This window comes from Rahnella perminowiae (assembly GCF_019049695.1).
Taxonomy (GTDB): domain Bacteria; phylum Pseudomonadota; class Gammaproteobacteria; order Enterobacterales; family Enterobacteriaceae; genus Rahnella; species Rahnella perminowiae.
Window position 1 is genome coordinate 57,672 of sequence record NZ_JAFMOT010000178.1, and the last position, 57,671, is coordinate 115,342.

49 protein-coding genes and 1 other annotated feature (1 of these 50 only partly in view) are annotated in these 57,671 nt (G+C 51.6%); of the genes, 35 read left to right on the forward strand and 14 right to left on the reverse strand.

Going from position 1 to position 57,671, the window contains the following annotated elements:
- Positions 1-427: 427 nt before the first annotated feature.
- The 8 genes from osmY (at position 428) to deoD (ending at position 8,594) form a co-directional block, all read left to right on the forward strand.
- Positions 428-1,021 (forward strand): molecular chaperone OsmY, encoded by a 594-nt coding sequence (gene osmY, locus J1781_RS14030; protein WP_129953279.1) that lies wholly within the window; start codon positions 428-430, stop codon positions 1,019-1,021.
- 321 nt (positions 1,022-1,342) lie between these two features.
- Entirely contained in the window at positions 1,343-1,504 is a 162-nt protein-coding gene (locus J1781_RS14035; RefSeq protein ID WP_013577105.1) for a DUF1328 domain-containing protein, read from the forward strand.
- A gap of 213 nt (positions 1,505-1,717) precedes the next feature.
- A complete protein-coding gene (locus J1781_RS14040) occupies positions 1,718-2,950 on the forward strand; it encodes a patatin-like phospholipase family protein (RefSeq protein ID WP_238483547.1) in 1,233 nt (410 codons plus the stop codon).
- Positions 2,947-3,732, forward strand: a complete 786-nt coding sequence (locus tag J1781_RS14045; RefSeq protein WP_129953277.1) for a TatD family hydrolase — start codon at positions 2,947-2,949, stop codon at positions 3,730-3,732. The genes J1781_RS14040 and J1781_RS14045 overlap by 4 nt, the downstream gene beginning before the upstream one ends.
- Positions 3,733-4,280: 548 nt before the next feature.
- Entirely contained in the window at positions 4,281-5,060 is a 780-nt protein-coding gene (gene deoC, locus J1781_RS14050) for a deoxyribose-phosphate aldolase (protein ID WP_129953276.1), read from the forward strand.
- A 90-nt stretch (positions 5,061-5,150) separates the two neighbouring features.
- On the forward strand, positions 5,151-6,479 hold the full coding sequence (gene deoA / locus J1781_RS14055) for a thymidine phosphorylase (RefSeq protein ID WP_217233778.1): 1,329 nt from the start codon (positions 5,151-5,153) through the stop codon (positions 6,477-6,479).
- Between the two features lie 88 nt (positions 6,480-6,567).
- Positions 6,568-7,791, forward strand: coding sequence for a phosphopentomutase (deoB, locus tag J1781_RS14060; protein ID WP_129953274.1), 1,224 nt, complete (start codon positions 6,568-6,570; stop codon positions 7,789-7,791).
- An 83-nt stretch (positions 7,792-7,874) separates the two neighbouring features.
- Positions 7,875-8,594 carry a purine-nucleoside phosphorylase gene (gene deoD, locus J1781_RS14065; RefSeq protein ID WP_015698752.1) on the forward strand — a complete coding sequence of 240 codons (720 nt, stop codon included), beginning with the start codon at positions 7,875-7,877 and terminating at the stop codon, positions 8,592-8,594.
- Between the two features lie 204 nt (positions 8,595-8,798).
- Here deoD and J1781_RS14070 read toward each other — a convergent pair whose 3' ends face one another.
- On the reverse strand, positions 8,799-9,587 hold the full coding sequence (locus J1781_RS14070) for a YtjB family periplasmic protein (RefSeq protein WP_129953273.1): 789 nt from the start codon (positions 9,585-9,587) through the stop codon (positions 8,799-8,801).
- A 246-nt stretch (positions 9,588-9,833) separates the two neighbouring features.
- Between J1781_RS14070 and serB the strand changes: the two genes are divergently transcribed.
- The 3 genes from serB to nadR all read left to right on the forward strand — a co-directional run bounded on the left by serB (position 9,834) and on the right by nadR (position 13,665).
- Positions 9,834-10,799 carry a phosphoserine phosphatase gene (gene serB, locus J1781_RS14075; protein ID WP_129991293.1) on the forward strand — a complete coding sequence of 322 codons (966 nt, stop codon included), beginning with the start codon at positions 9,834-9,836 and terminating at the stop codon, positions 10,797-10,799.
- A gap of 151 nt (positions 10,800-10,950) precedes the next feature.
- A complete protein-coding gene (radA, locus tag J1781_RS14080) occupies positions 10,951-12,333 on the forward strand; it encodes a DNA repair protein RadA (RefSeq protein WP_129953271.1) in 1,383 nt (460 codons plus the stop codon).
- A 72-nt stretch (positions 12,334-12,405) separates the two neighbouring features.
- Positions 12,406-13,665, forward strand: a complete 1,260-nt coding sequence (nadR, locus tag J1781_RS14085) for a multifunctional transcriptional regulator/nicotinamide-nucleotide adenylyltransferase/ribosylnicotinamide kinase NadR (RefSeq protein WP_129953270.1) — start codon at positions 12,406-12,408, stop codon at positions 13,663-13,665.
- A gap of 118 nt (positions 13,666-13,783) precedes the next feature.
- On the opposite strand, the gene J1781_RS14090 is transcribed toward nadR, so the two are convergent.
- On the reverse strand, positions 13,784-14,785 hold the full coding sequence (locus J1781_RS14090; protein ID WP_129953269.1) for a zinc-binding alcohol dehydrogenase family protein: 1,002 nt from the start codon (positions 14,783-14,785) through the stop codon (positions 13,784-13,786).
- 100 nt (positions 14,786-14,885) lie between these two features.
- Between J1781_RS14090 and J1781_RS14095 the strand changes: the two genes are divergently transcribed.
- Positions 14,886-15,794, forward strand: a complete 909-nt coding sequence (locus tag J1781_RS14095; protein WP_129953268.1) for a LysR family transcriptional regulator — start codon at positions 14,886-14,888, stop codon at positions 15,792-15,794.
- A gap of 63 nt (positions 15,795-15,857) precedes the next feature.
- Here J1781_RS14095 and ettA read toward each other — a convergent pair whose 3' ends face one another.
- From ettA to J1781_RS14110, 3 genes are all read right to left on the reverse strand, one after another.
- A complete protein-coding gene (gene ettA / locus J1781_RS14100; RefSeq protein WP_129991294.1) occupies positions 15,858-17,525 on the reverse strand; it encodes an energy-dependent translational throttle protein EttA in 1,668 nt (555 codons plus the stop codon).
- 203 nt (positions 17,526-17,728) lie between these two features.
- Positions 17,729-18,409, reverse strand: a complete 681-nt coding sequence (rcsA, locus tag J1781_RS14105; protein ID WP_129953266.1) for a transcriptional regulator RcsA — start codon at positions 18,407-18,409, stop codon at positions 17,729-17,731.
- Between the two features lie 333 nt (positions 18,410-18,742).
- Positions 18,743-21,481: a cation-transporting P-type ATPase gene (locus J1781_RS14110; RefSeq protein WP_217233779.1), complete on the reverse strand. Its 2,739-nt coding sequence runs from the start codon at positions 21,479-21,481 to the stop codon at positions 18,743-18,745.
- Positions 21,482-22,065: 584 nt separating this feature from the next.
- Between J1781_RS14110 and sltY the strand changes: the two genes are divergently transcribed.
- On the forward strand, positions 22,066-23,994 hold the full coding sequence (gene sltY / locus J1781_RS14115; protein WP_129953264.1) for a murein transglycosylase: 1,929 nt from the start codon (positions 22,066-22,068) through the stop codon (positions 23,992-23,994).
- A gap of 56 nt (positions 23,995-24,050) precedes the next feature.
- Positions 24,051-24,386, forward strand: a complete 336-nt coding sequence (trpR, locus tag J1781_RS14120) for a trp operon repressor (protein WP_129953263.1) — start codon at positions 24,051-24,053, stop codon at positions 24,384-24,386.
- A 22-nt stretch (positions 24,387-24,408) separates the two neighbouring features.
- Here the strand turns inward: trpR and yjjX are convergent, their stop codons facing one another.
- On the reverse strand, positions 24,409-24,942 hold the full coding sequence (yjjX, locus tag J1781_RS14125) for an inosine/xanthosine triphosphatase (protein WP_047609789.1): 534 nt from the start codon (positions 24,940-24,942) through the stop codon (positions 24,409-24,411).
- A 51-nt stretch (positions 24,943-24,993) separates the two neighbouring features.
- Here yjjX and gpmB point away from each other — a divergent pair, with 51 nt between their 5' ends.
- Complete coding sequence (gene gpmB, locus J1781_RS14130) at positions 24,994-25,641, forward strand: 2,3-diphosphoglycerate-dependent phosphoglycerate mutase GpmB (protein WP_129953262.1); 648 nt, start codon at positions 24,994-24,996, stop codon at positions 25,639-25,641.
- A gap of 12 nt (positions 25,642-25,653) precedes the next feature.
- On the opposite strand, the gene robA is transcribed toward gpmB, so the two are convergent.
- Complete coding sequence (gene robA, locus J1781_RS14135) at positions 25,654-26,517, reverse strand: MDR efflux pump AcrAB transcriptional activator RobA (RefSeq protein ID WP_129953261.1); 864 nt, start codon at positions 26,515-26,517, stop codon at positions 25,654-25,656.
- 208 nt (positions 26,518-26,725) lie between these two features.
- Between robA and creA the strand changes: the two genes are divergently transcribed.
- The gene (gene creA, locus J1781_RS14140) at positions 26,726-27,208 is read left to right on the forward strand and encodes a protein CreA (protein ID WP_129991297.1); all 483 of its coding nucleotides are present in this window, start codon (positions 26,726-26,728) and stop codon (positions 27,206-27,208) included.
- A 91-nt stretch (positions 27,209-27,299) separates the two neighbouring features.
- On the opposite strand, the gene arcA is transcribed toward creA, so the two are convergent.
- Positions 27,300-28,016: a two-component system response regulator ArcA gene (gene arcA / locus J1781_RS14145; RefSeq protein WP_013577079.1), complete on the reverse strand. Its 717-nt coding sequence runs from the start codon at positions 28,014-28,016 to the stop codon at positions 27,300-27,302.
- Between the two features lie 665 nt (positions 28,017-28,681).
- Here arcA and J1781_RS14150 point away from each other — a divergent pair.
- From J1781_RS14150 to thrC, 5 genes are all read left to right on the forward strand, one after another.
- A complete protein-coding gene (locus tag J1781_RS14150; RefSeq protein ID WP_129953259.1) occupies positions 28,682-29,368 on the forward strand; it encodes a tRNA/rRNA methyltransferase in 687 nt (228 codons plus the stop codon).
- A gap of 215 nt (positions 29,369-29,583) precedes the next feature.
- Positions 29,584-29,652 carry a thr operon leader peptide gene (thrL, locus tag J1781_RS14155; RefSeq protein ID WP_071823645.1) on the forward strand — a complete coding sequence of 23 codons (69 nt, stop codon included), beginning with the start codon at positions 29,584-29,586 and terminating at the stop codon, positions 29,650-29,652.
- Positions 29,591-29,707, forward strand: a sequence feature (Thr leader region). Its footprint overlaps the gene before it by 62 nt.
- 34 nt (positions 29,708-29,741) lie before the next feature.
- On the forward strand, positions 29,742-32,201 hold the full coding sequence (gene thrA, locus J1781_RS14160; RefSeq protein ID WP_129953258.1) for a bifunctional aspartate kinase/homoserine dehydrogenase I: 2,460 nt from the start codon (positions 29,742-29,744) through the stop codon (positions 32,199-32,201).
- A gap of 1 nt (position 32,202) precedes the next feature.
- The gene (thrB, locus tag J1781_RS14165; protein WP_129953257.1) at positions 32,203-33,132 is read left to right on the forward strand and encodes a homoserine kinase; all 930 of its coding nucleotides are present in this window, start codon (positions 32,203-32,205) and stop codon (positions 33,130-33,132) included.
- 24 nt (positions 33,133-33,156) lie between these two features.
- Complete coding sequence (gene thrC, locus J1781_RS14170) at positions 33,157-34,446, forward strand: threonine synthase (protein ID WP_217218955.1); 1,290 nt, start codon at positions 33,157-33,159, stop codon at positions 34,444-34,446.
- 67 nt (positions 34,447-34,513) lie between these two features.
- Here thrC and yaaA read toward each other — a convergent pair whose 3' ends face one another.
- Both yaaA and J1781_RS14180 read right to left on the reverse strand, forming a co-directional pair.
- Positions 34,514-35,287, reverse strand: coding sequence for a peroxide stress protein YaaA (gene yaaA / locus J1781_RS14175; RefSeq protein ID WP_217233780.1), 774 nt, complete (start codon positions 35,285-35,287; stop codon positions 34,514-34,516).
- A gap of 112 nt (positions 35,288-35,399) precedes the next feature.
- Positions 35,400-36,827: an alanine/glycine:cation symporter family protein gene (locus J1781_RS14180; protein WP_217233781.1), complete on the reverse strand. Its 1,428-nt coding sequence runs from the start codon at positions 36,825-36,827 to the stop codon at positions 35,400-35,402.
- 275 nt (positions 36,828-37,102) lie between these two features.
- Between J1781_RS14180 and tal the strand changes: the two genes are divergently transcribed.
- The 3 genes from tal to J1781_RS14195 all read left to right on the forward strand — a co-directional run bounded on the left by tal (position 37,103) and on the right by J1781_RS14195 (position 40,235).
- Entirely contained in the window at positions 37,103-38,056 is a 954-nt protein-coding gene (gene tal, locus J1781_RS14185; protein WP_129991299.1) for a transaldolase, read from the forward strand.
- Positions 38,057-38,182: 126 nt separating this feature from the next.
- A complete protein-coding gene (gene mog, locus J1781_RS14190) occupies positions 38,183-38,770 on the forward strand; it encodes a molybdopterin adenylyltransferase (RefSeq protein WP_129953252.1) in 588 nt (195 codons plus the stop codon).
- A 142-nt stretch (positions 38,771-38,912) separates the two neighbouring features.
- Positions 38,913-40,235: an MFS transporter gene (locus J1781_RS14195; protein WP_217233782.1), complete on the forward strand. Its 1,323-nt coding sequence runs from the start codon at positions 38,913-38,915 to the stop codon at positions 40,233-40,235.
- A 63-nt stretch (positions 40,236-40,298) separates the two neighbouring features.
- Here J1781_RS14195 and satP read toward each other — a convergent pair whose 3' ends face one another.
- A complete protein-coding gene (gene satP / locus J1781_RS14200; RefSeq protein ID WP_129953250.1) occupies positions 40,299-40,898 on the reverse strand; it encodes an acetate uptake transporter in 600 nt (199 codons plus the stop codon).
- A 318-nt stretch (positions 40,899-41,216) separates the two neighbouring features.
- Here satP and dnaK point away from each other — a divergent pair, with 318 nt between their 5' ends.
- The 4 genes from dnaK (at position 41,217) to nhaR (ending at position 46,680) form a co-directional block, all read left to right on the forward strand.
- A complete protein-coding gene (gene dnaK, locus J1781_RS14205) occupies positions 41,217-43,118 on the forward strand; it encodes a molecular chaperone DnaK (RefSeq protein WP_129991300.1) in 1,902 nt (633 codons plus the stop codon).
- A 99-nt stretch (positions 43,119-43,217) separates the two neighbouring features.
- On the forward strand, positions 43,218-44,351 hold the full coding sequence (gene dnaJ, locus J1781_RS14210; RefSeq protein WP_047605755.1) for a molecular chaperone DnaJ: 1,134 nt from the start codon (positions 43,218-43,220) through the stop codon (positions 44,349-44,351).
- A gap of 229 nt (positions 44,352-44,580) precedes the next feature.
- Positions 44,581-45,756, forward strand: a complete 1,176-nt coding sequence (gene nhaA, locus J1781_RS14215) for a Na+/H+ antiporter NhaA (protein ID WP_129953248.1) — start codon at positions 44,581-44,583, stop codon at positions 45,754-45,756.
- 33 nt (positions 45,757-45,789) lie between these two features.
- The gene (gene nhaR, locus J1781_RS14220) at positions 45,790-46,680 is read left to right on the forward strand and encodes a transcriptional activator NhaR (protein ID WP_129953247.1); all 891 of its coding nucleotides are present in this window, start codon (positions 45,790-45,792) and stop codon (positions 46,678-46,680) included.
- 74 nt (positions 46,681-46,754) lie between these two features.
- Here nhaR and rpsT read toward each other — a convergent pair whose 3' ends face one another.
- Positions 46,755-47,018 carry a 30S ribosomal protein S20 gene (gene rpsT / locus J1781_RS14225; RefSeq protein ID WP_013577064.1) on the reverse strand — a complete coding sequence of 88 codons (264 nt, stop codon included), beginning with the start codon at positions 47,016-47,018 and terminating at the stop codon, positions 46,755-46,757.
- A 439-nt stretch (positions 47,019-47,457) separates the two neighbouring features.
- Here rpsT and ribF point away from each other — a divergent pair, with 439 nt between their 5' ends.
- The 5 genes from ribF (at position 47,458) to ispH (ending at position 53,190) form a co-directional block, all read left to right on the forward strand.
- On the forward strand, positions 47,458-48,396 hold the full coding sequence (gene ribF / locus J1781_RS14230) for a bifunctional riboflavin kinase/FAD synthetase (protein WP_129953246.1): 939 nt from the start codon (positions 47,458-47,460) through the stop codon (positions 48,394-48,396).
- Positions 48,397-48,457: 61 nt separating this feature from the next.
- Positions 48,458-51,274, forward strand: coding sequence for an isoleucine--tRNA ligase (gene ileS, locus J1781_RS14235; protein ID WP_129953245.1), 2,817 nt, complete (start codon positions 48,458-48,460; stop codon positions 51,272-51,274).
- Entirely contained in the window at positions 51,274-51,780 is a 507-nt protein-coding gene (gene lspA / locus J1781_RS14240) for a signal peptidase II (RefSeq protein ID WP_015698717.1), read from the forward strand. Before ileS ends, lspA begins: the two co-directional genes overlap by 1 nt.
- A gap of 5 nt (positions 51,781-51,785) precedes the next feature.
- A complete protein-coding gene (fkpB, locus tag J1781_RS14245) occupies positions 51,786-52,256 on the forward strand; it encodes an FKBP-type peptidyl-prolyl cis-trans isomerase (protein WP_129953244.1) in 471 nt (156 codons plus the stop codon).
- Positions 52,237-53,190 carry a 4-hydroxy-3-methylbut-2-enyl diphosphate reductase gene (gene ispH / locus J1781_RS14250; protein WP_129953243.1) on the forward strand — a complete coding sequence of 318 codons (954 nt, stop codon included), beginning with the start codon at positions 52,237-52,239 and terminating at the stop codon, positions 53,188-53,190. Before fkpB ends, ispH begins: the two co-directional genes overlap by 20 nt.
- 66 nt (positions 53,191-53,256) lie before the next feature.
- Here the strand turns inward: ispH and J1781_RS14255 are convergent, their stop codons facing one another.
- A complete protein-coding gene (locus J1781_RS14255; protein ID WP_217139519.1) occupies positions 53,257-54,132 on the reverse strand; it encodes an SMP-30/gluconolactonase/LRE family protein in 876 nt (291 codons plus the stop codon).
- Positions 54,133-54,293: 161 nt separating this feature from the next.
- Complete coding sequence (locus tag J1781_RS14260) at positions 54,294-55,439, reverse strand: porin (RefSeq protein ID WP_129953241.1); 1,146 nt, start codon at positions 55,437-55,439, stop codon at positions 54,294-54,296.
- 686 nt (positions 55,440-56,125) lie between these two features.
- On the opposite strand from J1781_RS14260, the gene dapB reads away from it, so the two are divergent.
- Both dapB and carA read left to right on the forward strand, forming a co-directional pair.
- Positions 56,126-56,947: a 4-hydroxy-tetrahydrodipicolinate reductase gene (gene dapB / locus J1781_RS14265; RefSeq protein ID WP_129953240.1), complete on the forward strand. Its 822-nt coding sequence runs from the start codon at positions 56,126-56,128 to the stop codon at positions 56,945-56,947.
- A gap of 477 nt (positions 56,948-57,424) precedes the next feature.
- Positions 57,425-57,671: the 5' end (the start) of a glutamine-hydrolyzing carbamoyl-phosphate synthase small subunit gene (carA, locus tag J1781_RS14270; protein WP_217233783.1), read on the forward strand. The gene runs 905 nt beyond the window's last position; only the first 247 of its 1,152 coding nucleotides appear in the window; it begins with the start codon at positions 57,425-57,427; its stop codon lies beyond the right edge, outside the window.

Consider the following 57,671-nt stretch of genomic DNA (forward strand, 5'->3'; position numbering starts at 1 on the left):
CTCTTATCAGGTTCTGAAACAGAAAGACGGCAAATTGGCCGTCTTTTTTTTCGCCTTTCGCCTGCCCGGAACAGTTTATCCTCTTACCCTCCCTGATTATTTAATCACCGCCCTGGCTGAAAAATGGGCGCAAACCGCCCCCGGCACTAAGACTTGTCTGCATTAGAGGCCATATTCGACGATCTCCCTACTAATCTGATCATTCTTGACTATATTAAATGTGTGTTCAGGACGGGTGGCTTAAAGCACTACTTTGAAGTTACGTTGCAGAGTGTTATGTCGTATGGTGATCATAAGCCAGAATAAAACGATGTACTCTGCTACAAGGAAAGTAAAAACAGCAGCAATACAATTTGTTAGAAGGCGTCACCAAGAATGTGACGTGTAGAGCCGCAATCAAGGCTCATAAACCGAAAGGAAGAAATCGATGAAAAATTCTAAATTTGCCTATTCCATGATGGCTGTAGTTCTGGGTACCGCACTGATGAGCGGTAGCGCTTTGGCTGCAACGACGACTACAGATAGCGCAGGTGCAAAAATCGATAGTTCCATGAAGAAAGTTGATAACTACATGGGCGACAGTGCCATCACAGCAAAAGTGAAAAGTGCTCTGGTAGATGATAAAGCGATTAAAAGCAACGATATCTCCGTCACGACCAATTCCGGCGTTGTCACGCTGAGCGGTTTTGTGGGTTCACAGGCTGAAGCTGAGCAGGCTGTGGCAGTAGCCACTAAAGTTGAAGGTGTTAAATCCGTCAGCGACAAACTGCATACCAAAGACAGCAAAGATCAAAGCGTTAAAGGCTATGCCGGTGACAGCGCGACCACGGCCTCTGTAAAAGCTAAATTGCTGGCTGATGACATCGTCCCATCACGTAACGTGAAAGTTGAAACTACCGACGGCGTGGTACAGCTTTCCGGTAACGTGAAAGATCAGGCACAGTCTGACCGTGCTGAAAGCGTCGCCAAAACCGTTGATGGCGTGAAAAGCGTCAAAAATGATCTGAAAGTCGCACCGTAACGATCATCTGCTGTAGCTGTTGTCTATAGCGCCCTCCTCAGGGCAGGGCGCTTTATTTTCGGAATAACGCATAACTATATTTATTTATGTGCCTGCTGAATATTCGGGATGAACGGAATTGCCTGCAGTTGGGAAAAATATCGTGTCGGAAACGCTAACACTTTCATTTTTCGACTACCTTTATTAAGTAATTCGTTTTTTTGTTACTGGCTGTAGCCGGTTGATAAAGCGTCAGAAGGCAATATTTCACAGTGAGTCCGGCCCGAGGCGGGGCACAACCTTTTAAAATGGCAAAGTGAAAATAGGGTAAAGGAGAAGCTTATGTTTCGTTGGGGCATTATTTTTCTAATCATCGCGTTGATCGCGGCGGCTCTTGGTTTCGGTGGTTTGGCGGGTACAGCTGCCTGGGCTGCAAAAATCGTCTTCGTAGTCGGTATCATTCTGTTCCTGGTCAGCCTGTTTACGGGTCGTAAGCGACTCTGACCACATCACTTCAGTGATGCCAAAAAGCGTTAGTTAATCACATCGCCCCCTTCAGTGAAGGGGGCGATTTTTTTATGCAGGTATCCTGGCCGTTAACAGGACGTAACGATTTTGTCGCCCGATTTTGGCAAGAAATTCACCCAAAGCAGGAAGACGAGGTATGCTCAGAAATGAAGGCTAACCGGGTGGAGCCATTTGCGTGAGGACGATGCGTTGGGATACAGAATACCTGTCACGCTGGGGAATATAGAAGCGCTGGCGTACAAACCCTATACGCCGGGGAAGATTGCCCTGGTGTGCGAAGGCGGCGGACAGAGAGGCATTTTTACGGCAGGTGTGCTGGATGAGTTTCAGCGCGCGCGTTTCAACCCCTTTGATTTATATCTGGGTACCTCTGCGGGTGCGCAAAATCTCTCTGCCTTTGTCTGCGGGCAGCCCGGCTATGCCAGAAGGGTGATTACCCGTTATACCACCAGTCCTGAGTTTTTTAACCCGCTGCGATTTGTGCGGGGCGGACATCTTATCGATCTCGACTGGCTGGTTGAAGAAACGGCTAAAAACATGCCACTGGCGATGGAAAGCGCAGAAAAGTTGCTCATTGATGGCCGTGAGTTCCTGATGTGTGCCTGTCGCAGTGATGACTACACGGCTAATTATTTTTCACCGACGCGGGAAAACTGGCTGCCGGTGATCAAAGCCTCCAGCGCTATTCCGGGTTTTTACCGCCTGGGGGTGGATCTGGAAGGTATCAGCTATCAGGACGGCGGCATCAGCGATGCGATCCCTGTTGAGGAAGCTTATCGCCGTGGCGCGGATACCATTGTAGTGATCCGTACCGTTCCCTCTGCGATGTTCTATACGCCGCAGTGGATGAAACGTATGGAACAATGGCTGAGCGAAAGCAGTCTGCAACAGCTGGTGCGCATGATGCAGCATCATGAAGAGAGCTATCACCGTATCCAGCAGTTCATTGAGAATCCGCCGGATGATGTGCGTATTTTTGAAATCTTCCCACCCAAACCGCTGGCCAGCCATGCGCTCGGTAGCCGTCTGCCTGCGCTAAATCAGGATTACCATCTCGGCCGCCGCTGCGGACGGTATTTTTTGTCTGCCGCAGCACACTGGCTGTTACCGCGTGAAAACGAGCGTCCTTATACGCTGATCGAACCGCGCGTGACACGCCGTCCGCAACGGATCGTGGTGCCGCAGGACGAGCCAGAAAATGTGATCCCGTTGGCGGCATCTGCCAGCACGGCGGAGCAAATCATTCTCGATCCCGCCGTGCTGACGGACATGGTCGCCGACGGAGGGATAGTGCGTCCGGCTGCGTTTAAAGACAGCGTAGTCAGTGTGTCTTCACCGCAACGCGCCGCATCAGACAGGCTACAACCGGAAAGCTCCGCGCCATCAGAAAATTATCCATCCAGTGAGGGCGAAAAGTTGTGAGTTACACCTTCATCGATACGCACTGCCATTTCGATTTTCCACCGTTTACAGGGGCGGAAACCGAAAGTTTGCGCCTCGCCGGACAGGCTGGTGTGCGGCAGATTATTGTTCCCGCTGTCACGTCTGATCGTTTTAACGGCATTCTCTCGCTGGCAAAAAAATTTCCGCCGTTGCATGCCGCGCTGGGGTTACATCCCCTTTATGTTGCACAACACCAGGACAGTTGCGTGGAATTACTGGATTCGCTGCTCAGTCGCCGGGATCCTCATCTGGTGGCCGTCGGGGAAGTTGGCCTGGATTTATACATGGAAGAACCGAGATTTGAGCAACAACAACGGTTGCTGAAAGCGCAGTTTGCTCTGGCAAAACGTGAGACGCTGCCGGTGATCCTGCATTCCCGGCGCAGCCACGATCAGCTGGCAGCGATGCTGCGTCAGGCAAAACTGCCGGCGACCGGGGTGGTACATGGATTTGCAGGCAGTCTTTCTCAGGCACAGGCGTTTATTAAACTGGGTTTTGCGATAGGCGTCGGCGGCACCATCAGCTATGAGCGTGCGCAGAAAACCCGGCATGTGATGGCCGGATTACCCCTTTCCTCTTTGCTGCTCGAAACCGATGCGCCCGATATGCCGTTGCAGGGTTTTCAGGGGCAGCCTAACCGCCCTGAGCGTGCGGCTAATGTATTCGACATTTTGTGCAGCCTGCGCAGTGAAACGCCCGAACAGATTGCCGGCGCATTGCTCGATAATACCCGACGCATCTTTAATCTCCCTTCGCTGTGAACCCTGAGAAAGACTAGATTGTGATTTAAATAACATTCACATTGACGTAGATGAGCCTGCATAAAAAGGTTTTCTGGCGAGTCACGATTTAATTTCTCTTTAAAATGTTATTATTATAACATTACCTGCGTGATTGCCGCCGGGTGATTGCGGTGTAATCCCCCGAACTCCGTTTGTCATGATTCGGGTATACACTCTTATAAGGGTCGAATACTGAGCATAAAGGCTATGAAATGTGATTTATATCTCATTTCATCAAGCAACGTTGCAAACGGTTTTCATTTTGTGTGAAATACTGCACACAGGAACCTGATGTGACGTGTTCAAATAGTCACAACGTATTGGCGTCAGCCAATCCAAGCGCGGTGAGAAGGATCTCAGTTGCCACGTAAGCCACTACACGCCGCTTACGCACGCTATCTTCAAGGAACCAAGTCCGCTCGCCAACCGTGCAGAATTTTTTTCCCGAGGGTAAACGCGGGAAATAATTCATGACTGTATGCTCAGTTCTGGCCGGTCGCTGGAATTGAAAATTGTTGGAGAGTTATATGACCGATTTAACCGCCGCAGCGCAACGTGCGCTGAACCTGATGGATTTAACCACCCTGAACGAAGACGACACGGATGCGAAAGTGATCGCACTTTGTCATCAGGCGAAGAGCCCGGCAGGAAATACTGCTGCCGTCTGCATTTATCCTCGTTTTATTCCTGTTGCCCGCAAAACTCTGCGTGAGCAAGGTACGCCGGACATCCGCATTGCAACCGTGACCAACTTCCCGCACGGTAATGATGATCTTGAGATCGCGCTGGCAGAAACCCGTGCGGCAATTGCTTACGGTGCCGATGAAGTTGACGTGGTATTCCCGTACCGTGCGTTGATTGCCGGTAACGAGCAGATTGGTTTTGAGATGGTCAGACAATGCAAAGAAGCCTGTGCTGCCGCCAACGTCCTGCTGAAAGTGATCATCGAAACCGGTGAACTCAGGCAAGATGCCCTGATCCGCAAAGCGTCTGAAATTGCGATCAAAGCCGGGGCTGATTTCATCAAAACCTCCACAGGGAAAGTGCCTGAAAATGCCACGCTGCACAGCGCTGAGCTGATGATGAGCGTCATTGCTGAGATGGGCGTGGGCGAAACTGTCGGTTTCAAACCGGCTGGTGGCGTGAAAACCGCTGAAGACGCTGCGCAATATCTGGCGCTGGCTGACCGCCTGCTGGGCCGCGAATGGGCTGACGCACGTCACTTCCGTTTCGGCGCATCCAGTCTGCTGGCCAGTCTGCTCACCACGCTGGGTCACGCGGGTCAGAAAGCCACCAGCAGCTACTAATCATTGTTGTTATGCCGATGCCGTGGCGCTGTTTTACAGCGTCCGGTATTCGCATCCACATTTAGCGTTCAGCTCAGGCAGGGGGATACCTTGTTTCTCGCACAAGAAATTATTCGTAAAAAACGTGACGGTCAGCCTTTAAGCGACGAGGAAATTCGTTTCTTCATTAATGGTATTCGCGACAGCCAGGTTTCAGAAGGCCAGATTGCCGCGCTGGCAATGACTATCTACTTCAATGACATGTCTATGAAAGAACGTGTTTCGCTGACCATGGCGATGCGTGATTCAGGCACCGTGCTCAACTGGAAAAGCCTCAGCCTGAACGGTCCGGTCGTGGATAAGCATTCGACCGGCGGCGTGGGTGACGTGACCTCGCTGATGCTGGGCCCGATGGTAGCGGCATGCGGCGGTTATGTCCCGATGATTTCCGGCCGTGGTCTCGGTCATACCGGCGGTACGCTCGATAAACTCGAAGCGATTCCGGGCTTCGATATTTTCCCGGATGACAGCCGTTTTCGCAGCATCATTCAGGATGTCGGCGTGGCAATCATCGGCCAGACCAGCTCGCTGGCACCGGCAGATAAGCGTTTCTATGCAACCCGCGATATCACCGCAACCGTCGATTCCATACCGCTGATCACGGCTTCGATCCTCGCCAAAAAACTGGCTGAAGGCCTGGATGCGTTGGTGATGGACGTCAAGGTGGGTTCCGGCGCGTTCATGCCGACTTATTCGCTGTCAGAAGATCTGGCGCAGGCGATTGTCGATGTGGCGAATGGTGCGGGTTGTAAAACCACCGCGTTGCTGACTGATATGAATCAGGTGCTGGCATCCAGCGCCGGTAATGCGGTTGAAGTGCGTGAAGCCGTGCGCTTCCTGACAGGTGAATACCGTAATCCGCGCCTGCTGGAAGTCACCATGGCGCTGTGTGTTGAAATGCTGCTGTCCGGCGGTCTGGCAAAAGATGACGCCGACGCCCGCCGCCAGTTGCAGGCTGTGCTGGATAACGGCAAAGCCGCCGAAGTCTTTGGCCGCATGATTGCTGCCCAGAAAGGCCCGGCTGATTTCATCGAGAATTACGATCGTTATCTGCAACAGGCCACGCTGAGCAAACCGGTTTACGCCGAAGGCAACGGGATTGTCAGTGCGATAGACACCCGTGCGCTGGGCATGACCGTCGTGTCACTGGGGGGCGGACGTCGCCGCGCCAGCGATGCCATCGACTACAGCGTCGGTCTGACCCATATGGCACAACTGGGCCAGCAGGTGGATACCCGTCAGCCACTGGCGATGATCCACGCCAACAGTGAAGCGGCCTGGCAGCAGGCGGCGCAGGAAGTGCGTGCGGCGATTGTCCTGAGCGACAACGCGCCGGAAAGCACGCCGGTGATTTACCGTCGGATCGGCAGTAACGCTTGATTTCAGGCCACATCGCCCCCATTTAAGATTGATCAGGTGCGCGGCAGTTCCGCGTGACCCAATGCGTAACCATTCGCAGGAGAGCAAAATGAAACGTACATTTATCATGGTGTTAGACTCATTCGGTATCGGTGCCAGTGAAGATGCCGGGCGCTTTGGTGATACCGGTTCTGACACATTGGGCCACATCGCGGCTGCCTGTGCGCGTGGCGATGCGGACAAAGGCCGTCAGGGCCCGCTGAATCTGCCTAACCTGACCCGCCTGGGGTTGGCGAAAGCCGCTGAAGAATCTACCGGTAAAATCCCTGACGGCATGGACGGAAATGCTGAAATTACCGGCGCCTATGCTTACGCCAGCGAGTTGTCTTCCGGTAAAGATACCCCGTCAGGCCACTGGGAAATCGCCGGCGTGCCTGTTTTGTTTGACTGGGGCTATTTCAGCGATACCACCAACAGTTTCCCGCAGGAACTGCTCGATAAACTGGTAGAGCGCGCTAATCTGCCGGGCTATCTCGGTAACTGCCACTCTTCCGGTACCGTTGTGCTGGATGAGTTGGGCGAAGAACACATGAAAACCGGCAAGCCGATTTTCTACACCTCTGCTGACTCCGTCTTCCAGATTGCCTGCCACGAAGAAACCTTCGGGCTGGATCGCCTGTACGAACTGTGCGAAATCGCCCGTGAAGAGCTGACCGAAGGCGGCTACAACATCGGTCGCGTGATTGCCCGTCCGTTCATCGGCGATAAAGCCGGTAACTTCGAGCGTACCGGTAATCGTCATGACTTAGCGGTTGAGCCACCGGCTCCGACCATCCTGAAAAAGCTGGTCGATGAGAAAAAGGGTCATGTGGTGTCTGTGGGTAAAATTGCAGATATTTATGCACAGGTTGGTATCACTAAAAAGGTGAAGGCCACCGGTCTGGACGCGCTGTTTGACGCCACCATCGAAGAGATGAAACAAGCCGGGGACAAAACCATCGTCTTCACCAACTTTGTTGATTTCGACTCCTCTTACGGCCATCGCCGTGATGTGCCGGGTTATGCTGCCGCGCTGGAGTTGTTCGACCGCCGCATGCCTGAACTGCTGGAGCTGGTGAAAGAAGATGACATCATCATTTTCACGGCTGATCACGGTTGTGACCCGACCTGGCGCGGTACCGATCACACCCGTGAGCACATTCCGGTCTTAATCTATGGCCCGAAAGTAAAACCGGGTTCATTAGGCCATCGTGAAACTTTCGCGGATATCGGCCAGACAGTCGCCAAATATTTCGATCTGTCGCCGATGGATTACGGTAAGTCGATGCTATAACGCTTTGTATACACGGCCAGTTCTTTATACTGGCCGCGTTTTTTATGATGAATATGACACCTCGCTGATTAAGGAATAAGAAGATGGCAACTCCACACATTAATGCTGAAATGGGCGACTTTGCTGACGTCGTGCTGATGCCGGGCGACCCGCTGCGCGCCAGGCACATCGCGGAAACCTTCCTTCAGGATGTTAAGCAGGTGAACGACGTGCGTGGCATGTTGGGGTTCACCGGCACGTATAAAGGCCGCAAAATCTCAGTGATGGGCCATGGCATGGGCATTCCTTCCTGCTCCATTTATGCCAAAGAACTGATCACTGAATTCGGCGTAAAAAAAATCATCCGCGTGGGTTCGTGTGGTGCTGTTCGTGCCGACATCAAACTGCGTGACATTGTGATCGGCATGGGTGCCTGCACCGATTCCAAAGTGAACCGTATGCGTTTCAAAGACCATGACTACGCGGCTATCGCGGACTACGACATGGTGCGTAACGCCGCTGACGCTGCGAAAGCTAAAGGCATCAATGCCCGCGTCGGTAACATCTTCTCCGCCGACCTGTTCTATACACCGGACCCGCAAATGTTCGATGTAATGGAAAAGTACGGCATTTTGGGTGTGGAAATGGAAGCGGCCGGGATCTACGGTGTGGCGGCAGAATTTGGTGCAAAAGCACTGACTATCTGTACTGTCTCCGACCATATCCGTACGCACGAACAAACCACTGCCGCTGAACGTCAGACCACCTTCAACGACATGATCGAAATCGCGCTGGAATCTGTTCTGCTGGGCGACAAAGAATAAATTCTGCTGATATAGCAGAGACGAAAACGGGCACCAAATGGTGCCCGTTTTGCTATGCGTTTTCCTGTTCATCACTGAGCCGCTCATGTCTGAACTTGTAGATTTACTGCGTCAGGGTAGTCTGACGGCAAAAGAGATCACGGCGCAACTTCACGGAGCAACTCCACATCACCCCGTCAACGCTCTCAAGGCGGCTGGCCTGAATCACTTCGGCCGGCTGCGTTTCAGGCTGCGATAAGCAGCCTGTGCGGCTTCTTTGGTCTGCGCTTCGGTGGCAGGTTTAGCGGGCACCACATCGGATTCCGGCTCAGGAATATTGAGCACCGGTGGCGGGCCGAACTCATCCGGTTCGTCTTCCTGTTCATCATCTTCTTTTACCGGCTTACTGGCGGTCAGCAGGAACGGTGATTGCTGCCAGCGTGAACGGCGGCCCTGCAACAATGTGCGGGCCAGAATAATACCGACACCCAGCGCGGCGAGCATCATCAGGCGCAACAGGTTAGTGGTGTTATCCACCTGCTTGGACTCGGTTGCCAGCACATGCGTGTCGAGTGTGATGCGTAAAAATCCGCCCGGCCCGTTTTTATCTTCTATCGGTACCACAATCTGATGATTGAAGTAGCTACCCGCACGTTTGCCATCGAGCGACAAACGGTCGCGAACCGGCACCTGTTCACCGGCATGCGCCACCAGGGAACCGTCAGACTCATAAACGCTGGCGTCAAGAATGCGACTGCTCTCGGTAAGCTGACTCAAAATAGTGGAAATTTGTGCGATATCAGCGCCATCATTATCGCTGTCCATCAGGGGGGCGAGCGAAAACGCCACCTGTCGGGCGAGCGTTTGCGCAAGCTGTTCCACCTGCGTCGAACGTGCCAGTTGATGTCCCAGACTGAAATAAGATGCGCCCTGCATCAGAATGACAAGTAATGCGAGACTTATCAATACGATAGCTGCGCGGTGCAGGCGAAATTTAAGTTTGGCCTTGGCCATTCTGTTTCCTTGCGTATTTCGATGACTTTATGTTGCCAGAAGACGCCACGATAAGGTAGCTTGATGCCTCATTTTACCCTGCATCCTTCAAGCTGCCTCTGCGTTGGCTGCCTTCATTCACTCCGGTCACTGACCTGTGTCAGTTCCCGGAGATTCATTCCGTTGCCGCCTTGATGCAACTCGAATGATTTTGGGTAAATAGTGATATTTGTTTTCCTAATACCATAACGCCCTACAGGAGCCATCATGCCAAACAGTCTGACCTATTGCGATCTTCCTGCGGAGATCCACCAATGGCCGGGACTTCCCCTTTCATTGAGCGGTGATGAAGTCATGCCGCTGGATTACCGGGCGGGACATACCGGATGGCTTCTGTATGGTAGAAAACTTGATAAAACCAGCATTACGCTGTTCCAGCGCCGGTTAGGCCGCGCTCTGGTGATTGTCAGCGCATGGTCAGTGGAAGGTTATCAGGTTGTGCGCCTCGCAGGCTCACTCACTGCCGACGCACAGTTTCTCGCCGAATCTTTTGAATTTGATGTCGCTCAGCTGGGGAAAGTGCCGTATCTGCGTGTGCCAGGCCTGCTGGTCATGGACATGGATTCTACCGCGATTGAAATTGAATGCATCGATGAAATTGCCAAACTGGCAGGCGTCGGTGAGCAGGTCGCGGAAGTCACCGAACGCGCGATGCGCGGCGAGCTGGATTTCTCCGCCAGTCTGCGTCAGCGCGTGGCGACATTGAAAGATGCGGATGCCAGTATTCTACAGCAGGTGCGTGAAACCCTGCCGCTGATGCCGGGTCTGACGGTGATGGTTCAGCGTTTACAGGAAGCGGGCTGGCACGTGGCGATTGCCTCAGGCGGCTTTACATATTATGCCGAATACCTGCGCGACCAGCTGAATCTGATCGACGTGGCCGCGAACGAACTGGAAATCCGTGACGGCAAACTGACAGGCCGTGTGATCGGGCCGATCGTTGACGCGCAATATAAAGCCGATACTCTGCTGAAACTGGCAGAAAAACTGGGTATTCCCCACGCGCAAACCGTGGCTATCGGTGATGGGGCGAATGACCTGAAAATGATGGCGGTTGCGGGCATGGGTATTGCTTATCACGCCAAACCGAAAGTTTATGAACAGGCTTCAGTCTGCATCCGACATGCCGATCTGCTTGGCGTGTTGTGTATTCTCAGCGGTAGCCAGTCTTAAATACCCGTCATACGTCAAGCCGCATCTGCGTTAGCTGCAATCACTCACCCGAATCACTGACGTATGTCAGCTCATCGGGATGAGTGCTCTGGCCGCCTTGATGCAACTCGAATTATTTAGGGTATTCACTATTATTTTGAAGAGGTAAGTTGTGGCAAAAGCAGCAAAACGTGCATTTGTGTGTAATGAATGTGGCGCAGATTATCCGCGCTGGCAAGGGCAGTGCAGTGCCTGTCAGGCCTGGAACAGCATTACTGAAATCCGTTTGGCCGCTTCCCCTACGGTGGCGCGTAACGAACGTCTGACCGGTTATGCCGGGGATGCCGGGGTCAGCCGCGTGCAGAAACTGTCGGATATCAGCCTCGATGAACTTCCGCGTTTCAGTACCGGTTTTAAAGAGTTTGACCGGGTATTAGGTGGCGGCGTGGTACCGGGCAGTGCCATTCTCATTGGCGGTAACCCCGGTGCCGGTAAAAGTACGCTGTTGCTGCAAATTCTGTGTCATCTCAGTGAAAACATGAAAACCCTTTACGTTACGGGTGAAGAATCATTGCAACAGGTTGCGATGCGCGCGCATCGTCTGGGTTTACCAACGGCTAACATGAATATGCTGTCGGAAACCAGCATCGAACAGATTTGTGAGATTGCAGATGCGGAACAGCCGAAGCTGATGGTGATCGACTCCATTCAGGTGATGCATATGGCCGATATTCAGTCGTCGCCGGGTACGGTCGCCCAGGTGCGTGAAACGGCGGCGTATCTTACCCGTTTCGCTAAAACGCGCGGCGTGGCGATTGTCATGGTCGGTCATGTCACTAAAGACGGTTCACTGGCGGGGCCCAAAGTACTGGAGCACTGTATTGACTGTTCCGTACTGCTCGACGGTGATGCCGATTCGCGTTTCCGTACATTGCGCAGCCACAAAAACCGCTTTGGCGCGGTGAACGAACTGGGCGTATTTGCTATGACCGAACAGGGGCTGCGTGAAGTCAGCAACCCGTCGGCAATTTTCCTCAGCCGGGGAGATGAAATTACCTCCGGCAGCTCCGTCATGGTGCTATGGGAAGGAACGCGTCCGCTGTTGGTTGAGGTTCAGGCGCTGGTCGATCATTCGATGATGGGCAATCCCCGTCGTGTGGCGGTCGGTCTTGAGCAGAACCGTCTGGCCATATTACTCGCGGTGCTGCACCGTCATGGCGGCTTACAGATGGCGGATCAGGATGTCTTTGTTAACGTGGTCGGTGGCGTGAAAGTCACCGAAACCAGTGCCGACCTGGCGCTGTTGCTGTCGCTGGTATCGAGCCTGCGTGACCGTCCGCTGCCGCAGGATTTGGTGGTGTTCGGTGAGGTCGGGCTGGCGGGGGAAATCCGTCCGGTGCCAAGCGGTCAGGAGCGTATAACTGAAGCGGCGAAACACGGTTTTAAACGCGCCATTGTGCCGTACGCTAACGTGCCGAAAAAAGTGCCCGCCGGTATGCAGGTATTTGGCGTCAAAAAACTGGCTGATGCGCTGGCGATCCTCGATGATTTGTAACGGTTAACCGCTGTCGCTGCTGAGGGCCTTTGTGCTATTTTTTGTTTAGTACAGAAAACCTGAGGACAAGGCATGTCACAGTTCGACTATCTAAAAACCGCGATAAAACAACAGGGACGCACGCTGCAACAGGTGGCCGAAGCCAGCGGGATGACCAAGGGTTATCTCAGCCAGTTGTTGAATGCAAAGATAAAAAGCCCCAGCGCCCAAAAACTGGAGGCATTGCACCGTTTCCTGGATCTTGAGTTTCCCCGTCGTGAGAAAAATATTGGCGTGGTGTTCGGTAAGTTTTATCCGCTGCACACCGGCCACATTTATCTGATCCAGCGCGCCTGTAGTCAGGTCGATGAGCTGCATATCATCATGGGTTATGACGAACCACGCGACCGCGAGCTGTTTGAGAACAGCTCAATGTCTCAGCAACCCACGGTCAGCGACCGCCTGCGCTGGTTATTGCAGACCTTCAAGTATCAGAAAAACATCCGCATTCATGCCTTTAACGAAGAGGGGATGGAGCCGTATCCGCACGGCTGGGATGTCTGGGGGCGTGGCATTAAAGAGTTTATGGATCAGAAAGGCATTGAACCGAATACTATTTATTCCAGCGAAGAAGCTGATGCGCCACAGTACCGGGAACATCTCGGCATTGAAACGGTGCTGATCGACCCGAAACGTTCGTTTATGAATATCAGTGGCCGTCAGATCCGTCAGGATCCGTTCCGTTACTGGGATTATATTCCGACTGAAGTTAAACCGTTTTTCGTACGCACGGTGGCGATTCTGGGCGGCGAATCCAGCGGGAAATCGACGCTGGTGAATAAATTAGCCAATATCTTCAACACGACCAGCGCGTGGGAATATGGCCGCGATTATGTGTTCTCGCACCTCGGTGGCGATGAAATGGCGCTGCAATATTCCGATTATGACAAAATTGCACTCGGGCAGGCGCAGTACATTGATTTTGCAGTAAAATATGCCAATAAAGTGGCGTTTATTGATACCGACTTCCTGACCACCCAAGCCTTCTGTAAAAAATATGAAGGGCGTGAGCATCCGTTTGTGCAGGCGCTGATGGATGAATACCGGTTTGATCTGGTTATTTTGCTGGAAAACAATACACCGTGGGTTGCGGATGGCCTGCGTAGTCTGGGCAGTACGTCTGACCGGATGTCTTTTCAAAATCTGTTAATTGAAATGCTCAGGCAGAACCAGGTGGAATATGTTCACGTGGAATCATCAGATTATGATCAGCGTTTTCTCGAATGTGTGGAACTGGTGCAGAACATGCTGGCGGCGGACACCAGCCGGTTAAATGAACCCCCTGTACGCTGATCAAAAATCAGCAAGCAGAGCTGCGGGCATACATAGCGTTCACATGTGAACGAAAACACATGAATGAAAAAGCCCCGTCATGAAAATGCGGGGCTTTGCATATAAGGCCACAGCGGACTTAGAAAGCGACGACCACTTTACCCTGCATATGGCCGTCGAGTACTTTGGCATGCGCGGCTTCGATGCTTTCCACGGTCAGGCCATGCAGGGTGTCGCTCAGGGTGGTCCGGACTTTCCCTTCGTCAACCAGCGCGGCGACGCGTTTGAGAATTTCGCCCTGTTCGGCAATATCCGGCGTGGTAAACATACTGCGGGTGTACATCAGCTCCCAGTGCAGGGCGGCACTTTTCAGCTTCAGTTTATTCATATCCAGCGGATGTTCGTTTTCAACGATGGTACAGATATGACCCATTGGCGCGATCAGATCAGCGATTGTCTCCCAATGGCCGTCGGTATCGTTCAGACACAGAATAAAATCTACCTGCCTGATGTCGTGTTTCGCCAGTTCACCTTTCAGATCTTTGTAATTTACGGTCAGATCGGCACCGCGATCCAGACACCATTTTGCTGATTCCGGGCGCGAAGCGGTGGCAATGACTTTCACGTTGCTGCGCAGTGACGCGAACGGGATCGCAAGCGAACCTACGCCACCGGCTCCGCCGATGATCAGCAGCGTTTTATCCGCAGATGCGTCCTGAATTTTCAGATGCTCGAACAACGCCTCCCAGGCGGTCAGTGTGGTCAGCGGCATGGCGGCGGCTTCAGCCCAGTTCAGGCTTTGCGGTTTGAGGGACACAATGCGTGAGTCGATGAGATGTTCAGCCGCGTTACTTCCGGAACGGGTGATATCTCCGGCGTACCAGACTTCATCGCCGGGTTTGAAATTTTTCACCGCGCTGCCCACGGATTTAACAATGCCGCTGGCATCCCAGCCCAGCACTTTCGGTGCATCCAGACCGCTTTTCTGCACGCCTTTGTGTACTTTAGTATCGACCGGATTGACCGACACGGCTTTCACTTCCACCAGCAAGTCATAATCTTTCGCGACGGGTTGCGGTAATTCGACGGCGATGAAATGGGCCGGATCTTTCGGGTTCACTGCAATAGCGTTAATTGTCATGTTTTCTCTCTCCGTTAGGTATACGCAAAGTCTAGCCCGCATCCGTGAAGCTGATAAGATGGACAATAACTAACAAAGTGTTCGTCTTAGGTGAACAATCATGTTTAAGCAGTTACAGGATATGGCGCTGTTTGCGCTGGTGGCCGAATGTGGCAGTTTTACTCAGGCCGCCGGCCGGGCCGGTTTGCCCAAATCCAGCGTCAGTCAGCGTATCAGCCAGCTCGAGAAATCCGTCGGACTGCGCCTGCTTAACCGTACCACACGCCAGCTGAATCTGACGTTTGCCGGTGAACGTTACCTGATCCACTGTCAGGAAATGATGCAGGCCAGCGAAAGGGCGGAGCTGGCCATCCGCCGGTTACGCGATAATCCGAGCGGGCGGTTGCGGATCACCAGTCCGGCAGGGCTCGGGGCGACGTTACTGGCGCGCATGAACGTCGAGTTTCAGAAACGTTATCCGGATGTTTCGCTGGAGGTGTCGGTGTCCGATGCGATGGTCGATCTGGTGCAGGAAGGGTTTGATATCGCCTTGCGTACGGGTAAACCGCAGGATTCCTCGCTGATCGGCCGCGAACTGGGGCACAGCCCGCGTTACCTGCTGGCGTCGCCAGCGTATCTGGCACAGCAGCCATCCCTGGATTCGCCGCAGCAACTGGCGTCGCATCACTGCATCGCACACCGGGCATGGTCTGAGTGGGTACTGCATCGCGGCGATACCTGGCACCGCTGGTTGCTGCCTTCGGCGCATACCACCGACAATCTGCTGTATGCGCGGGAGTGCGCGCTGGCAGGTGCAGGCATCACATTGCTGCCTGCATTTTTATGCCATGACGAAGTCGCGAAAGGCACGCTGGTGCGCGTGTTGCCGGAATGGGAAGCAGAAGGGAATGATTTGTATCTGGTTTATCCGGGACGAAAGCTGAATTCGCCGGCACTGGTCTGTTTTATTGAGTTTATGCTGGAAGAATATAGGTTTTCAGAAAGCTACAGCGAGGCGCTGACGGGATAGATTTGAGTGAATTGCCGCCATAAAAAAGGCCCGTTTCCGGGCCTGATATTCGGCTGAAGATGATTATTTGATCATCTTTTTGTACTTAATGCGCTTTGGTTCCAACGCATCGGCACCTAAAGTCCGTTTTTTGTATTCTTCGTATTCGGTGAAGTTACCTTCGAAGAACTCGACTTTGCCTTCATCCTGATAATCGAGGATGTGCGTCGCGATACGGTCGAGGAACCAGCGGTCATGGGAAATGACCATCGCGCAGCCCGGGAATTCCAGCAAGGCGTTTTCCAGTGCACGCAGGGTTTCGATGTCGAGGTCATTGGTCGGTTCATCGAGCAGCAACATGTTACCGCCAACCTGCAGCAGTTTTGCCAGATGCAAACGGCCACGTTCACCACCGGACAGTTCGCCAACACGTTTGCCCTGATCAACCCCTTTGAAGTTAAAGCGGCCCACGTAGGCGCGGCTTGGCATTTCAGTGGTGCCGATGCGCATGATGTCCTGACCACCGGAGACTTCTTCCCAGACGGTTTTGCTGTTATCCATTGAATCACGGAACTGATCCACAGACGCCAGTTTCACGGTATCGCCCAGCTCGATGGTGCCGCTGTTAGCGTCTTCCTGACCTGACATCATACGGAACAGCGTTGATTTACCGGCGCCGTTCGGGCCGATAATCCCGACGATCGCGCCTTTCGGTACGGAGAAGGACAGGTCGTCGATCAGAACGCGATCACCGTAAGACTTGCTCAGGTTTTTCACTTCGACAACTTTGTCGCCCAGGCGGGGACCCGGTGGAATGAACAGTTCGTTGGTTTCGTTACGTTTCTGGTATTCGGTGCTGTTCAGCTCCTCAAAGCGTGCCAGACGGGCCTTGCCTTTAGACTGACGGCCTTTCGCGCCCTGACGAACCCACTCCAGTTCCTTCTCGATAGATTTACGGCGTGCGGCTTCGGAAGAGGCTTCCTGCGCCAGACGTTCGTCTTTTTGTTCCAGCCAGGTGGAATAGTTGCCTTCCCACGGAATACCTTCACCGCGGTCAAGTTCGAGGATCCAGCCAGCCACATTATCAAGGAAGTAACGGTCGTGGGTAATTGCCACTACGGTACCTTCGAAGTCGTGCAGGAAGCGTTCCAGCCATGCCACGGATTCCGCATCCAGGTGGTTGGTCGGTTCGTCGAGCAGCAGCATGTCTGGTTTTTCGAGCAGCAGGCGGCAAAGTGCCACACGGCGGCGCTCACCACCGGACAGGTTAGCCACTTTCGCATCCCAGTCTGGCAGACGCAGCGCATCAGCAGCACGTTCCAGCTGGCTGTTGAGGTTGTGGCCATCGTGTGCCTGGATGATCTCTTCCAGCTTACCCTGTTCAGCCGCCAGTTTATCGAAATCCGCTTCCGGCTCAGCGTACAGTGCATACACTTCATCGAGACGTTTTAACGCGCCAACGACTTCAGAAACAGCTTCTTCCACGGACTCACGCACGGTGTGTTCCATGTTCAGCTGAGGTTCCTGCGGCAGGTAACCGATTTTCAGATCAGGCTGCGGACGTGCTTCACCTTCGATGTCGGTATCGATACCGGCCATGATGCGCAGCAGGGTGGATTTACCCGAACCGTTCAGACCCAGAACACCGATTTTAGCGCCAGGGAAGAAACTCAGGGAGATGTTCTTAAGAATATGACGCTTCGGCGGAACAACTTTGCCGAGGCGATGCATGGAATATACGTATTGAGCCACGTTGTTTTGAGCCTCTTTCTCTGCGGGCCGCGCGCTGTCTGCGAAGGGCAGGCGCTGCGGCAAATTAAAGTCAGCCCCGCCTGACTGCGGCATGACTGATAAGGGTTCCGACTGCGAAGTTTAGCGTGTTTCAGCCGGGTTCCCAACCATCAGGTTCACAGTAAGGCAAGAATGTTGCCGGCGGGTAGCAGGTGGCGGAGAGATTAGCCAAACGGAATGTTGAATTCATCCGGTTCGCCTGACGGGCGCAGTGGCCGGTTGCGACCGACAAACATCCCGGTTGTCAGAATATCGGTGAGTTTAACAACATGATAAATGGCCTGTTTATTTTGCGTTTTTACTTTGCGCTTGATATTGCCTTTATGCGACGCCACCGTTTTTTGTTTGATATTCAGGTGCTGGGAAATATTTTCTGTGTTCAGCCCTGACATCCACATTTTCAGAATACTGGATTCAGTCCGGCTCAGGCTGACCGGTGTGAGATCCAACAATTGTTCCGCTTCTGCCGGGCGTGACAGCAGCAGGTTACGGGCAATCAGCTGATAAATGGTGGTTGTCCGGATGGATTTGGACAAAATAATGATGTTTTTACGGATCGGCACATAGCTCTGATAATTCAGGTTTTCTTTGGAAATGAAAACAAAGAACAGCGTACCGGGATGCGCGTCTATCATATCCCGCAGGGTGTGGCCTGACTGAGCATCAGACGTAAAGCAATCTTCATTCACAAAGATGATTTCAGGCGTCAGGGAATGGCATGTCGCGTGCAGTTCGTCGATATCCTTAAGCGAAAGAATGTCTTTCTGCTGTTGTCCGTTTAATTGCAATAACGAATGCAATGCCAGCTGCGTGTAATAGCATCTGTCTACAATCATCGATGACATTGTGTTTACCTGTTTGTTGGCTTCTGTTCGGCTGCAAAGCATCCAGAGAGCTCGTTTTTTATAAAACTGGTCCTACAGCGATGGGGCATTCCTGTAAAAACTGCCGTAAAAATTGATGGTTGCCGGCAATATTCGTTTGCTGTGAAAAGGGATACCCTGGCGAGAGTAATAAGGCGGTAAAGGATTGATGTAAATCAGCAAAACGGGCATTGGGACGTTTTGTGAGATCTTTGAGACGAATTGAGCGCGGAAAATATTAAAGTTTCAGAATGATGACATTTTTTATCGTAAAACGCCGGGCTACAAAAGGTAACCCGGCATCCGGATAAATCATCAAGCTTTCTGGCGAATGAAGCGGTTAACCAGCCATTTCTCGATTTCGACAATCACGAAGATCATCGCGCCAACTACCAGCGTGATGCCCCAGAATTTCAGCGGCATCGGTACGGTGCCGAACAGCTGGTTCATGACCGGCAGATAAATCAGCGCCAGTTGCAGGAGCAGCAGGACAGCGGAAACTACCCACAAGCCTTTATTAACAAACACTTCACGCGTCAGCGGGAAACGATCCATCACGCGGCAGTTAAACATATACACCCACTGCGCGGTGACCAGTGTCTGCAGCAGTACGGTGCGGATCAAATCGCTGCTGTAACCGCGCGGTTGCATCCAGGCTTCCAGCACGAACGCACTGCAGGCAATCAGAATGCCCACGAAGGCAATACGCCAGACAGCATGCAGATCGAGTACGTGCTGACCCGGTGCGCGCGGGCGGCGGGTCATCATGCCTTTCTCGCCTGGCTCAAAGGCCAGACCGAAGGACAGCGTGGTCGATGTTGCCATGTTCATCCATAAGATCTGAACCGGCGTCAGCGGAATGACCGCACCGGCCAGAATCGCCAGGATAATCAGCAGCCCCTGCGCGAGATTGGTCGGCAGGATAAACAGAATGGTTTTCTTCAGGTTGTCGTAAACGCGACGACCTTCTCTGACGGCGCTGGCGATGGTCGCGAAGTTATCATCGGTCAGTACCATATCAGCGGCTTCTTTGGTCACTTCGGTGCCTTTAATGCCCATGGCAATGCCGACGTCAGCCTGTCTCAGCGCGGGTGCATCGTTGACCCCGTCGCCGGTCATGCCGACGACTTCGCCGCTATCCTGTAATGCCTTGACCAGGCGTAATTTATGCTCAGGGCTGGTACGGGCGAAAATATCGTACTGGCTGGCGGCCACAGCCAGTTCAGCATCGTCCATATGTTCGAGCTGGTAACCGGTGATCGCGTCTGCGCTGTTGCCGATCCCCAGCATTTTGCCAATTGCCATCGCGGTTTCCTGGTGGTCACCGGTGATCATCTTCACGCGGATCCCGGCCTGCTGACACTGAGCAATCGCGTCAATCGCTTCAGGGCGCGGCGGATCCATCATGCCGGCGATACCGGCAAAAATCAGGCCCTGTTGCAAATGACTGTGGTTCAGGTCGCCGTCGATTTCCGGCTCATCTTTCAGTGCCGCAGCAACCATACGCAGGCCCTGGCGGGCGTAGCGCGCCATCTCTTCTTCCCAGTATTCGCGGCGGAAAGGCTGCACGCCGTTTTCGGTCAGTTCAAGCGAGGCTAAGGAGAACAGAACATCCGGTGCGCCGGTCACAAACAACCGGGTTTTGCCATTGATACGTTGCAGGGTGGACATGTATTTATGTTTAGAATCGAACGGAATTTTATCCAGTGGTTCGACTTTACCGGTATTCAGGTTTGATTTAGCCGCCAGCACTTTCAGTGCGCCGGACGTCGGGCCGCCGGTTATGCCCCAGTGGCCTTTATCGTCCTGCAGTAATTGGCTGTCATTACATAGATCTACCGCGGTGATGAAAGTGTTAAGTACAGGTGTATTGATAACATCGATCTGCTTGCGGCTTTGCATGTCAGTAATCCGGCCTTTAGGCTGATAGCTTTCGCCTTCTACCTGATAAGCGCGGTCTGCCAGAATGACGGCTTTCACGGTCATTTCATTCATGGTCAGCGTGCCGGTTTTATCCGAGCAAATTACTGTCATAGAACCGAGTGTTTCGACCGTTGGCAGCTTACGGATAATGGCGTGATTACGTGCCATCGTTTGCACACCGAGAGAAAGGATGATGGAAATGATGGCCGGTAAACCTTCCGGCACGGAGGCCACGGCCAGGCTAATCAGCGACAGCAACAGTTCGCCCAGCGGCATGTCACGCAGAATGAAGGCGAAAATAAACAGGAATGCCATCATCAGCAAAATCAGGGCGAAAATGCCTTTGCCCAGTTTGTCGATTTGCTGCAGCAGCGGGGTGCGCTGTGGCGTGATCGACGACATCATTTGGTTGATGTGACCCAGTTCTGTGTCTTTACCGGTGGCACAGACCACACCGGTCGCGGTACCGCCACTGATCATGGTGCCGGAGAACAACAGGTTATGGCGGTCGCCGATCATGACTTCATCGTCAATGACCTGTGCGTTTTTGACCACTACAGTGGATTCGCCCGTCAGAATGGCTTCTTCGACCTGCAGGTTATGCGCACTGATGATACGCAAGTCCGCCGGGATCTTGTCACCGGGGCGCAACTGTACGATATCGCCAGGCACCAGTTGATCAGCGTTGATGGTTTGTATCTGGCCGTCACGCATGACAACTGCCTGACTTGACAGCATATTCTGAATGCTTTTCAGGGATTTTTCAGCGCTGTTTTCCTGCAAAAAACCAATCAGCGCATTGATGACGGCTACGCCCAGAATGACCAGCGTATCGACCCAGTGCCCCATGGCACCTGTCACAATAGCCGCCGCAAGCAGGATATAAATCAGGACATCATTGAAGTGCGCCAGAAAACGCATCAGGGCGCTTTTAGCCGCTTTTTCCGGCAGGGCATTGGGGCCGTACTCTTTCAGGCGTTCGCTGGCATCATGCCGGGTCAGGCCATTCTCGCCGGTTCCCAGACGCTGCATGGCGTCGTTACCACTAATCTGATACCAGTTTGTGTTTTCCGTCGCGGCAGAAGAAGAAGGGCTGGCATTAGTTTTTACTGATGAAGTTGAGTGAGTCATTTACTTTTCCATAAGCGATGAGCTGAGCCGCTATTCATATTTCACTTTCATAAGAAGAAATAGCGAATATCAAAAAATCAATTTTACATAGGGTGCGATCATAATTAATTATCTCCGGATAAATTTGATCTGAGCCAATAAATAGTTTTTTTGCATGGCTGTTAATAATTTTTATATTTAAAAACAATCAGATAATAGGGTTGGGATTTTCGGTATTAATTACCTTTTATTTAGGGTTTGTTTAAAAATTAAATACCCGCGTAAATTACGGTAAGTAAATCTTAGTTTTGTCAGTGCGTTTATTTAACTTGAAACTGTAAGGGTGCTATCTATTGGGGTTTTACAGGATAATACCCGCTAATTAATTACGGATATCTTGTGGTGAGGAATTATTCCCGCCTGATATTCTGTGACAGAAAATAGATCTGCCGCTGTCTGGTAACTCTCCGTCGCTTGCACCACACTGTGTAAAGTTTGTGATGCTGTTCCTGCATCGCTTCAATTTTAAAAATGAATCGATTAGCGTAGTGGCTGTCTACAGAATGCAAAACAGTTCGGCACAACCCGTGAGGATAAAGGTAAGTATGGTCAAGGTGGACAAATGGCACTCTCTGGCGATGAGTGTGTTGCTGATAACAGTATCGGGCGTGGCGAAAGCTGACTCGCTGGACGCGCAACGCCAGCACTATATGCAGATTAAACAGGCGTGGGATAATAATCAGATGGATGTTGTCAGTGAACTGATGCCAACGCTGAAAGATTATCCCCTTTATCCTTATCTGGAATACCGGCAACTGACGCAGGAGCTGGGCGATGCGACTCCGGCGCAGGTGAATGCCTTTGTGAAGGCTAATCCGACGTTGCCTCCGGCGCGTTCCCTGCCAGCACGTTTTGTAAACGAACTGGCGCGCCGTCAGGACTGGAACAGCTTGTTGTCTTTCAGCCCGCAGCCGCCGAAACCGGTTGCCGCCCGCTGTAACTACTATTATGCCAAATGGGCCACCGGCGATCAGAAAACGGCCTTTGATGGCGCAAAAGATATCTGGCTTACCGGCACTTCATTGCCGAACACCTGCGATAAGCTGTTTTCCGTCTGGCAGGGCGCAGGTAACCAGACCGCACTGACCACGCTACAACGCATCGGTCTGGCGATGAAAACCGGCAATACTAATCTGGTGAACTTCCTGGCAAAGCAATTACCGCCGGATTATCAGACTATGCGCGATGCGCTGCTGGATTTGCAAAATAACCCGAATACTCTTGAAAGTTTTGCGCGCAGCGTCGGGCCGACTGATTTTACCCGTAATGCCACCAGCGTTACGTTTGCGCGTATCGCCCGTGATGATGCTGAAAATGCCCGTTCGATGATCCCGGTTCTCGCGCGTCTGCAAAAGATGAGTGACAGTGAACGTCTGGATCTGGAAGAAGCCGTCGCCTGGCGCTATATGGGCAGCGACGCCACACCGGAACAGGCTGCATGGCGCGATAACGTCATTCTGCGCAGCCATTCCACCACACTGGTGGAGCGTCGCATTCGTATGGCGCTGGCCGCCGGCGATCGTCAGGGGCTGAGGCAGTGGCTGGATCGTCTGCCATCGGATGCGCTTCAGGAAGATGAATGGCAATACTGGCGTGCGTCAGTCATGATCGATAACGGTCAGCGCCCGCAGGGTGAGGCCATGCTGCGCACCTTAATGAAGGGACGCGGATTCTATCCGATGGCCGCAGCACAGAAGCTCAATGTGGCTTATCCGATGCAAATTTCTGTCGCGGTAAAACCGGATGCCAGCATTGCTAAATTGCCGGAAGTTGCCCGCGTCCGTGAGCTGATGTACTGGCAGATGGACAACCTGGCGCGGACCGAGTGGAGCTATCTGGTCAGCAGCCGCCCTGAATCTCAGCAGTCGGCACTGGCACGTTACGCTTTCGAGCAGAAATGGCCCGATCTCAGTGTACAGGCGACCATTACCGGCAAGCTGTGGGATTATCTGGAAGAGCGTTTCCCGCTGGCGTGGCCGGATGAATTCCGTCAGGCCACCAACGACAAAGGCATCACACAAAGCTACGCGATGGCGATTGCCCGTCAGGAAAGTGCGTGGAATCCGAAAGCCCGTTCACCGGTGGGAGCCGCCGGTCTGATGCAGGTGATGCCTGCCACCGCGCAACATACTGTGGACATGTTTGGCCTGCAGGGTTACAGCAATCCGGCACAGTTGCTGGATCCGCAAATGAATATCACGATTGGCACCCGCTATCTGGAATATGTCTATCAGATGTTTGGTCGCAACCGTATTTTATCCAGCGCCGCTTATAACGCCGGGCCTTCCCGTGTGAATACCTGGCTGGGCAACAGCGCGGGCAGGGTGGATTCGGTCGCGTTCATTGAGAGTATCCCTTTCTCTGAAACTCGCCGGTATGTTAAAAATGTGTTGGCATATGATGCGTTTTATCGCTATTTTTTACATCAACCGGCCAAGATTTTGACGGATGCCGAATGGCAGAGGCGTTACTGATCCCGAAGTGTTTATGATAAGCTGCTGTACTAGTTTAATAGTATGGCAGCCCGCTCATGACTCAACGATCCATCACTGACCCTGCTCTTTCCCAACAAGGTAATGAGGACTGGCAGTGCTTTCTGGCACTGCTACAGCAATCTTTTGCTGAAAATCTGCATCAGGATCTGCTGCAACTGCTTCTGACACCCGACGAGCGCGCCGCGCTGGGAACGCGGGTACGTATAATTCAGGAGCTGATGCGGGGGGAGATGAGTCAGCGTGAGCTGAAAAGCCAGCTGGGCGCCGGTATCGCCACGATAACCCGGGGATCGAATGGGTTAAAAACGGCACCGTCAGCGCTAAAGGATTGGTTGAGCGGGCAACTGCTTGAAGACAAAACGGGCGACTAAAGCGCCCGTATCAATCTTAAATTCAATGGGTCTGTGCGCGGGTTTGATAAACCGGATTATGGAAAGGTGCTAAAGCCAGCACCAGCGCCTGATGATAAACGCTGGTACGTGTCAGTTTTCCGGCGGTAAAAATGCCGATGGCGCCGCCTTTGCGCTTCACTTCTGCAATGCCCGTCAGTTTTTCCATTTCATCCCCCAGTTCGCTGCCCTGGTTAATCCCCTGTAAAATGATTTCAGGTAACATTAAACTGGCTGAACGTGATTCGCCGCGCTGGTGCATATTCTCAATGACCATCCAGGCGAAGGTCATATTGTCTTCGATACCCGCTTCTACGCCGACCCAGAAGTCAGCTTCGGGACGAACCTGACGTGCGCCGATAACACGATGGCGCGCTCCGGTCCGGGTTTCATTACTGCCGATAGGTTGATTGGGTACGCCACTGTCGACGTCAACACCTTCAATGCGAAATGCCTCAGCGCCGAAAATATCTTCAAAAGCCATGGCGATCGCTTTGATTTTTGCCGGGTTAGTGGTTGCAGCGACAACATGATACATAGAGTTTTAGCATCCTTTAGCAAATTTCACGCAGTATAACGGAAAACACTCATGTTACAGGTATATCTCGTCCGTCATGGCGAAACAGAATGGAACGCCGCCCGCCGTATTCAGGGGCAGTCAGACAGTCCGCTGACGGCCAAAGGTCTTTATCAGGCCCGTCAGGTTGCTCAGCGCGTACGTAATGAAGGGATCACTCACGTTATCACCAGTGATTTAGGACGAACCCGCCACACGGCGCAGATTATTGCTGATGCCTGTGGGTGTGAAGTGATCGAGGAGCCCCGTTTGCGCGAACTGCATATGGGCGTGCTGGAAGAACGTATTCTGGATGGCCTGACGGAGCAGGAAGAAACATGGCGTAAGCAAATGGTCGATGGTTCACCAAAAGGGCGTATCCCCGAAGGTGAAACGATGACTGAACTGGCCGTGCGTATGCGTGCCGCGCTTGACAGCTGTCTGGATTTACCGGCGGGAAGCAAGCCGCTGCTGGTCAGCCACGGTATTGCGCTGGGCTGTCTGATCAGTACGATCCTCGGATTGCCGGCGTATGCGGAACGTCGCCTGCGTCTGCGTAACTGTTCATTGTCGCGTGTCGATCATCAGCAAAGCGCATGGCTGGCAAATGGCTGGATTGTGGAAACGGCGGGCGATGTATCACATCTTGATCTGCCCGCGCTAGACGAGTTGCAACGCTAACGCCGGGAGGCGTTAGCGGCGGATTGGGATCAGGTAATCACACCGTATTTCAGTTGGCTCGGTGCCTGGATCACGGCCATTGGTGTAAAAGCGTTCGATATCCTGTCCCTTTCTGCGAGTCAGTTTCAACGTTGGCAGACAGGTGCTGTACAACGTCAGAATAAACTCCTGCAGATGCTCCGGTGTGCCATCGTAGTGGAACATGGCATATTCACCGTGCTGTAACACAATCGGCTGACCTTCAACGTTTTCAGGCAGGTGCTGAGCTTCCAGCGCTGTTGTGTACAAGACTTCCTGCTCATCATCTTTCTCCTGGCTTGGACGAGAATGGTGCAGGCCATAAAGAATAGGTGGCAGCGTTTTCGCTTCGCCAATATATTGACGCCAGAAATGTCGACGCATCTCGTTGCGGTACGTGGTGATTTGCTCCAGCGTACATGAATAGCTTTGCGTCATGCCGATCAGATGCTGTTCCGGCAGGGAGATATATTCGGGTTGCGGCAGTGTGAATGCACCCAGGCGGATAGGCGGGCAAATACCAAATGAATGCCAGTCTTCAGCACGACGATACAGTGCTGGCGTCTGTGCGAACTGTTTTTTGAAAGCCCGGGTAAACGTTTGTTGAGAGTCAAAACGGTACTGAAGGGCGATATCTAAAATCGGGCGACTGGTGAGGCGCAAAGCAACAGCCGCTTTCGACAGACGGCGGGCACGAATATAAGCGCCAATGGCATTATTAGTGACGTCTTTAAACATGCGCTGCAGGTGCCACTTGGAATAGCCGGCCTTGGCTGCGACGTTGTCGAGTGACAAGGGCTGGTCTAAATGGGTTTCTAACCAGCTAAGAAGGTCACGAATGATTCCTGCTTGATCCATAGATCGTCCTCGTTGAACTAAGATAGATGCACAGAATGATGGGCGGCATAATAGCAACTTTTTCCCGATAAGACTTCTTAAGAATTTTTTGGCTATCTGTGCTATTCACAGGTGTTACAGAGTATTTCCTTCAAAAAGTGTGAATGCACGCTTTCTGATTAGGGTTTCTTTAGAAAACAACGTCATGCTAATGATGTGGAGTAACTTAATGAATAAATGTTGGATTTTTGTGTTTGGGATGTTTGTTTTTTGTTCCGGAGCAGCACACGCAGAGCAAGTAGGATCGGTGGATACAGTCTTCAAGTTATTCGGTCCGGACCATAAAATTGTGGTTGAGGCCTTTGATGATCCTGATATTAAAAATGTAACTTGTTATATCAGTCGTGCCAAAACCGGCGGAATTAAGGGCGGACTCGGTCTGGCCGAAGATACGTCCGATGCGGCGATTTCCTGCCAGCAGGTAGGACCTATTGATCTCAGCGATAAGATTAAGCAGGGGAAAGACAAAGGCACCGTGGTTTTCCAGAAACGGACTTCTCTGGTGTTTAAAAAGCTTCAGGTTGTGCGTTTTTATGATGACAAACGCAATGCGCTTATCTACCTGAGCTATTCCGATAAAGTCGTGGACGGGTCACCGAAAAACGCACTCAGTGCGGTGCCGATCATTCCGTGGGGACACACTGAACCCTGAGTTTCAGTGGGGATCCCAATCAAAAGGCCAGCTTTCGCTGGCCTTTAACGTTTTATCACATTGACTACAGAGCGGTTGGCAACCTTCTGTATCAGTCTTCCAGGTCACCGCAGAAACGGTAGCCTTCACCATGGATGGTGGCGATGATTTCCGGCGTATCCGGCGTTGCTTCGAAATGCTTACGAATGCGGCGGATCGTCACGTCAACAGTACGGTCATGAGGTTTCAGCTCGCGGCCGGTCATTTTCTTCAGCAAGTCGCCACGGGTCTGGATTTTGCCTGGGTTTTCACAGAAATGCAGCATGGCGCGGAATTCACTGCGCGGTAATTTGTACTGTTCGCCCTGCGGGCTAATCAGTGAACGGCTGTTAATATCGAGTTCCCAGCCATTGAATTTGTAGCTTTCAACCAGACGACGTTCTTCACCGGTAGTACCCAGGTTCATCGTACGGGACAGCAGATTGCGTGCGCGGATGGTCAGTTCACGCGGGTTGAATGGCTTGGTGATGTAGTCATCAGCGCCGATTTCCAGACCCAAAATTTTATCTACTTCGTTGTCGCGGCCGGTCAGGAACATCAAAGCAACGCTGGCTTGTTCGCGCAGTTCGCGTGCCAGCAGCAGGCCATTTTTGCCTGGCAGGTTGATGTCCATGATAACCAGATTGATGTCATTTTCGGAGAGAATGTGGTGCATTTCAGCGCCATCATTGGCTTCATGAACCATGTAGCCTTCTGCTTCAAAAATGCTCTTTAACGTATTACGTGTCACTAACTCGTCTTCGACGATCAGAATGTGAGGGGTCTGCATGATTGCTACCTAAGATTGCCAACAAATAGAAAATAGGAGTACAGAAGTCCTTGTTATCCCAATGAATTTTGATGCCTTATTGGCCATCTCACTCGTTACATGACTAAAGTACGTAAACGCGTTCTCGATGCAATTTCCATCAACGGCAACAACATCGCAAGCTCGGTCAGGGATTCCACTTTCTGCAGTTCCACGGGGTCCTAAAGCGGCGCATATCCTAACCCTATTAACAGCAATATAACAGCCAGTGCCGAAATTACCACCCAACAAAATTACGGTTTGTTGACATATATCAAGTTCAATTGTAGCACGGTAACAGAACAGTGAAAAACACTTACAAGAATGCACGCTTGAGTCACATTTCGCCCTTTATTGTACACGATTCAGCAAATGATGAAGAAACAAAGATAAATGCAAAATCTGTATGTATCCTTATTATATATCCATATGAAAAATAATGACTAATTTTTTAACTTCGTATGCTTATCCTGACCAGCCGCTTTTTTCCCTGTCGATTAAGCTTTTCCGATAAAATAAAGGAATATATCAAGTCGGCTGTTAAGTTCTTGTGAAGAATATAAACGATGAATAGATCTGAAACAGGGTAAAATTTCATCGCTGAAATACAGGCGACAAATTGTTCTCTCTTCCTACAAAGGCGTGATATGCAACTTCATATTATTTTAGTGTCACCGGCCCGCCCGGAAAATGTCGGTGCGGCAGCCCGCGCAATGAAAACCATGGGCTTTGCTTCCTTGCGTATTGTAGACAGTGGCGCACATCTGCAGCCTGAAGCCGGCTGGGTGGCGCATGGCTCGCAGGAAATCCTGCAAAATGCCCTGCATTTCAGCACGCTGGCAGAAGCGCTGGCTGACATCGATTTTACGGTGGCGACGACGGCCCGCAGCCGGGCCAAATTTCACTATTACTGTACACCTCAGGAATTACAGGGGCAGCTTGAAGAGAAAAGCCAGTGGGTGAATCATGCCGCGTTGGTGTTTGGCCGTGAGGATTCCGGGCTGACCAATGAAGAACTGGAACTGGCTGACGTGCTGACCGGCGTACCGATGGTAGCGGATTATCCTTCGCTGAATCTGGGGCAGGCAGTCATGGTGTTCTGTTATCAGCTCTCTTCGCTGAATCAGATAACGTCCGTGAAACCAGCACATGCCGAAGCCGGACAGTTATCGGCATTGCGTGCGCGGGTCGGACGTTTACTGGAAAATGTCGGGGCAGAAGATGACCAGAAATTGTCCGACTGGCTGCATCAGCGCCTCGGTCTTTTGCAACAGCGCGATGCGGCAATGTTGCATACATTGCTGCATGACATCGAAAAAAAGCTGACCCAATGATGTGAGGTGAATCCTTGCCGCTACAGTTCTATATCCGGTGCAATGAGAACAGAGTTACCGATCACACTGGAAATGGTTTTAAAGGCAGAGAATTATCCATTTGATTCTGTCCGTGATTAACCGGACGAAAACAGAAAAAAATTGACTTATTGTGCCTTATGCTTTAGCTAATAGAGGCAGACAGAGTACAAACCAAAGACAGACAGAAAATAAAAATGCGAATCATCAGCCTGAACACAACAATTATTACCACCACCGATACCACAGGTAACGGGGCGGGCTGACGCGTACAGGAAAAAGAAAAAAAGCCCGCACCTAACCAGTGCGGGCTTTTTTTTTACATTTAAACGAGAGCTTCAGGAGAGAACCAGAAATGCGAGTGTTGAAATTTGGCGGGACCTCGGTAGCAAACGCAGAACGCTTCATGCGGGTTGCGGAAATTATGGAAAGCAATGCGCGTCAGGGACAGGTCGCGACGGTATTATCCGCGCCTGCCAAAATCACCAACTATCTGGTCGCTATGATTGAACGGACTGTCGCAGGGCAGGACATTCAGACCATCATGAGTGATGCGGAAAACATTTTTGGTCAGCTGATCACCGGTCTGGCGGCAGTGCAGCCGGGCTTTGATTTGCCGAAAGTGAAAGCGTTTGTCGATCAGGAATTCGCTCAGCTTAAACAGCTGATGCACGGTATTACGCTGCTGGGACAATGCCCGGACAGCGTAAATGCCTCCATCATTTGTCGTGGCGAGAAGCTCTCAATCGCCATTATGGAAGCAGTGTTTGTTGCCAAAGGCTTTGGCGTCACCGTCATTAACCCGGTCGAAAAACTGCTCGCTCAGGGGCATTACCTCGAATCAACCGTGGACATCAATGAATCCACCCGCCGTATCGCCGCCAGCGCTATTCCAGCCGGTCATATCGTGCTGATGGCCGGTTTCACTGCCGGTAACGAGCAGGGCGAGCTGGTGGTGCTGGGACGTAACGGTTCCGATTATTCAGCTGCCGTGCTGGCCGCCTGTTTACGCGCTGACTGCTGTGAAATCTGGACAGATGTTGACGGTGTATATACCTGTGACCCGCGCACTGTCCCGGATGCCCGCTTACTGAAATCAATGTCTTATCAGGAAGCGATGGAGCTGTCGTACTTTGGTGCGAAAGTGCTTCACCCGCGTACCATCTTACCCATTGCTCAGTTCCAGATCCCCTGCCTGATTAAAAACACCACCAACCCCCAGGCACCGGGTACTCTGATTGGCAGCGAAAGCCTGGATGATAATACACCGGTGAAAGGCATCACCAATCTCAACAACATGGCAATGATCAACGTTTCCGGTCCGGGGATGAAAGGGATGATCGGCATGGCAGCACGCGTGTTTGCGGTGATGTCCCGTTCGGGTATTTCCGTGGTGCTGATCACCCAGTCTTCTTCCGAATACAGCATCAGCTTCTGTGTGCCGCAGAGCGAGCTGGAGCGCGCCCGTAAAGCGCTGGAAGATGAGTTTTATCTCGAGCTGAAAGACGGTCTGCTTGAGCCGCTGGATGTGATGGAAAAACTGGCGGTCATTTCGGTAGTCGGTGACGGCATGCGTACCCTGCGCGGCATCTCGGCGAAATTCTTCTCGGCACTGGCGCGCGCTAATATCAATATCGTGGCCATCGCCCAGGGGTCTTCCGAGCGCTCCATCTCCGTTGTGGTCAATAACGACGATGCGACCACCGGCGTACGGGTCAGTCACCAGATGCTGTTCAACACAGATCAGGTCATTGAAGTTTTCCTGATCGGCGTCGGCGGTGTGGGCGGGGCGTTGATTGAACAGATCCGCCGTCAGCAGGCGTGGCTGAAAACCAAACACATCGATCTGCGTGTTTGCGGTATCGCTAACTCCCGCGCATTGCTGACCAACGTGCACGGTATTGCGCTGGAAACCTGGCGTGATGAGCTGGGTGCAGCGAAAGAGTCGCTGAATCTTGGCCGTCTGATCCGTCTGGTGAAAGAGTACCACCTGCTGAATCCGGTGATTGTGGACTGTACTTCCAGTCAGGAAGTGGCTGATCAGTACGCCGATTTCCTGGCTGACGGCTTCCACGTTGTAACGCCGAATAAAAAAGCCAATACCTCATCAATGAATTATTACTATCAGTTGCGTAAGGCGGCGGATGGTTCACGCCGTAAATTTCTCTACGACACCAATGTCGGCGCAGGTTTGCCGGTAATTGAAAACCTGCAAAACCTGCTGAACGCAGGGGATGAGCTGGTGCGTTTCACCGGTATTTTATCCGGCTCGCTGTCATATATCTTCGGCAAACTGGATGAAGGCATGTCATTGTCTGCTGCGACCTTGCAGGCGCGGGATATGGGCTATACCGAACCGGATCCGCGCGACGATCTTTCCGGTATGGACGTCGCCCGTAAGTTGCTGATTCTGGCGCGTGAAGCCGGTTACAAACTGGAACTGACGGATATCGATGTGGAATCTGTTTTACCACCGTCCTTCAATTCAGAAGGCAATGTGAATGAATTTGTGGCGCGACTGCCGGAACTGGATGCCGAATTTGCGCAGCGTGTTGCGCAGGCCACCGCCGCAGGTAAAGTATTGCGCTATGTTGGTGCTATCGAAGACGGGCAGTGCAAAGTAAAAATCGATGCTGTCGATGGCAATGACCCGCTTTATAAAGTAAAAAATGGGGAGAATGCGCTGGCGTTTTACAGCCGCTATTATCAGCCGTTGCCGTTAGTTCTGCGTGGCTACGGTGCGGGTAATGATGTGACGGCGGCAGGTGTGTTTGCCGATCTTTTGAGAACGCTGTCATGGAAGTTAGGAGTTTAATATGGTTAAGGTGTATGCCCCGGCTTCAATCGGGAACGTCAGCGTAGGCTTCGATGTGTTGGGCGCGGCCGTTTCTCCGGTGGATGGCACGCTGCTGGGGGACTGTGTTTCCGTTGAGCCAGCCACCGTCTTCAGTCTGAAAAACGAAGGCAAGTTTGTGTCTAAACTGCCGGATCGTATGGAAGACAACATTGTTTATCAGTGCTGGCAGCGTTTCTGTCAGGAAATCGGCAAGCAAGTGCCGGTGGCGATGACGCTGGAAAAAAACATGCCGATCGGCTCAGGTCTGGGTTCCAGCGCCTGTTCTGTGGTTGCCGGTCTGATGGCGATGAACGAGTTTTGTGGTAAGCCGCTTAATGAAAACCAGATGCTGTTGCTGATGGGTGAGCTTGAAGGGCGTATTTCCGGTAGCGTGCATTTCGATAATGTCGCGCCATGCTATTTAGGCGGCATTCAGCTGATGCTGGAAGAACTCGATATCATCAGCCAGCCTGTGCCAGGTTTTGACGACTGGCTGTGGGTGATGGCGTATCCGGGCATCAAAGTTTCAACGGCCGAAGCGCGTGCCATTTTACCCGCGCAGTATCGTCGTCAGGATTGCATCAGCCACGGACGTTATCTGGCGGGCTTTATCCATGCCTGTCACACTCAGCAACCCGCACTGGCTGCAAAGCTGATGAAAGATGTGATTGCTGAGCCTTACCGTACCCGTCTGCTGCCAGGTTTTGCCCAGGCGCGCAGCGCCTCAGAAGAAATTGGTGCGCTGGCTTGCGGGATTTCCGGCTCAGGCCCGACGCTGTTTGCGGTGTGCAATGACAGCGCGACAGCGAAACGTATGGCTGACTGGTTGCAGACGCATTATCTGCAAAATGACGAAGGCTTTGTTCATATTTGTCGTCTTGATACCGCGGGCGCGCGGGTATTGGGATAACTCGATAATTTATTGGGATAACTAATGAAACTGTACAACCTGAAGGATCATAACGAGCAGGTCAGCTTTGCTCAGGCCGTCAAACAAGGCCTTGGAAAACAGCAGGGATTATTCTTTCCGCTGGAACTGCCGGAGTTTGAACTGACGGAAATCGACCGTTTGCTGGAACTGGATTTCGTCACCCGCAGTAGCCGCATTCTTTCTGCTTTCATCGGCGATGAAATTCCGGAAGAAGAATTATATCAGCGTGTGAAAAACGCGTTTGCTTTCCCGGCACCTGTCGTCAACGTGGAAGAAGACATTGCCTGTCTGGAACTTTTCCACGGCCCGACCCTGGCTTTTAAAGATTTCGGCGGCCGCTTTATGGCGCAAATCCTGACTCAGGTATCGGGCGATCAGCCGGTGACCATTCTGACTGCGACGTCCGGTGATACCGGTGCGGCAGTGGCGCATGCCTTCCACGGCCTGAAAAATGTGCGAGTGGTGATTCTGTACCCGCGCGGCAAAATCAGTCCGTTGCAGGAAAAACTGTTCTGCACCCTCGGTGGCAACATTCATACCGTCGCCATCGACGGTGACTTTGATGCCTGTCAGGCGCTGGTGAAACAGGCATTTGATGATGAAGAGCTGAAATTTGCGCTGAAACTGAATTCGGCGAACTCTATCAACATCAGCCGTCTGCTGGCACAGATTTGTTATTACTTTGAAGCCGTTGCCCAACTGCCTCAGGAAGCGCGCAATCAGCTGGTGGTTTCCGTGCCAAGCGGTAACTTTGGTGATTTAACGGCAGGTCTGCTGGCGAAATCTCTCGGCCTGCCGGTGAAACGCTTTATCGCTGCGACCAACGCCAATGACACAGTGCCGCGTTTTCTGTCTAACGGTGAATGGGAGCCGAAGAAAACCGTTGCGACGCTGTCGAACGCAATGGATGTCAGCCAGCCCAACAACTGGCCGCGCGTGGAAGAGCTGTATCGTCGTAAAACCTGGCAACTGAAAGATCTGGGCTTTGGCACAGTCAGCGATGACACCACCGAAGATGCGATGCGCGAGCTGGCCAATATCGGTTATACCTCGGAACCTCACGCGGCAATTGCTTACCGCGTACTGCGCGATCAGCTGCAGCCGGGTGAATTTGGCCTGTTCATCGGGACGGCGCATCCGGCAAAATTCAAGGAAAGCGTGGAAGCGATCCTGGATCAGGATATTGGTTTGCCGAAAGAACTGGCGGATCGCGCTGACCTGCCATTGTTGTCGCACAATCTGCCGGCTGATTTCAGCGAAATGCGCGCATTCCTGATGGCATTACCTGAATAAATAGCCTGCTTCTGACATGTAAAAGCCCTCTCCGCGAGGGCTTTTTTATATAGGCAGATCAAAAGGATCAGCGTTCTGGGCGGGTAAAGACCAGTTCATTACCTTGCGAACGTGATTCATCAAACCCGTAACCTTCCAGATTGAAATCCTGAAGCTGTTTCGGCTTATCAAGGCGTTCTTTGATGATAAACCGGCTCATCAGGCCGCGCGCTTTTTTGGCATAGAAGCTGATGACTTTATATTTGCCGTTTTTCTCGTCGAGGAATACCGGCTTGATAATTTCGCCATCCAGCAGTTTAGGTTTCACGGCTTTGAAGTATTCATCGGACGCCAGATTCACCAGCACCTGGTTTTTTTGTTCGCTGAGTAAGTGGTTGAGTTTTTCAGTCAGTAAATCTCCCCAGAAGGCGTACAGATTAGCGCCCTGTGGGTTTTCCAGCCGGATACCCATTTCCAGCCGGTAAGGCATCATCAGATCCAGCGGGCGCAGCAGGCCATATAAGCCGGACAACATCCGCAGATGTTTCTGAGCAAAATCAAAATCTTTCTCACTGAAATCTTCTGCCTGCAGGCCCGTATAAACATCACCTTTAAAGGCCAGCAAAGCCTGACGCGCATTTTCCGGTGTGAAATCCGGCTGCCAGTCATTGAAACGTTCTGCGTTGAGATGGGCCAGTTTATCGCTGATCCCCATCAGTGAAGAGATTTGCGCCGGGGACATTTTACGTGCCACGGTGATCAGCTGGCTGGATTTATCCAGCAACTCCGGTTGAGTGTAGCGCGTTGTCGCAAGCGGGCTTTCGTAATCGAGCGTTTTGGCAGGTGAAATAATGGTTAACATAGTCTCGTCCGTTGGTCAGTGACGGTTCACATTCAGGAATCTTTGTGGCCTCACTGTAGCAAAAAAGCCACGGCGATGGAGGCATGATATCGATAGGTAAAAGCAGACAACGTCAGCGCGGAGGCATTTTTTTATCCCAGACACCAGGCTGGATCTGGCCGCGTAATTCAGGGTAATTGTCAGGGTTAAACACCGGTATTTTCCCCATACGTCGCTGACGTTCATAATCTTTCACCACGCTGACCGCAATTCCCGAGAGCAGCAGCAATGCGGTGAGATTGAGTATTGCCATCAATGCCATAAAGATATCAGCCAGCTTCCATAACAACTGAATTTCCAGCAGACATCCGCAGAACACCATGGCGATGACCAGTAACCTGAAAATCATTAATTTCAGAGGTGAAGAACGGTGAAAGAAATTCAGATTGTTTTCGGCATAGGCATAGTTTCCGGCAATCGACGTAAATGCAAAAGAGAAGACCAGTATGGCCAGAACCACATGGCTCCAGCTTCCGGTCACCGGCATAATCGATTGTTGTATCAGCCGGATACCGGTTGCAGCGTCAGGTTGATCAAGGGTTCCTGACGTCAGGATGATCAGCGCAGTGGCAGTACAAATCACCATGGTATCGATAAAGACTGCAAACATCTGACTGAATCCCGCCATGGCCGGATGGCTGACGCCGGCCATCGCCGCTGCATTGGGTGAAGAACCGACACCGGCCTCGCTGGCAAAAGCGCCGCGCTGCATTCCCTGTGTGATGGCCTGTGTTATGCCATATGCCAGTGCGCCGGATGCCGCCTGCTGTATGCCAAAGGCACTTTTGAATACCAGCACCAGCACCTGGGGCAATCTTTCAACTTGATGACCAATGATCCAGATGGCCAGCAACAGATACGCGAAGGCCATCATCGGCATCAGCCATTTTGTAAGCCCGGTTATTGCCCGTATACCGCCGAAGATCAGTATTGCGATCAGTGCGGATAAAATGCAGGCGGTAACCAGTGCCGGTATATGCAGAAGGTGAAAAGAGGCCTGCGCAATGGAATTAGCCTGTAATGCACTGAAAATAAAGCCACAGGAAATCACCATCAGTGAAGAAAACAGGACACCCATCCAGCGCATTCCCAACCCTTTTTCCATGTAATCCGCCGGACCACCACGAAATTTCCCCTGAGCTGCATTGCCTTTGTAAACCTGCGCCAGCGTGTTTTCTATCATTGCCGTCGCCATGTTGAAAACCGCAATTATCCACATCCAGAAGATTGCGCCGGGGCCGCCCAGCGTAATGGCGATGGCGACACCGGTGAGGTTGCCGGTACCAATACGCGATGCAAGGCTCAGACACAGCGACTGCCACGGGGAAATACCTCTCGTGGTGTGTTTTTGTTTATAAAGTGTGGAGGAGAAAAGGTGGCCAAAATGACGGAACTGAATAAAGCCAAGCCGGAACGTGAGGTAAATGCCGGTGCCGCACAGCAGGTAAATCAGGATCGAACTCCAGAGAATTGTGTCGAAAAAATCCAGCAGGTCGTTCATGAATTGTCCTTGGTTGATTCGCCCTTCATCGTTTTTATTTGTTTGCTTGCGGGCAATGACCACTTTGGGTGGCTAACATACCTTTTTTATCGAATGGGTGACATAGGCATTTTGACTGACTTTGCGTGTTTTGGAAGGTGAAAAATCACGGCATGCTCGTAGCCGAGCACGCCGTGATATGCGCCTTGCGCCTGGCTTTTTGCATGTTATCATCAGCCAAAGGCAAGGCATGAAAATGTCTATACGAAAACGTCCAAACGATGAGATATGCCAAAATGACCGATAAACTGACTTCCCTACGCCAAATGACTCAGGTTGTAGCTGACACCGGAGATATCGCGGCAATGAAGTTGTACCAGCCGCAGGATGCGACCACTAATCCGTCTCTGATCCTCAGCGCTGCCCAAATCCCTGAATACCGTAAACTGATCGACGAAGCTATCGCCTGGGCACGTGACCAGAGCAGCGATCATGACCAGCAGATTACTGATGCCGCTGACAAACTGGCAGTGAACATCGGTCTGGAAATCCTGAAACTGGTCCCGGGCCGTATTTCAACAGAAGTTGATGCACGTCTGTCATACGATACTGATGCAAGCGTGGCCAAAGCCAAACGCCTGATCAAACTCTACAATGATGCGGGTATCAGCAATGACCGTATCCTGATCAAACTGGCTTCGACCTGGCAGGGCATCCGCGCTGCTGAGAAACTGGAAAAAGAAGGCATCAACTGTAACCTGACGCTGCTGTTCTCCTTCGCTCAGGCGCGTGCTTGTGCTGAAGCGGGGGTCTTCCTGATTTCTCCGTTCGTTGGCCGTATCCTTGACTGGTACAAAGCCAACGGTGACAAAAAAGAGTTCGCACCGCATGAAGATCCGGGCGTCGTGTCGGTGACCGAAATCTACGAATACTACAAACAACACGGCTATGAAACTGTCGTGATGGGGGCAAGCTTCCGTAACATTGGCGAAATCATTGAACTGGCAGGCTGTGACCGCCTGACCATCGCCCCTACGCTGCTGAAAGAACTGGCAGAAAGCGAAGGCCCGCTGGAGCGCAAACTGTCCTTCTCCGGTGAAACCAAGCCACGTCCTGCACCACTGACTGAATCTCAGTTCTACTGGGAGCATAACCAGGATCCAATGGCGATCGACAAACTGGCTGACGGTATCCGTAAGTTTGCAGTCGATCAGGGTAAACTGGAAAAAATGATTTCTGATTTGCTGTAATCAGCGCTCTGTTTCAGCATCAAGCGGCTAATCAGCCGCTTTTTTTATGGCTGTGATAAAACCACCGGCCGGTTACCGATATACTGAGTGCTGTGACTACGAAGAAAAATGCTGTGGAGAAATAGCATGGATACATTACGAATTGGTCTGGTATCAGTATCGGACCGCGCATCGAGCGGCGTTTATCAGGACAAAGGAATTCCGGCGCTGGAAGAATGGCTGCAAAAAGCGCTGATTACGCCCTTTAAGCTGGAAAAAAAACTGATCCCTGACGAGCAGCCGCTGATTGAACAGGCGATTAGCGAACTGGTCGATGAAAGCGGTTGTCATCTGGTACTGACTACCGGGGGAACCGGGCCTGCGCGTCGTGATGTCACGCCGGATGCCACCCTGGCTGTGGCCGACCGGGAAATGCCCGGCTTTGGCGAACAGATGCGCCAGATCAGCCTGCACTTCGTGCCGACGGCGATTTTATCGCGTCAGGTTGGGGTGATTCGCAAACAGGCGTTGATCCTGAATTTACCCGGCCAGCCGAAATCCATTCAGGAAACGCTGGAAGGGCTGAAGGATGCGGACGGTAAAGTGATAGTTTCCGGCATTTTTGCCAGCGTGCCTTATTGTATCCAGTTACTCGACGGGCCCTATATTGAAACCCATGATGAGGTGGTAGCAGCTTTCCGTCCGAAAAGTGCCCGCCGCGATACAAAAAACTGAATACCGTTCCTTTTTGAAATTTAGCGATGTTAAGCGTCAGACACGACTGGTGTGAAAAATATTTGCCGATATAGTAATAATTACTTTACAAAAGGTGGCAAAAACCTTTCCATTTTTTCACTCTGGTGTCTGACGGTATCCTATGCAACACGCACAATCGCGCCGGTTGAACCGGCAGGACTTCAAAACGCTTTCCCTCGCTGCACTGGGCGGCGCCCTGGAATTTTACGACTTTATCATTTTTGTCTTCTTCGCTGCGGTGATAGGCGATCTCTTCTTCCCGGCCAATATGCCCGACTGGCTCCGTCAGGTTCAGACCTTTGGTATTTTTGCTGCCGGTTATCTGGCGCGTCCGCTGGGCGGCATTATCATGGCACACTTCGGGGATTTGGTCGGCCGTAAGCGCATGTTCAGTCTGAGCATTTTGCTGATGGCATTACCCACGCTGGCGATGGGGATGTTGCCAACATACGCCTCGATTGGCATGGCGGCTCCGCTGTTACTGTTGCTGATGCGCCTGTTACAAGGGGCAGCAATTGGCGGCGAAGTGCCGGGCGCATGGGTATTTGTCGCCGAACATGTACCGCGTAACCGCATCGGTTTCGCTTGCGGCACTCTCACAGCCGGTTTAACGCTGGGGATCCTGCTGGGTTCTCTGGTGGCAACTTTACTGAACACCAGCATGACACCAGCCGCCATCAGTCAGTACGGCTGGCGTATCCCGTTCTTCATAGGCGGAATTTTTGGTCTGATCGCGATGTATCTGCGCCGTTGGTTACAGGAAACGCCTGTCTTCATTGAAATGAAAACGCGTAAGGCGCTGGCGGAAGAACTACCCTTGAAAGCCGTCATTGCCAATCACAAAAAAGAAGTCGTGGTATCAATGCTGATGACCTGGCTGTTATCAGCGGGCATCGTGGTGGTGATCCTGATGACCCCCACCTGGTTGCAGAAGCAGTTCGGCATTCCGGCGGCAGCGGCATTACAGGCAAATTGTCTGGCCACCGTGGCGCTGATGTTCGGGTGCATTATTTCGGGCAGCATTGTTGATCGCCTCGGAGCCAGCAAAACCTTTATCTTCGGCAGCCTGTTCCTCGGGATTTGCAGCGCTGCTTTTTATCACATGGTCGCGGCAGACGCCTCAGTGCTGATGGGCATGTATGCGCTGGCAGGGCTAAGCGTGGGCGTAGTTGGCGCCGTACCTTACGTGATGGTGCGGGCGTTTCCGGCGGAAGTCCGTTTTACCGGCATCTCTTTTTCATACAATGTGGCCTACGCGATTTTCGGTGGTCTGACGCCCGTCTTTGTCACATTGTTCATGCGCCTGACACCGATGGCTCCCGCCTGGTATGTGCTGGCTTTGTCGGCGATTGGCTTGCTGACCGGTCTTTATCTCAGCCGTGATTTGGACAGCGAAACGACCCGCACAGCGAAATTTTCCGAGGGTGCCGCTTCCGGCCAGTGATTGGATTTTATGTCTAAAAAGCCCTGCTGCAATGCAGGGCTTTTTGCGCGTGGCTGAGGGCACTTATGCCACAACAGCGTCAACTTGCGGAGCGTGGTTTTTTGGCTCACCGACTGGCAAAACAGTACGGCCATATTGCTCGTTCAGCACTTCGGCCATCGCCAGGTAAATCGCGCTGGCGCCGCAGAAGATGCCTTCAAAGCCAGCAAAATGCAGAACAGCAGCATTCCCGGTCATATTTCCATAGCAAAGCAGGGCGAACAAAATCGTCAGACTGCCAAAAACAACCTGTATACCGCGGTTTGCTTTCAGGGTGCCAAAAAACATGAATAAGGTGAACACACCCCAGATGCCGAGATAAGCACCGAGGAAAGCTTCGCTACTGGCATCGGCCATGCCCATGCGCGGTAGCATTAAGATGCCGACCAGGCTTAACCAGAACGCGCCATAAGAAGTGAATGCGGTGGTACCGAACGTATTCCCTTTTTTAAATTCCATCATCCCGGCAAGAATTTGAATCAAACCACCATAAAAAATCCCCATACTGACAATGACTGCGGTCAGAGGGAAAAAACCTGCGTTGTGTAAATTTAATAAGATTGTGGTCATACCAAATCCCATCAGCCCGAGCGGGCCTGGATTTGCCAACGTTTTGCTGTGCATAGATCCTCTGTATCGGAATTATTATTAATTGATAATCGGGGGAAGAAACGCTTGGGAAATGGGCAAAAAACCCACATATCGTAGAAGCGCGCGGCATCATAAGGAGGGTTGCGTCAGCAAACATTGATCTGGCGTAACAGCAATTGAAGATTTTTTTTCACTTTGCCCCTTGATGCTGAGCGGCATGGCCCCATCTTATTCCCAACCGCAGTTGTTACCGTCGGGAAATCCGTTAAATGGGGCTGTTGAAATCGTAAAGATCGGCCACATATACAGTAGCAACCTGAACGAATATGAATTTAAGTGGAGACGTTTTAGATGGGTAAAATTATTGGGATCGACCTGGGCACCACCAACTCTTGTGTAGCTATCATGGATGGCACGACTGCTCGTGTACTGGAGAATGCTGAAGGCGACCGCACCACTCCTTCCATCATCGCTTATGCGGCAGATGGCGAGACTCTGGTAGGTTCTCCGGCTAAACGTCAGGCTGTGACTAACCCGCAGAATACCTTGTTTGCGATCAAGCGCCTGATTGGCCGTCGCTTCCAGGATGAAGAAGTACAACGTGATAAAGGCATCATGCCTTACCAGATCGTAAGCGCTGACAATGGCGATGCGTGGATCGACGTTAAAGGTCAAAGAATCGCACCGCCGCAGATCTCTGCCGAAGTGTTGAAGAAAATGAAGAAAACCGCTGAAGATTATCTGGGCGAACCGGTAACTGAAGCTGTTATCACCGTACCTGCTTACTTCAACGATGCTCAGCGTCAGGCAACGAAAGACGCTGGCCGTATCGCAGGTCTGGAAGTCAAACGTATCATCAACGAACCGACTGCTGCAGCACTGGCGTATGGTCTGGATCGCGAAATCGGCAACCGTACTATCGCGGTATATGACCTGGGTGGTGGTACTTTCGATATCTCTATTATCGAAATTGATGAAGTTGACGGTGAAAAAACCTTTGAAGTACTGGCGACCAACGGTGACACTCACCTTGGTGGTGAAGACTTCGATAGCCGTATGATCAACTATCTGGTTGAAGAATTTAAGAAAGAGCAAGGCATGGATCTGCGTAACGATCCACTGGCGATGCAACGTCTGAAAGAAGCCGCTGAAAAAGCGAAGATTGAATTGTCTTCTGCTCAGCAAACTGACGTGAACCTGCCGTACATCACTGCTGATGCGACAGGCCCTAAACACATGAACATCAAAGTGACCCGTGCAAAACTGGAATCTTTGGTAGAAGACCTGGTTAACCGTTCTATCGAACCACTGAAAGTGGCGCTGAAAGACGCAGGTCTGTCAGTTTCTGATATTCAGGACGTTATCCTGGTGGGTGGTCAGACCCGTATGCCAATGGTTCAGAAGAAAGTTGCAGATTTCTTCGGTAAAGAACCACGTAAAGACGTGAACCCGGACGAAGCTGTGGCAATCGGTGCAGCGGTTCAGGGTGGTGTATTGGCAGGTGATGTGAAAGATGTTCTGCTGCTGGATGTAACGCCGTTGTCTCTGGGTATCGAGACCATGGGCAGCGTGATGACTCCGCTTATTACCAAAAACACCACTATCCCGACTAAACACAGCCAGGTGTTCTCTACTGCGGAAGACAACCAGTCTGCAGTCACCATCCATGTGTTGCAGGGTGAACGTAAGCGTGCAAGTGATAACAAATCTCTGGGTCAATTCAACCTGGACGGTATTCAGGCAGCACCACGCGGTCAGGCTCAGATCGAAGTCACCTTCGACCTTGATGCCGACGGTATCCTGCATGTGTCTGCGAAAGACAAAAATACCGGCCGTGAGCAGAAGATCACCATCAAGGCATCTTCTGGTCTGAGCGAAGAAGAAATCCAGAAAATGGTTAATGATGCTGAAGCCAATGCCGAATCTGACCGTAAGTTTGAAGAACTGGTTCAGACCCGCAACCAGGCGGATCATCTGATCCACGGTACCCGTAAGCAACTGGAAGAAGCGGGCGACAAACTGCCAGCTGAAGACAAAACTGCCGTAGAAGAAGCCCTGAAAGCACTGGAAGTGTCTGCTAAAGGTGAAGATAAGGCTGATATCGAAGCGAAAATCCAGGCGCTGGTACAGGTTTCCGGCAAACTGATGGAAATGGCTCAGCAGCAAGGCCAGGCAGAAGGCGGCGACACCAGCGCGCAGAAAGATGATGACGTTGTTGACGCTGAATTCGAAGAAGTTAAAGACAAAAAATAATCGCCCTTAAGCGGGCACAGTAAGAAGCTTTACTGATAACCAGCACGGGCGTCGAGGAAACTCTACGCCCGTGCACGCATGTTGAGGGTAGGTTAAAGCATGGCGAAGCAAGATTATTACGAGATTTTAGGCGTATCCAAAACAGCGGATGAGCGTGAAATCAAAAAGGCTTATAAGCGTCTGGCGATGAAACATCACCCTGACCGTAATCAGGGCGATAAAGAATCGGAAAGTAAATTCAAAGAAATTAAAGAAGCTTATGAAATTCTGACCGATGCGCAAAAGCGTGCGGCCTATGACCAGTACGGTCATGCAGCCTTTGAGCAAGGTGGCATGGGCGGTGGTGGCGGTGGCTACGGCGGCGGTGCAGATTTCAGCGACATCTTTGGTGACGTCTTTGGCGACATCTTTGGCGGCGGTCGCCGTCAGCGTGCCAGCCGGGGTTCAGACCTGCGTTACAACATGGATCTGACTCTGGAAGAGGCCGTTCGTGGTGTCACCAAAGAAATCCGCATCCCGACACTGGATGAATGTGACGTTTGTCACGGCAGCGGCGCGAAAGCGGGTAGCTCTCCGGCCACCTGTCCGACCTGTCATGGTGCAGGCCAGGTTCAGATGCGTCAGGGCTTCTTCACAGTTCAGCAAGCGTGTCCGACCTGTCAGGGGCGCGGTAAAGTGATTAAAGATCCGTGCACAAAATGTCACGGACATGGTCGCGTAGAACGTTCAAAAACGCTGTCAGTGAAAATTCCTGCGGGTGTGGATACGGGCGACCGTATTCGTCTAGAAGGTGAAGGCGAAGCCGGTGAGCATGGTGCTCCGTCAGGGGACCTGTACGTCCAGGTTCAGGTTAAAGCGCACAAAATCTTTGAGCGCGAAGGTAATAACCTGTACTGCGAAGTACCAATCAACTTCGCCATGGCGGCACTGGGTGGCGAAATTGAAGTGCCAACGCTTGATGGTCGCGTGAGCCTGAAAATCCCGGCTGAAACGCAAACGGGGAAAATGTTCCGTATGCGCGGACGCGGCGTAAAATCTGTCCGTGGTGGTGCTCAGGGCGACCTGATGTGCCGTGTGGTGGTAGAAACTCCGGTCAGTCTGAACGAGAAGCAGAAGCAGTTGCTGCGGGATCTGGAAGAAAGTTTTGGCGGTGTTTCGGGTGAAAAAAACAGCCCGCGCTCCAAAAGCTTCCTCGACGGCGTGAAAAAGTTTTTTGATGATCTGACCCGCTAACCATTCGCTGGATACAGCGATGCAGAGCCAGACAACATCCCCGGCAGCGGTTAACGCGCCGGGGATTTTTTATGCATTCTGATGTAAAAAGGGAAATCCAATGCCTCGTAAAAAACGAGCTATAATGCAGAAATAATCGACTTTTTACGAAGTGATTGTTTGCGTACAATTCAGACATTCCATTGTGGTAAGCATTTTCTTGCCACGTTTTTTCTACAGGAGAATCAGGATGTCGAATATTATTCGTCAGTTTTTACGGATGGAAGCCGCCGGTGGTGTGGTGTTAATCATTGCAGCCATCGTGGCATTAATCATGGCGAACAGCCCGTTGCAGGGAGTTTATCAGGCGTTTCTCGATGTTCCCGTCACCTTACGTTTTTCCGAACTTCTGATCGACAAGCCACTTTTGCTGTGGATTAACGATGGCCTGATGGCGGTTTTCTTTCTGATGATTGGTCTGGAAGTAAAGCGGGAGATGTGTGAAGGTGCGCTGGCCAATCGCCAGCAGGCGATGTTTCCTGCCATTGCTGCGCTCGGTGGTATGGTTGTTCCGGCATTAATCTATTTACTGTTTAACGGCGGCGATGAAATCGCCCGTCAGGGGTGGGCTATTCCGGCAGCAACGGACATTGCGTTTGCGCTGGGTGTAATGGCGCTGCTGGGCTCGCGTGTACCAACCGGGTTAAAAGTATTCCTGCTGGCTCTGGCGATTATTGATGACCTGGGTGCCATTGTGATCATTGCTCTGTTTTATAGCCATGATGTGTCGATGATGGCGCTGGGTTTATCGGCGGTCTGCATCGCGGCCCTGGCTTTCCTGAACTGGCGCGGAGTAACAAAGCTGACGCCTTACCTGCTGATTGGTGCCGTATTCTGGGTCTGTGTGCTGAAATCAGGGATTCACGCGACACTGGCGGGTGTCATTCTTGGTTTCTTAATTCCGTTAAGGACCAAAGAGAATAAAAAATCACCGGCACGCCGTCTGGAACATGGGATCCATCCTTATGTTTCCTGGTTTATTTTGCCGATGTTCGCGTTCGCCAATGCCGGTATCTCATTGCAGGGCGTGACGGTCGCGGGTTCATTCTCAACATTACCCATGGGTATTGCTGCCGGGCTTGTGCTCGGTAAGCCGCTGGGTATTATGCTGTTCGGGGGGATCGCGTTGAAATCAGGAATGACACGTCTGTCATCCGGCATAACCTTTAGTCAGATTGCGGCAGTTTCCGTGCTGTGTGGCATCGGTTTCACTATGTCGATTTTCATCGGTTCTCTGGCTTTTGCAACGCTTGAACCCGCGCTGCTGACATATGCAAAAATGGGTATACTGATGGGTTCAGTCGCATCAGCGGTTCTGGGATACCTGCTCCTGAGCCGGGCCTTACCGAAGAAACGTACAGCATAATGCTGACTTTATACTTCAGGAAAGGGTGAAACCATGCCTCATATTAATTACAACCATTTGTATTATTTCTGGCACGTATGCAAATCAGGTTCAGTTGTAGGGGCGGCAGAAGCATTACATCTTACTCCGCAAACCATCACCGGACAGATTAAGTCTCTGGAAGAAAGGTTGGATGGCAAACTCTTCAAACGGCTGGGGCGGGGGCTGGTGCCTTCTGAACTGGGGCAACTGATTTACCGCTATGCCGATAAGATGTTCACTCTCAGTCAGGAAATGCTGGATATTGTGAATTACCGCAAAGAGGCGAGCCTGCTATTTGATGTAGGTGTGGCGGATGCGTTATCCAAACGACTGGTCAGCCGTGTGCTGGAAGCTGCGGTGCCGCCGGACAACGCACAAATTCACCTGCGCTGTTTTGAATCGACTCACGAAATGCTGCTTGAACAGCTGAGTCAGCATAAACTGGACATGATTTTGTCAGATTGCCCGGTGGATTCTACCCAGCAGGAAGGGTTGTTTTCGGTCAAACTGGGTGAAAGTCCGATCAGCTTCTTTTGTTGTAATCCGCCGTCAGGCATGGATTTTCCGGATTGCCTGGAGCATCGTCCATTACTCATCCCCGGCCGGCGTTCGATGCTGGGACGTAAGTTGCTTAACTGGTTTAATACGCAGGGGTTGAAGGTCAATATTCTTGGTGAGTTTGACGATGCCGCGCTGATGAAAGCGTTTGGAATGAACAACGATGCGATATTTGTCGCTCCGGCCGTTTATTCATCAACTGAATTTCAGGATGAGAAAATCGAGGAAGTCGGGCGCGTCGAAGGAATTATGGAAGAGTATTACGTGATTTTTGCCGAAAGAATGATTCAACATCCTTCTGTGCAGAGGATTTGTTACACCGACTTTTCAGCATTGTTTGAGTAGAAATTACTCAACTTTCAGATATAAAAAAACCGGCGTGAGCCGGCTTTTTTATCAAGCATTTCAGCGTAATGCGATTATTGCATTGCGTTGATTTGCGCAGTCAGGTTTGACTTATGACGCGCTGCTTTGTTTTTGTGGATCAGGCCTTTGCAAGACTGACGGTCCACGATTGGTTGCATTTCGTTAAATGCGTTTTGTGCAGCAGCTTTGTCGCCTGCTGCAATAGCCGCGTATACCTTCTTGATAAAGGTACGCATCATAGAACGACGGCTCGCGTTGTGCTTACGGCGTTTTTCTGACTGTACGGCGCGTTTCTTAGCTGATTTGATATTAGCCAAGGCCAACTCCCAAATATTTTTCTATTGATGAACAATTCAAAGGCCGAGGAATATGCCTTTTCGGTCTTCTTTTGTCAACGGATTTGTGCAAATAAGCGGCGTTTTAAAGAGTGAACTTTACTCGTCGCTTGTTACGTTGTGATGGCGCAGGATTTTAACAGCTTCCGGCATCGGAATACAGTCTTTCGCGAGAAAAATCGACAGGAGAGTGTACAAACTGCCCACTACGGCCATTAACGCTTTGTTTATGCGAAAAGTCACGCATTCCCTGTATGCAACGAAAGATTTTCATCGCCACGCCGCCATTTGAACCGCAATATCTGCCGTATGCAAGAGAGAATGGTGTGATCCTGCTAATCGCTGGTTAACCTTGGAGGCTGTACAAGGTATAATCCGCCGATTTCCATCGTTATGAGTCAGCATTGGATTTGAGCCAGCTATGGAGCTAATTCGCGGAATACACAATATTCGGGCACGTCATCATGGGTGTGTGCTGACTATTGGCAATTTTGATGGTGTACACCGTGGCCACCAGGCCCTGATTGAACAGCTTAAGCTGGAAGGTCAACGTCTGGGACTGCCGGTGATGGTAATGATTTTTGAGCCCCAGCCTCTGGAACTGTTTGCCGGTGATAAAGCACCTGCACGCCTGACCAGTTTGCGCGATAAGGCCAAGTATCTGGCAGAGTGCGGCGTAGATTACCTTTTATGTGTTCGCTTCGAGCCACGGTTCGCAGCACACATGGCACAGGCATTTATCTCGCAGCTGCTGGTTGAAAAGCTGGGCGTCAGGTTCCTGACTGTCGGGGATGATTTCCGCTTTGGAGCCAGCCGTCTCGGGGATTTTGAGCTATTACAGAAGGCCGGTGAAGAATACGGTTTTGAAGTGATCAGCACGCAAACTTTCCGTGAAGGTGGGAACCGCATCAGCAGCACGGCGATCCGTAATGCGTTGCGTGACGATGATCTGGCGCTGGCCGAGAATTTACTGGGTCACCCGTTCAGCATCTCTGGCCGTGTCGTACACGGTGATAAACTCGGGCGTACTATCGGCTTCCCGACGGCGAACGTGCCGTTGAAGCGGGTCGTCTCTCCGGTGCGCGGTGTGTATGCAGTTGAAGTCTTAGGCCTCGGGCCTGAACCGTTGCCGGGCGTGGCGAACATTGGAATACGCCCGACAGTCGGTGGTGTGCGCAAGCAGTTGGAAGTGCACCTGCTCGACACCACATTAGATTTATACGGGCGCCACATTGATGTGGTGCTCCGCGCGAAATTGCGCAACGAACAGCGTTTCTCCTCGCTTGATGCTTTAAAGCAACAAATTGCGAACGATGAAGTGACGGCCCGTGAATTCTTTGGGTTAAAGACACTGCGCTAAACATGTACTGACAGGCCTGTAACAAAGCCTGGAATCCAGCCGAAAACGGAACCGAGAATCTATGAGTGACTACAAGAACACCCTGAATTTGCCGGAAACAGGGTTCCCGATGCGTGGCGATCTGGCCAAGCGTGAACCTGACATGCTGAAGAATTGGTATGACCAGGATCTGTACGGGATTATTCGTGCTGCCAAGAAAGGCAAGAAAACCTTTATTTTGCATGACGGCCCTCCGTATGCGAACGGCAGCATTCATATTGGTCACTCAGTCAATAAAATTCTTAAAGACATGATCGTTAAGTCCAAAGGGCTGGCGGGCTTTGATGCCCCGTATGTACCAGGCTGGGATTGTCATGGTCTGCCGATCGAGCTGAAAGTCGAACAACTGATCGGTAAGCCGGGTGAGAAAGTCACGGCAGCGGAATTTCGCGAAGCCTGCCGTAAATATGCAGCAGAACAGGTTGAAGGTCAGAAGAAAGACTTCATCCGTCTGGGCGTATTAGGTGACTGGGATCATCCGTACCTGACGATGGATTTCAAAACTGAAGCCAACATCATTCGTGCACTGGGTAAAATCATCGGTAACGGCCACCTGCACAAAGGGGCTAAGCCGGTTCACTGGTGTACAGATTGCGGTTCATCACTGGCAGAAGCAGAGGTTGAGTATTACGACAAAACCTCTCCTTCTATAGATGTTGCGTTCAACGCAACTGACGCCGCCGCTGTTGCCGCGAAATTTGGTGTATCAGCGTTTAATGGCCCGATTTCACTGGTAATCTGGACCACTACACCGTGGACCATGCCTGCTAACCGGGCTATTTCACTGAATCCGGAGTTTGCTTATCAGCTGGTTCAGGTGGAAGGTCAGTGTCTGATCCTGGCGACCGATCTGGTTGAAAGCGTCATGAAACGCGCCGGTATCGCAGAATGGACCGTGCTGGGCGAATGTAAAGGCGCAGATCTTGAGCTGTTGCGTTTCAAACACCCGTTCCTCGACTTCGATGTGCCGGCGATCCTTGGCGATCACGTGACGCTCGATGCCGGTACCGGTGCCGTGCATACCGCACCGGGTCACGGCCCGGATGACTTTGTCATCGGCCAGAAATACGGTCTGGAAGTCGCCAATCCGGTAGGGCCGAACGGTTGCTATCTGCCGGGCACTTACCCGACGCTGGACGGTAAATTCGTCTTTAAAGCCAATGACCTGATCGTTGAGTTGCTGCGTGAAAAAGGCGCATTGCTGCACGTTGAGAAAATCACGCACAGTTATCCGTGCTGCTGGCGTCACAAAACGCCAATCATCTTCCGCGCCACGCCACAATGGTTCATCAGCATGGATCAGAAGGGCCTGCGTCAGCAATCTCTGGAAGAGATCAAGGGCGTACAGTGGATCCCGGACTGGGGCCAGGCACGTATTGAAAACATGGTCGCTAACCGTCCTGACTGGTGTATCTCCCGTCAGCGTACCTGGGGTGTGCCGATGTCTCTGTTCGTCCATAAAGACACCGAGCAATTGCATCCGCGCAGTCTTGAGCTGATGGAAGAAGTGGCAAAACGTGTTGAAGTGGATGGCATTCAGGCGTGGTGGGATCTGAATCCGGAAGATATTCTGGGGGCTGACGCGGCTGAATACGTCAAAGTGCCGGATACGCTGGACGTCTGGTTTGACTCCGGTTCAACGCATTCTTCCGTCGTGGATGTGCGTCCTGAGTTCAACGGGCATTCTCCTGATTTGTATCTGGAAGGGTCTGACCAGCATCGCGGCTGGTTCATGTCTTCCCTGATGATTGCGACGGCAATGAAAGGCAAAGCGCCTTACAAGCAAGTGCTGACACACGGTTTCACCGTGGATGGTCAGGGCCGCAAAATGTCTAAATCCATCGGTAATACCATCGCTCCACAGGATGTGATGAACAAGCTGGGCGGCGATATTCTGCGTCTGTGGGTGGCGTCTACGGATTACACGGGCGAAATTGCCGTGTCCGACGAGATCCTGAAACGTGCTGCCGATTCTTACCGCCGTATCCGTAACACTGCGCGCTTCCTGCTGGCGAACCTTAACGGCTTCGATCCTGCGCTGCACAGCGTGGCGCCGGAAGATATGGTGGTGTTGGATCGCTGGGCTGTAGGGCGCGCTAAAGCTGCACAGGAAGAAATCATTGCCGCGTATGAAGCTTATGATTTCCACGGCGTCGTTCAGCGTCTGATGCAGTTCTGCTCGATCGAAATGGGTTCCTTCTACCTGGACATCATCAAAGATCGTCAGTACACCGCAAAAAGTGACAGCATTGCACGTCGCAGTTGCCAGACCGCGCTGTATCACATCAGCGAAGCACTGGTCCGCTGGATGGCACCGATCATGTCGTTCACTGCCGATGAAATCTGGGCTGAATTGCCGGGAAGCCGTGAGAAATTCGTCTTTACCGAAGAATGGTATGACGGTTTGTTCGGTCTGGCAGGAAATGAATCCATGAACGATGCGTTCTGGGATGAGCTGCTCAAAGTGCGTGGTGAAGTGAACAAAGTGATCGAGCAGGCGCGTGCTGATAAACGTCTTGGCGGTTCACTGGAAGCTGCTGTCACCCTGTTTGCTGATGACGCGCTGGCAACTGACCTGCGTTCTCTGGGCAATGAACTGCGCTTCGTGCTGCTGACATCAGGCGCGAAAGTCGCGGCGCTGTCAGAAGCTGACGATGCTGCTCAGCCAAGTGAATTGCTTAAGGGCCTGAAAATTGGTCTGGCGAAAGCGGAAGGCGATAAATGCCCGCGCTGCTGGCATTACACGACTGACGTTGGTCAGAACGCGGAACACAGCGACATCTGCGGTCGCTGTGTCACTAACATCGCCGGTGACGGCGAAGAGCGTAAGTTTGCATAATGAGTAAATCGATTTGTTCCACCGGACTCCGCTGGCTCTGGCTGGCGGTCGTGGTCATCATCGTGGATCTGGGCAGTAAGTTTCTCATTATGGGGAACTTCCAGCTCGGTGAATCCATGCCTTTGATCCCGTATTTAAACCTGTTCTACGCTCAGAATCATGGCGCTGCGTTTAGTTTCCTGGCTGATAAAGGCGGCTGGCAGCGCTGGTTCTTTGCGTTAATTGCGCTGGTGATTGTCGTGGCGCTGGTGGTGCTGATGTATCGCGGCAGCGCGAAGCAAAAGCTGAATAACATCGCTTTTGCGATGATCATCGGCGGGGCGCTGGGCAACTTATTTGATCGTTTGTATCACGGTTTTGTGGTCGATTTTATCGATTTTTATGTCGGTAACTGGCATTTCGCTACGTTCAATCTGGCCGACAGCTTTATCTGTGTCGGCGCAGCCATGGTGGTGTTGGAGGGTTTTCTGGCAAAACCCTCTGAAGCTACAAAGAGTAAAGGATAAGTTCTATGTCTCAGCAGGTGAAACACGACAGCGCTGTACTGGTGCACTTTACGTTGAAGCTGGAAGATGGCTCAACGGCGGAGTCAACCCGCGCCAATGGCAAACCTGCACTGTTTCGCCTTGGCGACAGCAGTTTGTCTGATGCGCTGGAAAATCAGCTGTTAGGGCTGAACGTCGGGGATAAGCGGGCGTTTACGTTAGCCCCTGAATCTGCATTCGGCAGCAAGAGCCCGGATTTGGTTCAGTTCTTCTCCCGCCGTGATTTTCAGGAAACCGGGGTGCCGGACGTGGGCACCATCATGTTGTTCAGTGGTCGTGATGGCAATGAAATGCCGGGCGTTGTCCGTGAAGTGACAGAAGATTCAATCACTGTAGATTTCAACCATCCGCTGGCAGGGCAACATATCGATTTCGATATTGAAGTGCTGGAAATTGACCCGGAGCTTGAGGGGAAACATGCAGATATTGCTGGCTAATCCGCGAGGATTTTGTGCGGGTGTTGACCGCGCAATCAGTATTGTGGAACGTGCGCTGGAAATTTACGGCGCACCTATCTATGTCCGCCATGAAGTGGTGCATAACCGTTACGTGGTCGACAGCCTGCGTCAGCGCGGTGCTGTTTTCATTGAGCAAATCAGTGAAGTACCTGATGGATCTATTCTAATCTTCTCCGCTCACGGCGTTTCTCAGGCAGTACGCGCAGAAGCGAAAGCACGTGCCCTGACCATGCTCTTTGATGCCACCTGTCCGCTGGTGACGAAAGTTCATATGGAAGTGGCGCGCGCCAGCCGTAAAGGTACTGAAGCGATTTTGATTGGCCATGCCGGGCATCCTGAAGTGGAAGGCACTATGGGGCAGTACAGCAACCCGAAAGGGGGAATGTATCTGGTCGAAGCACCTGAAGATGTTTATAAATTGCAGGTGAAAGACGAGAATAATCTGTGCTTTATGACCCAAACCACGCTGTCGGTCGATGATACTTCTGCCGTGATTGATGCGCTTCGCGAACGTTTCCCGAAAATCATCGGGCCGCGTAAAGATGATATTTGTTATGCCACGACTAACCGTCAGGAGGCCGTGCGTACGCTGGCTGACGGGGCAGATGTTGTGCTGGTGGTGGGGTCGAAGAATTCCTCGAACTCCAACCGTCTTGCCGAACTGGCGCAGCGCGTCGGCGTACCTTCTTATCTGATTGATTCGGCGGCTGATATTCAGGAAAGCTGGCTGAAAGATGCGAAAAGCATCGGCGTGACCGCAGGCGCATCGGCACCGGATATTCTGGTGCAGGATGTGATCAGCAAGCTGAAAACTTTTGGCGGACTTGATGTCATCAACATCGAAGGGCGCGAAGAAAATATTGTATTTGAAGTGCCAAAAGAACTGCGTGTCGATGTGCGTCAGATCGACTGAGCGCAGAATCTGAATGAAAAACCGGCTCAATGTGGCCGGTTTTTTTATGTCTGCACTTTTATGGCATCAATGAGGCAGGAGTTTGAATAAATTTTGCGGCGAGCCGACCGTGGTAGTTTCCACATGCAGTAACGCGCCTTCCAGTGCATGCGGTGCATCGAGATTTTTGCGTGCCGATGTGATAAACAGTTCTGTCATATCCGGACCGCCAAAGGTGCAACAACTGGGTTGTGTCACCGGCACCGGTTGCGTATCCAGCGTGAGCAGTTCACCCTGATTGATTTGCTGGCGAAGCAGGCATTTTGAGCCCCAGCAGGCGGTGATCAGCCAGCCATTCTGTGCCAGCGCAGAGCCATCAGGGATCTTATCACCCGAAGAAAAACAGGATATTTTCAGCGGATTGATGCGGCGGGCATTGGCGGAGAAGAAACGTTTCTTTTTGCTGTCTGCAAACCACACCTTGCCTTCATACCAGACCAGAGTATTGGTACACCCGACATTATCAAGCATCATTTCCGGCCTTTCTGTACCGGCCTCATAGCGGAACCATTCGCCGTTGTCCTTTTCTTCCTTTATATCCAGTGTGCCAAACCACAGTGAGCCATCAGGCGCAATGGCCGCTTCATTCGGACGCGTGCCTTCTGCGCCGGGATAATCACACAGCTTCTGGCGGCTTTTCTGTTCGTAATCGTAGAGATGTATCCCGTCGACGGAAACCAGCAAAAACTGATTTCTTTTTTCGGTCAGCAACACGGCGCTGGTCAGTGCGGGGAGTTGATGAATTTCGGTTTGCCCGTTATCGGGCCAGTAACGCAGAACACGCTGAGCCAGAATATCGACCCAAAGCAAAGATTGTGTACGCTGGCACCAGACGGGGGTTTCACCCAATTCGGCTCGATAGTCGCCAATGGCAGTAATGTCGGACCGGAAAAATGCTGACATCGCAAAGATCTCCTGCAGGTTACAAATGAATAGAGCGGGTGACTGTCTGTATTCAGTCTAGTCTGGCTTTGGCCGTGGGGGATAGATGAAATGCTGTAAAAAGAAAGGGCCAGCCCGTCAATAAGACGTAAAGCCGGCCCCGGAAGTTCAGTCGTTAAGGCTTAGAAGTCGTAACGCAGACGGATCAGGTTCATATCACCGAGGTTATCGGTAGAAGAAGTGAACACATGTTCGTAATCTACACGGAAGCCGTAATCGAGCTGGAAGGACACACCCAGACCGTTATCAATACGCTGGTAATTACGGCCAGTCACATAGGTCAGACGGTCACCCATGAAGTATGGCTGAATGGTTTTAACGGCCAGCTGATTGATTGGGAAAGCATAACCCAGGAAGTATTCCAGGCCGTAAGCGTCACCGGCGAAGAAGTGATCTTCAGTTTTCACGCCTGTTGTCAGGAAGTCATGGTAGTAACCGCCACCGAAGGACGCTGTCCAGTTGCCTGGCTTCCAGCTTAGTGCAGTACCGACAATGCTCTGGTTGTAATCTTTAGACGTGTTATCACCTGGATTTCTCATTTCTGCATCGGTGTAGTTGTACGCAGTACCCCAGGTCAGGTCTTTGGTGATGTGGTAATCGACACCGACAGAACCGCCGCCGTTACGTTTGTAACGCAGGCCATTTTTACCGGTCAGCAGTTCGCTGTCTTCGAACAAGTACGATGCGTAAACATCTGCGTCGCCGAAGGTGTTTTTATATTTCAACATCTTACGGGAACGGTAAGAACCATCGTAGTCACCGTTCACCCCATTGCCTGGTGCCTGGGCGAGCATGTCATAATCCCAGATATCGGTTTTCGCACCCACCACATCGTAATAAACGCTGTTTTGCTGACCAAAGGTCAGCTGGCCGTAGGTTTTGCTTTTCAGACCGGTGTAGAGCATACGACGGCTGGTGTTATGCGCACCCTTCGCATAGTGATTATCCCAGCCAGTCAGGGCTGGAATATTTACACCCAATTCGTAGTAGTTAATCCAGCTGATGTCATCAAACAGATAATAATCAGCAGAGAAACGGAAACGCGTACCGCCATCAAAACCATTGGTTTTGTAGTTTTTCACACCGTTTTGGAACTGGAACTGCGGGCGAATACTGCCCCCGACCTGGAAGTTAAGACGGCTCAGCGGATCGTTTGGCTGTGGATCTTGTTTAAGCAGGGTAATTTCTGCGTGTGCAGCAAAGGAAGCTAAGCCAAATAAAAGACCTGCGGTCGCCACTTGTGTGACTTTGTTCAGTTTGAATTTCATGTTAAATCCCTGTGCCAATATACGGTTCTGAAAAATCAGCAACAAAATTGGCAATGTGTAGTTTTTATTTTTCCCTTACTGATGACTGTCTGGTAAGGGTGAAGACGCGCCTTATGCAACCTGGCTACTCATTTTGACTGCCCGTTAAATCAAATTTCGGCAGTTAAAATTAGGTGGCTATTTATTATCACAATCATTGATTTTATCAATATTATTTCATCATATATAATAAAAATTTAATGTTTTAGATCTAAGAAATGTTTCGTTAGCTGCTTATCTGTTAGCACCAAGAGGGTAAATAAGCTTTTTCAGTCATCGTCATCATATTGGTCTTTCTTCTTTATTACATATTGTCAGACGGTGCCCTGCGCGGAAGTGATAAAATCAAAGTAGTGAGATAGGGGAAATAAGGAAGGGGGCGCTGAAACTTATGCACTACATTGCATGGTTATGCGGGCCGCCTTAAAGTGGATGTTTTGGCTTTTTTTTGCCCGTGAGTTCCGGTTCTGCCCGTCGTTTAACACAAAATCACAAAATGCGTAACCTGAAACCAGATGGCTTTTACTGATATTAACGGGCCTGTATCATAATTTTCTAATTATGAAGCAATTTTGCTGGCTCCCTGATCGCGGGGTCGATAACCTGATTCTGTTTCAAGACAGAACCACAATAAGAAGAGAGTAATTATGAGTAACGCTGATATTCGCATGGCCATTGTTGGCGCAGGGGGTCGTATGGGCCGCCAGCTGATTCAGGCCGTATCCGATGCCGGTGGTGTGGTGTTGGGCGCAGCGCTTGAACGTTCGGGTTCTTCCTTAGTCGGAACCGATGCGGGCGAACTGGCTGGCGTAGGGACGGCGGGCATCAAAGTGCATGATAATCTGGATTCCGTAGTCAATGACTTCGATATTCTGATCGACTTCACCCGTCCGGAAGGCACGCTGGCACACCTTGAATTCTGCCAGAAACACCATAAAGGTATGATTATCGGCACTACAGGCTTTGATGACGCCGGTAAGGCTGCAATTAAACAAGCCTCTGAGGTTATTCCGGTGGTTTTTGCGGCCAACTTCAGCGTGGGTGTAAACGTTGTCCTCAAGCTGCTGGAAAAAGCGGCCAAAGTTATGGGCGACTATACCGATATTGAAATTGTCGAAGCGCACCACCGTCATAAAGTTGATGCACCATCGGGTACAGCGCTGGCAATGGGCGAAGTGATTGCTGATGCGTTAGGGCGTGACCTCAAGGATTGTGCGGTGTATGCCCGTGAAGGCCATACCGGCGAGCGTGATCCCAAAAGTATTGGTTTTGCCACCCTCCGCGCCGGCGATATCGTGGGTGAACATACTGCCATGTTTGCCGATATCGGTGAGCGTGTGGAGATTACCCACAAGGCTTCCAGCCGCATGACTTTCGCAAAGGGTGCAGTTCGTGCAGGAAAATGGCTTTCCTCGCATAAAAGTGGTCTTTATGACATGCGGGATGTCCTGGGTTTGGATGATTTGTAGTAAATGGTTTAGATGTGATGTGGTTGTTTTGGTCATAATCTTTTGATAAAAGGGCAGTTCCTTGATTGCCCTTCTCTTTTTATATGAAAAGAGTGGTTTGAGTTTATTTTCTTTAATTAACCTTCTTTTTATATCTTTTCCTCTGTTTTCAGAAGGGCTATTGTTTGTTTTTTGTACATGCCCGTGATTCCTGCCTGTAACACTTCCTTGTTCCTCGTCATTTTTCAGACATCCTCCTCCGCAAACGGTTACTATAGTTACTTAGACTGTATTTTTATGGCAGTGAAAGCCTGTTTTCATTGAGTTGTGCGAAAAACAGAGAAATGTTGGCGCTTTTGGTAGACAAACCCGGCTGCCATCATTAGAATGCGCGCAATTTGCCAAAAATTGGCTTCGGGAGCGATTTTTGCATTGATTTAGATCGGGTTATCTGAATTAATATGCAGATATTGTGATTTATTATTCTTGGAGGATGCTTTGATAAAGTCAGCGCTATTGGTTCTGGAAGACGGAACCCAATTCCACGGTCGGGCCATCGGGGCAGAAGGGTCGGCAGTGGGGGAAGTGGTCTTCAATACGTCGATGACCGGTTATCAAGAAATCCTCACTGATCCTTCCTATTCCCGCCAGATTGTCACTCTCACTTATCCCCATATCGGTAATGTCGGCACCAATGCCGCTGATGAAGAATCCTCCGCAGTACACGCTCAAGGTCTGGTCATTC

Coding starts and splice junctions, on each gene's coding strand:
- osmY (WP_129953279.1), top strand. CDS start 428: ATGAAAAATTCTAAATTTGCCTATTCCATGATGGCTGTAGTTCTGGGT.
- J1781_RS14035 (WP_013577105.1), top strand. CDS start 1,343: ATGTTTCGTTGGGGCATTATTTTTCTAATCATCGCGTTGATCGCGGCG.
- deoC (WP_129953276.1), top strand. CDS start 4,281: ATGACCGATTTAACCGCCGCAGCGCAACGTGCGCTGAACCTGATGGAT.
- deoB (WP_129953274.1), top strand. CDS start 6,568: ATGAAACGTACATTTATCATGGTGTTAGACTCATTCGGTATCGGTGCC.
- deoD (WP_015698752.1), top strand. CDS start 7,875: ATGGCAACTCCACACATTAATGCTGAAATGGGCGACTTTGCTGACGTC.
- J1781_RS14070 (WP_129953273.1), bottom strand. CDS start 9,587: ATGGCCAAGGCCAAACTTAAATTTCGCCTGCACCGCGCAGCTATCGTA.
- serB (WP_129991293.1), top strand. CDS start 9,834: ATGCCAAACAGTCTGACCTATTGCGATCTTCCTGCGGAGATCCACCAA.
- nadR (WP_129953270.1), top strand. CDS start 12,406: ATGTCACAGTTCGACTATCTAAAAACCGCGATAAAACAACAGGGACGC.
- J1781_RS14090 (WP_129953269.1), bottom strand. CDS start 14,785: ATGACAATTAACGCTATTGCAGTGAACCCGAAAGATCCGGCCCATTTC.
- J1781_RS14095 (WP_129953268.1), top strand. CDS start 14,886: ATGTTTAAGCAGTTACAGGATATGGCGCTGTTTGCGCTGGTGGCCGAA.
- rcsA (WP_129953266.1), bottom strand. CDS start 18,409: ATGTCATCGATGATTGTAGACAGATGCTATTACACGCAGCTGGCATTG.
- J1781_RS14110 (WP_217233779.1), bottom strand. CDS start 21,481: ATGACTCACTCAACTTCATCAGTAAAAACTAATGCCAGCCCTTCTTCT.
- sltY (WP_129953264.1), top strand. CDS start 22,066: ATGGTCAAGGTGGACAAATGGCACTCTCTGGCGATGAGTGTGTTGCTG.
- trpR (WP_129953263.1), top strand. CDS start 24,051: ATGACTCAACGATCCATCACTGACCCTGCTCTTTCCCAACAAGGTAAT.
- yjjX (WP_047609789.1), bottom strand. CDS start 24,942: ATGTATCATGTTGTCGCTGCAACCACTAACCCGGCAAAAATCAAAGCG.
- gpmB (WP_129953262.1), top strand. CDS start 24,994: ATGTTACAGGTATATCTCGTCCGTCATGGCGAAACAGAATGGAACGCC.
- robA (WP_129953261.1), bottom strand. CDS start 26,517: ATGGATCAAGCAGGAATCATTCGTGACCTTCTTAGCTGGTTAGAAACC.
- creA (WP_129991297.1), top strand. CDS start 26,726: ATGAATAAATGTTGGATTTTTGTGTTTGGGATGTTTGTTTTTTGTTCC.
- arcA (WP_013577079.1), bottom strand. CDS start 28,016: ATGCAGACCCCTCACATTCTGATCGTCGAAGACGAGTTAGTGACACGT.
- J1781_RS14150 (WP_129953259.1), top strand. CDS start 28,682: ATGCAACTTCATATTATTTTAGTGTCACCGGCCCGCCCGGAAAATGTC.
- thrA (WP_129953258.1), top strand. CDS start 29,742: ATGCGAGTGTTGAAATTTGGCGGGACCTCGGTAGCAAACGCAGAACGC.
- thrB (WP_129953257.1), top strand. CDS start 32,203: ATGGTTAAGGTGTATGCCCCGGCTTCAATCGGGAACGTCAGCGTAGGC.
- thrC (WP_217218955.1), top strand. CDS start 33,157: ATGAAACTGTACAACCTGAAGGATCATAACGAGCAGGTCAGCTTTGCT.
- yaaA (WP_217233780.1), bottom strand. CDS start 35,287: ATGTTAACCATTATTTCACCTGCCAAAACGCTCGATTACGAAAGCCCG.
- J1781_RS14180 (WP_217233781.1), bottom strand. CDS start 36,827: ATGAACGACCTGCTGGATTTTTTCGACACAATTCTCTGGAGTTCGATC.
- tal (WP_129991299.1), top strand. CDS start 37,103: ATGACCGATAAACTGACTTCCCTACGCCAAATGACTCAGGTTGTAGCT.
- mog (WP_129953252.1), top strand. CDS start 38,183: ATGGATACATTACGAATTGGTCTGGTATCAGTATCGGACCGCGCATCG.
- J1781_RS14195 (WP_217233782.1), top strand. CDS start 38,913: ATGCAACACGCACAATCGCGCCGGTTGAACCGGCAGGACTTCAAAACG.
- satP (WP_129953250.1), bottom strand. CDS start 40,898: ATGCACAGCAAAACGTTGGCAAATCCAGGCCCGCTCGGGCTGATGGGA.
- dnaK (WP_129991300.1), top strand. CDS start 41,217: ATGGGTAAAATTATTGGGATCGACCTGGGCACCACCAACTCTTGTGTA.
- dnaJ (WP_047605755.1), top strand. CDS start 43,218: ATGGCGAAGCAAGATTATTACGAGATTTTAGGCGTATCCAAAACAGCG.
- nhaA (WP_129953248.1), top strand. CDS start 44,581: ATGTCGAATATTATTCGTCAGTTTTTACGGATGGAAGCCGCCGGTGGT.
- nhaR (WP_129953247.1), top strand. CDS start 45,790: ATGCCTCATATTAATTACAACCATTTGTATTATTTCTGGCACGTATGC.
- ribF (WP_129953246.1), top strand. CDS start 47,458: ATGGAGCTAATTCGCGGAATACACAATATTCGGGCACGTCATCATGGG.
- ileS (WP_129953245.1), top strand. CDS start 48,458: ATGAGTGACTACAAGAACACCCTGAATTTGCCGGAAACAGGGTTCCCG.
- lspA (WP_015698717.1), top strand. CDS start 51,274: ATGAGTAAATCGATTTGTTCCACCGGACTCCGCTGGCTCTGGCTGGCG.
- fkpB (WP_129953244.1), top strand. CDS start 51,786: ATGTCTCAGCAGGTGAAACACGACAGCGCTGTACTGGTGCACTTTACG.
- ispH (WP_129953243.1), top strand. CDS start 52,237: ATGCAGATATTGCTGGCTAATCCGCGAGGATTTTGTGCGGGTGTTGAC.
- J1781_RS14255 (WP_217139519.1), bottom strand. CDS start 54,132: ATGTCAGCATTTTTCCGGTCCGACATTACTGCCATTGGCGACTATCGA.
- J1781_RS14260 (WP_129953241.1), bottom strand. CDS start 55,439: ATGAAATTCAAACTGAACAAAGTCACACAAGTGGCGACCGCAGGTCTT.
- dapB (WP_129953240.1), top strand. CDS start 56,126: ATGAGTAACGCTGATATTCGCATGGCCATTGTTGGCGCAGGGGGTCGT.